The following is a 56484-nucleotide window of genomic DNA, read 5'->3' on the forward strand; positions in this document are numbered from 1 at the left end:
GGTTGACGGCTGCACCGTTTACGTCAATGCCAGATTGCCAGGCTTGCATGGCGGCACCGCTGATTTTGATTTTGCCATCCATAAATTCTGCTGCATTGACAAAACCGGTTGCACTCATGGCAATCATTGCGGCGATAACCTGCTTGCTGATGTGTGTTCGTTTCATTAACGAATCCCCCAAAAGTTAAACTATTTTTATTTGTGTGATTTAAGTAGGCGTCATCGGCCTATTTAATTCAGCAGGGGTATCGCAAGCGGTGTGCCAAAAAAATAAATTCGCAATAAGATGGTTTTTTATTTTTAAATTGTTGTTTTTAAATGATTTATTTTGAAATAAAAAATAAGAGTGGAACGACGTTATTGGGTAAGACGAATCACCTGTTGCAGCACTGCATTTAGGGTTGCAACAGGTGAATAAAAAAATAGCACCGCGGTGGGTGCTATTTTCTTGAGCATGTTTTGCGTTATGACTTGATGGAAATGGCGATCTGGTAATGGCCCTCTTTTTCGCCCACCAGATACACCACTGAACCAAATTCAGGCTCTTCATCGCCCACGGTATCTTCAAAGTAAATCCGCATCAGATGAGTCACTGGCAGATTACTGTGATAGTTTTGCGTGCCCACATTAAAGTTATTTAAAAAGGTGGTATCCGCCTCTTCAAATTCAGTCCCAATCACCTTGCGGCCAAAGTTATTACGGGTATAGACGCGGATCATTTTCTGTTTGTATTTACGCACGCCATCCCAGTTAATCAGGCCGGAAATATCGTCGTAATTTTTCGCTTCATGCGCAGAAAGAAACCGCTGCAACAGATCTTCCTTACTCGTGGGAAGCTCAGTTGCAGCAGCATTCAGGCAGGTCAGAATAAAAACGAGCGGCAGCAGTTTTTTAATCATTATTATCAACTCCGTATAACATATTAGGTGTGATAATAACGAAGCAGAGCCTGTGCCAATTTGAATTAAAAAATCTCGTTCGGATGCAAAATATTGTATTTCTTCATTTTGCGGTACACGGTTGAACGACAGATGCCGAGTTCATCCGATACCTGAGTGATGTTCCACTTATGCCGGCGCAGTGACTCCAGCAGGCGCTTACCCTCCTCATCGCCAATCAGTTCGGACAGGGTGCCCGGTGGCTGGCTGCGTTCAGGTGTGTTTGGCTGTGGCAGAGCGGGTGCCGCGCCGCGCAGTTCCAGTGGCAGAGAATCCAGCGTGATATGCTGCTGATCAGACACCGCCAGTGCATAACGCAGTACGTTGGCGAGCTGGCGAATGTTGCCGGGCCATGGGTAACCGTGCAACACCTGTAGCGCCTGCGGTGCAAATGTTACACCCTCAGAACCGCCCAGCTCGTTATCCAGAATGCAGCGAATAATCTCATCTTTATCGGTTCGGTCCCGCAGCGGCGGCAGGCGCAGTGCCATACCGTTCAGACGGTAGTAGAAGTCTTCGCGGAACAGCTTGTCTTGAATGCGCTGGGTCAGGTGCTGGTGAGTGGCCGAAATCACCTGAATATCCAGACGGGTGGGTTCGGTAGCACCTAACGGCAGGATCTCCCGTTCTGCCAATGCGCGTAGCAGGCGTGTCTGAAGCTGGTAGGGCATATCACCAACTTCATCCAGGAAGATGGTGCCGCCATTGGCCAGTTCCAGTTTGCCTTTCATGCCTTTGCGATTTGCCCCGGTGAATGAGCCACTGCGGTAACCGAACAGTTCGCTTTCGATCAATGATTCCGGAATTGCGGCACAGTTCAGCGCGATAAACGGACCCTCAGCACGGTCGCTGGCATCATGAATGGCACGGGCAAACGCCTCTTTACCGGTGCCGGTTTCGCCAGTGATCAAGATCGGGATGTCTTTGTTGATGACTTGCCGCACATGCTGCACATTCTGCTGTACGGTCTCGTCCGCACCAGCAAGTTGCTCCAGTGTCGGGTGTTTATGGCGTTGGGTTTTGCCTGGTTCCAGCGGCGCAGTCACGGTTTTCGCCAACGTTTTGGTGGTTGGGATGCGCAGGCTGATCTCAAGTTCTTCACTCAGAGCAGGGGACTGGGTACGTACTGTACGGGCCCCACCATGGCTGTTTTCCAGCAACTCTTCCAGCGTCATGCCGGTCAGCTCATGAATGGCGAAGCCCAGCAGGCGCTGATCCGGGTTGAGTTTGGCTTCATATTCAGAGAAGGCCGCTCGGTTAGCGCCGATGACTACCCCCCGTTCATTTACGGCCAGTAGTTGTTCGTGGGCCAGATCGGTAAAACTGCTCAGTGGTTTGATGTGCATGGTGATCTGACTGCGATACGCCTGTTTAAAGTAGGCATTCTCAATCATGCGGCTGTACATCATCACCATCTGCAGGGTGAGGTACTGATGTTGTTTATCACCATCAAAGCCGAGGCAGGACGCATTCAGGCAGCCGGTCAGGTTGCCCAGCGGATCAAAGATCGGCGATACAGAGCAACTCAGTTTGTTCTGGTCGTGGAAAAAATGTTCGTGCCGGTGAATCACCAGTGACTTGCGTTCCACCAGACAGGTGCCAATGCCGTTGGTGCCCATGGTGCTTTCAGACCAGCGCGACCCCAGTTGCAGGCCAGCATTGCGCCAGATGTCCTGCATATGTTCAGGCAGGGTAGCATCCAGCGCGAGGCCTGTTTCATCGGTCAGCACCACGGCATAGCCCGCCTGACTGATCCGTTTGGATAAACCGGTCATACCGTTGCGGGCAATATCAAGATAGTTGTGGTGTTGCTCAAGCTGTTGACGGATTTCGCTGGAGGTGAGAATTTCGACCTCCTGGCTGCCCTGTGGGTCCAGACCGTAGTCCAGCAGGCTGCGTTCCCAGGATCGGGTGATCAGACTATCGGGCTGCACATTGCGCTGCTGAAAATGGTCGCTGATATAAGCAACAACATCTTTGGCGTGTTTTGATTGGAGGTGATTCTGCATGATCTATTCGCTCCAGTCCTCCAGGCCCTGAGACATCACGGTTGTACGCTCACAGATCAATAAGCCGAATCACGGCCGGGAGACATTGTCTTTTTTATATTTGTTTTAAACGTAGTCTATCAGTAATTTTCCATTACCTTCATGAATAGGTTGCAGGTAGTGTGCCAGATACCTTAGTGCTGTTTGATTTGGGCAAAATTCAGTCTGTCACCTAACTGTAATCTATTGATTTAAAATCTGATTGGATTTGTGGGGGAGTTGCTGGCCGACGCATGCCTGCCAAACTGCAAAAATCAGCTATGCAACACCTGTAGCATTCTCAAAAGCGACAACTGTAGTGTAAATGCGACAACTGTCGCATAGGTATTTAGCCCGGTTAATCAGCGAAGGAATGTGAACAGAGGAACAGTGCTTCAGTAAGGATTTTGGACAAGTAAGGGTTTAGTGGGATTCCCCCGCAAGCCACGGATTCCGTGGCCAGCGGCGGTCTGGAGCGGTCTGAGCCGTTCCTGAATTTGGTGGAGGTGGCGGGGTTCGAACCCGCGTCCGTCAATCCTCCGCCCCAAGCTCTACATGTTTAGGCTTCTCTATTAAATTAACCCGTCGCGACCCGAGAGCCAGGGTGCTATGGGCGAGCCTCTTTAGTTTTAACCCTTCAGCCTGAGACAAGGCTTCCGGGCGATTCTGTCTCGGATGATACCGAAAACCTCCTAGTTACAGACACCTAAGAGTTCGGCACAAGCTGACTTATGCAGCTAGAGCGTAGTTATCGTCGTTAGCAACTATAACTGTGTAGTAATGGATTTACGTGATTCACTACACTCACGACATGCACCTAAGGTTTTGTAATCGGCGTCGAAGCCAAGTCACCCCCAGAGTGTGATCTACACCTCACGGTGAAGATGCGAAGCGTAGTATATACGCTCAGACCAGTATTAACGAAGAAAGTTTTAGTTGGCGGCCAGAACGCGTTGTTTCTGGCGTTGCCAGTCGCGCTCTTTTTCAGTGGCGCGTTTGTCATGCAGTTTCTTGCCTTTCACCAGCGCGATTTCGCATTTGACACGGTTTTGCTTCCAGTAGAGCGCCAGGGCAACACAGGTGTAGCCTTTGGCTTGGGTGGCACCGATCAGTTTGTCGATTTCGCGTTTGTGAAGCAGCAGTTTGCGGTCCCGGGTAGGGTCAGCAACCACATGGGTGCAGGCGGTTTTCAACGGTGTGAAATGCGCACCAACCAGCCACGCCTCGCCATTTTTTAAGATGACGTAGGAGTCAACCAGCTGCGCACGACCTTCCCGCAGGCTTTTTACCTCCCATCCGGCCAAGACAACACCCGCTTCGAATTTATCCTCAATGAGGTATTCGTGGCGTGCGCGTTTGTTGAGACAGATGGTGTTGCCCGTGGGGGCTTTCTTCTTTTTGGCCATGGCGGGCGATTATATAGAGGCTCCTGACCCTTTAAAAGCGTTGTGAATTGTCTGTGGTAATTTGGCCCGGTAATCGGGGCCTAACTGACCGTAAACGTTGCACTTTTTGCCTGAAAAGTGGAATATTTTCAGTTAAATGCATGCAAACGCCGGGGTTATTTCCGATGCAGGAACGCAAAACCATTCATGAATCATGGGGCTCCCGCTGGATATTCATCCTTGCTGCCACGGGATCTGCGGTAGGTCTGGGTAATATTTGGAAGTTTCCCTATATCACCGGTGAGAACGGCGGTGGTGCCTTTGTACTGGTGTATCTGGTTTGTATTCTGGCGGTAGGTATTCCGATTATGATGGCGGAAGTCATGATTGGTCGCCGGGGGCAGCAGAGCCCGATTAATGCCATGCGGGATGTGGCGGAGGAGTCAGGCCATTCGGGGCGCTGGTCGCTGGTCGGCTGGATGGGTGTTCTGGCGGGATTCATGATTTTTTCGTTCTACTCGGTGGTGGCGGGCTGGGTACTCTATTATCTGGCCAGCATGGGAGCCGGTGATCTTGTCGCCATTGGCAGTGATACGGCTGTGCAGCGGTTCGAAGGGTTGTTAGCCGACTTTGATACGCTGCTGATCTGGCACACGGTGTTTGTGGTCATGGTGATGCTGGTCATCATGGGCGGTGTGCGCAAGGGTCTGGAAAATGCCGTGAAGTTTATGATGCCGGCCCTGTTTGTGCTGTTGTTTGTGTTGCTGATCTATTCGATGCAGTCCGGCAGTTTTATGCGTGGCTGGTCCTTCATGTTTGATTTCAATATAGAAAAGCTGACCATGCAGAGCGTGTTGATTGCGCTGGGGCACTCGTTCTTTACCCTGTCGCTGGGCATGGGTGCGATCATGGCGTATGGCTCGTATATGCCCAAACACACCTCAATTGGCGGTTCAGTGTTGATGATTGGTGGTCTGGATACGCTGGTGGCGCTGGTGGCCGGTCTGGCGATCTTTCCGATCGTGTTTGCCAATCAGCTTGATCCGGGGGCGGGCCCCGGCCTGATGTTTATCACCCTGCCGGTGGCCTTCGGTCAGATGCCGGGTGGCCAGATCTTCGGTTTCCTGTTCTTTATGCTGGTGGGGCTGGCGGCCTGGACTTCGGCAATCTCTCTGGTTGAACCGGCGACTGCCTGGCTGACTGAACGCTTTGGCTGGCACCGTATTCCATCCAGCCTGGTGCTGGGTGTCATTATCTGGTTGCTGGGTGTGGCGGCGTTGTCATCTTTTAACGTACTGGCTGATTTTAAAATCTTCGGCTTCACCATTTTTGATTTTCTGGACTTCACTACCGCGAATATCATGCTGCCACTGGGCGGTTTGTTTATCGCGGTGTTTGCAGGCTGGTTTATGAAGCAGGTACACAGCCGTGAAGAGCTGGCGATCAGCAACGCCATCTGGTTCAAAGCGTGGTATATTACGCTGCGCTACGTGGCTCCGGTTGCTGTAGCTGTGATCTTTATTTTGAACCTGTACGAAAAACTACAGTAAGGCCTGATTACCGCATGACCCGGGTAGAACGCAGTGCGCTGGTACTGCACAGCGCAGAGCAGATGTTTGATCTGGTGAATGATGTAAACGCCTATCCGGCTTTTCTGCCCTGGTGTGCCGCGACCAACCTGATCAGTGAATCTGAGACTGAGCTGGTAGCGACCTTGCATCTGGCCAAGGCCGGTCTTAAATACAGTTTTACCACCCGTAACCAGTTACAGCGTCCTACTGTGATGGAGCTGAGTCTGGTAGAAGGGCCTTTCTCGCAGTTTTCCGGTCGCTGGGATTTTACCCCCCTGAGCGAAGACGCCTGTAAAGTAACGCTGAATCTGAGTTTTGACTTTGCCGGTAAGCTGACCGCTATGGCGATGAGCAAGGTGTTTAATCAGGTAGCGACGACGCTGGTGGATGCGTTTGTCCAGCGGGCTGATCAGATTTATGACAAGTGAGGTCTTGCATGCTTGTTGAAGTGGCTTATGCCCTGCCAACCGAACAGAGAATTATTGCCGTACAGGTGCCAGATGGCGCCACTGCCTATGAAGCGGTGATGAAGTCCGGCATTGTGGAAGTGTTTCCGCAGATCGATCCGGACAATGATCCGATGGGTATCTTCGGCAAAGCGATGAAAGACCCCAAGGAAACCGTATTGTCAGAAGGGCAGCGGGTCGAGATCTATCGTCCGCTGATTGCCGATCCAAAAGAGGCCCGTGCTAAACGGGCCGCCAAGAAAAAAGCTGAAAAAGAGAGCTGATTACTGCTCTGCAGTGGCCGGATCGCCGCCTGGGCGGAAGTTGCCGCTGATGCTGCTGAGTTTTCCTTTACTGAAAAATACCGCCAGACGGTACTGTTCGATCGCGCCACTCTTGCCGGTTTTTTTGCGGTAGATGTAATCCCAGCGGTTCTGGTGGAAGGTATCTGTGACCAGCGGAGAACCCAGTACGTAGCGCACCTGATTGGGTGTCATGCCTGGACGCAGTTGATCGACCATCTCCTGCGTGACCACGTTGCCCTGAGGAATATCAATTTTATATACGCCAGGAAAACCGGAGCAACCGGCAAGGATGACGCTGAAAGCAAGGGCAATGAGTTTGGTTTGCATTCTGGTTCCGCTTCACTATTGAGCTGAAATCGGGATAATAAAGTTTCGGGCACCTCTGAACAACCCCGGCACGCGTCCGGGTGATTGAATCGACAGTAAAAAACGTCGTTTCTGGATGAGGTTATTTGCGGCAAGCTGCCTAGTGGCCTGCTGTGTAGAAAAAAACAGAGAATAAAATATGCCACTGGAAAATCAGGAGCTGCGCAAAGCGGGCCTTAAGGTCACGTTACCCCGGGTGAAGATTTATCAAATCCTTGAACGGGCTCAGGAAGGTGATCACTTCAGTGCTGAAGACATCTACAAGATGTTGATGGAGTCGGGTGAAGATGTGGGTCTGGCCACAGTTTACCGGGTACTGACTCAGTTTGAAGCTGCCGGTCTGGTGACGCGCCACCACTTTGAAGGCGGCCATTCCGTATTTGAGCTGTCACGTGATGAACACCACGATCACATTGTGTGTGTGAAATCCGGTGTGGTTAAAGAGTTCTCCGATCCGCGTCTGAACGAGCTGCTGGAAGAGATTGCCACCAATAACGGATTTACCCTGACTGACCGTACTGTATACCTGTACGGCGTTTACACGGGTGATCAAGGCGATAAATAAGTATCGTCAGCATAAAAAAAACCTGCCGCGGCAGGTTTTTTTGTGTCCAGCTTAAAGGCTGCCCAGCATCTCCCGGGCATGTTGTAACGAAGTGGCGGTAATGTCGATGCCGCCCAGCATGCGGGCAATCTCCTGCACCCGGTGCTCCTCCTCAAGCGATTGGATATCGGTTGAAGTGTGTGACTGCTCACTTTTCTTGCTGACAAACAGATGCTGATGACCCTGTGCTGCCACCTGAGGCTGGTGGGTAACGCAGAGAATCTGGGCCTGTTCACCTAGCTGACGCAGCAGGCGGCCCACTACTTCAGCCACACCGCCACCGATGCCGACATCAACTTCATCAAAGATCAGGGTCGGTGTTGAACTGGTCTGCGCAGTGATCACCTGAATGGCCAGGCTGATACGGGACAGTTCACCGCCGGAGGCGATTTTGGCCAGCGGTTTGGCAGGCTGGCCTGCATTGGTGATGATCATCAGTTCGATCTCTTCCAGCCCGGTTGCCGCCGGTGTTTTCAGCATGTTCAGGGCAACGTTGAGCTGCGCCGCTGGCATGCCTAACAGGTGAAGCTGTTCGCCAACCAGGTTGCCCAGTTCCTGCGCGGCACTCGCGCGTTTATGACTGAGTTCAGTGGCTAGCGCCAGATAAGCGGCTTCGGCATCTGCTACCCGTGCTGTCAGGTTTTCAATACTGGCGTCGCCGCCCTGCAGGCTGTCCAGCTCTTCTGCCAGCGCCTGATGCTGAGCCAGCAGTGCCGCGGGTTTGATACGGTGTTTGCGGGCAATGTCGTAAACCGTGCCCAGGCGCTCTTCGACCTCCTGTTGGCGTTCAGGGTCGATTTCAACCTGATCCAGGAAGTGGCGAATCTCGGTGCTGGCTTCTTCGGCCTGAATCAGTGCGCCATTCAGCATCTCGCTGGCCTGCAGCAGGGCCGGATGCTGACTATCCATTTTGTTGATCAGTTGCAGACTGTGGTTGAGCAGTTGCAGGCAGTTAACTTCATCGTTATCAGCCACCAGTTGCAGGATCTGATGGCCGTTGTGCTGAATATCGCCCGCGTTCTCCAGCAGTTTCTGCTCCTGCTCCAGCTGTTCGATCTCGCCTTCGGCCAGACTCAGTTGGTCCAGTTCTTCAACCTGATAACGCAGCAGTTGCAGGCGTGCCTGTTGTTCATCGTTTTGTTCGGTCAACTGGCGGAGGCGACTGGCCAGTTGCTGCCACGCCTGAAAAGCCTGTTTGACCTGCTGGGCCAGCGGATTCAGCGCCGCATAGTTATCCAGCAGGTTGCGGTGGTACTCCTTTTTTAACAGCCGCTGATGTTCATGCTGGCCGTGAATCGCCACCAGTAGCTCGCCCAGTTGCTTCACAGTGCCTGCGGGCGCGGGGCTGCCATTGATGTAGCAACGTGAGCGGCCATCGGTATTGATCACCCGGCGCAGCATGCACTCTTCGCCTTCATGCAGCTCCTGCTCTTCTAGCCAGCGTTGTGCTTCCGGGCAGCTCGATAATGAAAATACGGCGTTAATTTCGGCCCGGTCGGCTCCCTGGCGTACGGCGCCGCTGTCGGCGCGGTCGCCCAATGCCAGTGCAAGTGCATCCAGCATGATCGACTTGCCGGCACCGGTTTCGCCACTGACAACGGTCATGCCGTTTTCCAGCTCAAGGTCCAGTGAATCAACGATGGCAAAATTGCGAATAGAGAGTTGCGTCAGCATGATTTGTATATCTGGTTATTTATACAGTGTTTTGTATAAGCCATATTTTATTCGCATGCAATGCCCAAAATGAAAAACCAGAAAATTTTCATCAACGGTTGAAAGGTATCCAGCTGTCCCCATATTAGCCAGCAATCGGATTTACGCCTGAATGAAGTGCCCGTGAAGGGCAGATTTGGAGAGTTTTTATGGCAGATGAAAAAAACAACCCGAACACTGAGTCTGAACAGGTTGCAGAGCCAGTGACCGAAGAGACCGTTGTGGAAGCTCAGGATGCAGCAGATGCCGCTGAGAATCAGGTTGATGCTGAACAGCTGGCGCGTGAGCTGGCTGAAGCAGTATCTGAAATTGAAACCCTGAAGGATCAGATGCTGCGCATTCAGGCGGATGCGCAGAATGTGCGCCGTCGTGCTGAGATGGATGTCGAAAAAGCGCACAAGTTTGGCATTGAAAAATTCGTTAATGAAATGCTGCCGGTTGTAGACAGTCTGGAACGTGCCATCGAAACCTTTGGTGACGAAGAAGCACACAAGCCAATGCGTGAAGGGGTTGAGATGACCCTGAACATGCTGGTGTCGGGGCTGGGTAAATTCCAGGTGGAGCAGGTAGCACCCGAAGGTCAGCCGTTTGATCCGGAACTGCACCAGGCCATGTCGATGGTTGACGTGCCGGGCGCAGAAGCCAACACCGTGGTCGCGGTGATGCAGAAGGGTTACACCCTGAGCGGCCGGCTGGTACGTCCTGCCATGGTGATGGTAGCAAAAGCATAAGAAAGTTTGTGTAGGCCCCTTGAAACATATCGCGGCGCACACATATAGAACTCAAGTAAAACAGATTTAAGCCTGCCGCTAGATGTGGCAGTGATTTTGGAGCAGATACACATGGGCAAAATCATCGGTATTGACCTGGGGACCACCAACTCCTGTGTTGCCATCCTGGATGGTGGCAATGCCAAAGTGATTGAGAACGCTGAAGGCGATCGCACTACACCGTCTATCATCGCGTACAAAGACGACGGTGAAACACTGGTGGGTCAGCCTGCTAAGCGTCAGGCGGTCACTAATCCTAACAACACATTGTTTGCCATCAAACGTCTGATTGGCCGTCGTTTCAAAGATGACGTGGTTCAGAAAGACATCAAAATGGTGCCATACAAAATCATCGAAGCTGACAACGGTGATGCCTGGGTACAGGTGCAGGACAAAAAACTGGCAGCGCCTCAGGTGTCTGCTGAAGTCCTGAAAAAGATGAAGAAAACAGCTGAAGACTACCTGGGTGAGAAAGTCACCGAAGCGGTTATCACTGTGCCTGCATACTTCAACGATGCTCAGCGTCAGGCAACCAAAGATGCCGGTAAGATCGCGGGCCTGGAAGTAAAACGTATCATCAACGAGCCAACTGCTGCGGCACTGGCTTATGGTATGGATAAGTCCAAAGGCGACAAAACCATCGCAGTTTATGACCTGGGTGGTGGTACTTTCGATATCTCTATCATCGAAATTGCTGAAGTTGACGGCGAACACCAGTTTGAAGTGCTCTCTACCAACGGTGACACCTTCCTGGGTGGTGAAGACTTTGATATGCGCCTGATCGAGTATCTGGCGGCTGAATTCAAGAAAGAGAGTGGCATTGACCTGCACAACGATCCGCTGGCGCTGCAGCGTCTGAAAGAAGCGGCTGAGAAAGCGAAGGTTGAACTCTCTTCTGCGCAGCAGACCGACGTGAACCTGCCGTACATCACTGCAGATGCCACCGGTCCTAAGCACCTGAACGTTAAAGTGACCCGCGCCAAACTGGAATCTCTGGTAGAAGAGTTGGTTAACCGTTCTCTGGAACCTTGCCGTATCGCGCTGAAAGACTCTGACCTGAACGCTTCCGAGATCGACGAAGTGATTCTGGTGGGTGGTCAGACCCGTATGCCAATGGTGCAGAAGAAAGTGGCTGAGTTCTTCGGCAAAGAACCACGTAAAGACGTGAACCCGGATGAAGCGGTTGCCATGGGTGCTGCGATTCAGGGTGCGGTTCTGGCCGGTGACGTGAAAGACGTGCTGCTGCTGGACGTAACGCCTCTGACCCTGGGTATCGAAACCATGGGTGGTGTGGCTACGCCGCTGATCGATAAAAACACTACGATTCCAACCAAGAAATCGCAGACCTTCTCGACTGCAGATGACAACCAGACCGCTGTAACCATTCACGTGGTACAGGGTGAGCGTAAACAGGCGAATGCGAACAAGTCTCTGGGTCGTTTTGATCTGGCAGATATTCCGCCTGCACCACGTGGCATGCCTCAGATCGAAGTAACCTTCGACCTGGATGCCAACGGTATCCTGAACGTGTCTGCCAAAGACAAGGCAACCGGTAAGGAGCAGTCCATCGTGATCAAGGCCTCTTCCGGTCTGAGCGATGACGAGATCGAACAGATGGTCAACGATGCAGCGGCACACGCTGAAGAAGACAAGAAGTTCGAAGAGCTGACCGCATCCCGTAACCAGGGCGATGCCATGGTTCACTCCGCGCGCAAAACACTGGAAGAAGCCGGTGATAAAGCGACCGAAGAGGAAAAAACTAGCATCGAAGCGGCAATTGAAGCACTGGAAACAGCGCTGAAAGGCTCCGATAAGGATGAAATCGAAAGCAAAACCGCTGCGTTGACCGAAGCAATCTCTGGCGTCGCTCAGAAGATGTACGCTGAAGCAGCACAGCAGGCAGAAGGTGCTCAGGGCGAAGGCGCTGGACAGGCTTCTGGCGATAAAGACGATGCCGTTGATGCTGAGTTTGAAGAAGTGAAAGACGACAAAAAATAAGTCGTCTTACGCCTGCAAAGGCGTGTAATACAACTGCCTGACGGAGTTTCTGTCAGGCAGCCATCAGGCATCGCGGGCATCAGCCCGCGTTGTCATATCCGGCAAACCGCTTTGGGTATGTGACTGAGTTATGTCAAAACGAGATTATTACGACGTTCTGGGTGTGTCCCGGGATGCCTCTGATTCAGAGATTAAAAAAGCCTTCCGCCGCATGGCGATGAAATATCATCCGGACCGTAATCCGGACGATAAGGAAGCGGAAGAAAACTTCAAAGAGGTGAACGAAGCCTACGAAGTGCTCTCTGATGCACAGAAAAAAGCCGCCTATGACCAGTATGGTCATGCAGGTGTTGACCCCAATATGCGGGGCGGCCACGGCGGTGGTTTTGAGGGCAGCTTCTCAGATATTTTCGGCGACGTATTCGGTGATATTTTCGGTGGCGGCGGAGGCGGTGGCCGTCGTCGCAGCTCCGTGCAGCGTGGCGCAGACCTGCGTTACACCATGGAGCTGTCGCTTGAAGAGGCGGTACGTGGCGTCGAGAAAACCATCAAAGTACCAACGCTGGTGCCATGTGAAACATGCGATGGCAGTGGTGCCAAGCCGGGTTCGTCCGCCAAGGTCTGCGGTACCTGTGGTGGCCATGGCCAGGTGCGGATGCAGCAGGGCTTTTTCTCTGTGCAGCAGACCTGTCCGGCCTGTCATGGTGAAGGCCGCGTGATCAGCGATCCTTGCACCGATTGTCATGGCCACGGCCGTAAAGAAAAAACCAAAACCCTGTCGGTCAAGATCCCTGCTGGTGTGGATACGGGTGATCGTATTCGTCTGGCCGGTGAAGGTGAAGCCGGTACTCACGGCGGTCCTGCGGGTGATCTTTACGTTCAGGTGCATGTGCGTGCGCATCCGATTTTTGAACGTGATGGCCGTAACCTGTATTGCGAAGTGCCGATCAGTTTTATTGATGCTGCTCTGGGTGGCGAGCTGGAAGTCCCGACGCTGGATGGCCGCGTTAAACTGAAAGTACCGGCAGAAACGCAGACCGGTAAAATGTTCCGTCTGCGTGGCAAGGGCGTAGCCCCGGTACGCGGCGGCGCGACTGGTGACCTGCTGGTGAAAGTGGTTCTGGAAACGCCTGTGAACCTGAGCAGCCGTCAGAAAGAGCTGCTGAAAGAGTTCCAGCAGGAGATGGATCAGGGCAACCATAAGCACAGTCCGAAAAAAGCCGGATTCTTCGATTCGGTGAAAAAGTTCTTTGAAGACATGACCTGAACACGGGTCTAATCTTAACAGTCAGGGGAATATGACGGCCGCTGTGGTTGTTTTATTCCCCCGATTGCTGACGAGGTCATCATGTATCCCAACTCCCTGACCCCTGATGAAATCTGGGGGCTGATCATCGAAGAAGCTGAGCTGGAAGCCCAGCAGGAACCGGTGCTATCAGGCTTTTATCATGCCAATATTCTGGGTCACCAGAGTTTGTGCTCTTCGCTGGCTTACCTGTTGTCACGCAAGCTGGATGATGACGCTTTGCCTGCAGTCACCCTGCGGTTGGTGATTGAGGAAGTGCTGCGTGACGCGCCGGAAATCCTTCAGGCCACCAGTTGTGATCTGGCGGCGGTGCGGTCCCGCGATCCCGCAATCGATAAATACTCCACTGTCTTGCTGTATCTCAAGGGTTTTCATGCCCTGCAGGCCTACAGGGTAGCGCATTATATGTGGCATCAGGGACGTAAAAGCATGGCGCTGTATATCCAGAGCCGCGTTAGCAGCGAGTTGCAGGTGGATATTCACCCGGCTGCGCGTATTGGTCGTGGTGTGATGTTTGACCATGCTACCGGGATCGTGATTGGTGAAACCTCGGTGATTGAAGATGATGTGTCGATTCTGCAATCCGTTACCCTGGGCGGTACCGGTAAAGAGTGCGGCGATCGTCACCCGAAAATTCGCGAAGGCGTCATGATTGCTGCCGGTGCCAAAATTTTCGGCAATATCGAAATTGGTGTGGGCGCCAAAATTGGTGGTGGCAGTGTGGTATTGGATAATGTGCCGCCGCATACCACGGTTGTGGGTGTGCCCGCTAAAGCTGTGGGTCATCCGCAGGGTGATAAACCTGCGTTGGATATGAATCAGAATATCCTGCTGGATACCGACGACTAAGCAAACCTGAAAAACGGATTAGAGCATGATTAGAGTGGCAGTAACCGGCGCCGCCGGACGGATGGGCAAAGCCAATATTGAAGCAATCCAGATGGCCGAGGGTGTCTCCCTGACCGCGGCGATTGTTGAACCCAGCAGCACGCTGGTGGGCGCTGATGCCGGTGAAGTCGCCGGTGTTGGCAAACTGGGTGTTGCGCTGGTTGATTCTCTGGCGGCGGTGGTGAATGACTTTGATGTGCTGATCGACTTCACCGCGCCGGAAGTGACCCTGAACAATGTCGCTTTCTGTGCTGAACAGGGTAAAAAAGTGGTAGTGGGTACTACCGGCCTGTCCGATGCTCAGAAAGCTGAGTTGCAGGAACTGAGTGCCAAAACCGCCATCATGTTTGCGCCGAATATGAGCGTGGGCGTCAACCTGTGTTTTAAGCTGCTGGAAATTGCCGCTAAAGCACTGGGCAATGATGATTACGATATCGAGGTGATTGAAGCGCATCATCGTCATAAAGTGGATTCGCCTTCTGGTACCGCGTTGCGTATGGGTGAAGTGGTGGCTGATGCGTTGGGTCGTGACCTGAAAACCTGTGCGGTTTATGGCCGTGAAGGTCAGGTGGGTGCTCGTCCCCGCGGTGAAATCGGCTTTGAAACCATCCGTGCCGGTGACGTGGTGGGTGATCATACGGTGCTGTTTGCCACCGAGGGTGAACGTATTGAGATTACTCACAAAGCCAGCAACCGTCTGACTTTTGCCAAAGGTGCGGTGCGTGCCGCGGCCTGGTTACAGGACAAAAACAGCGGTCTGTTTGATATGCAGGATGTGCTGGGCCTGCGTTAAACCATCTGCCTGTTTGATGTTCAGAAAACCCGCAGCGTTGTCTGCGGGTTTTTTTTATGCCTAAAACCGTAAACATTGATCTGTCGCCTATTGCCCGGGTTGGGTCTGTTCTAATCTTATAGCGAAACTGTTTTCAAACTGACGATCTGCAGGTTAGGTATATGGATGTTCGACGCCCGAATTACCTGAAGCGGGAGGATTTTCAGCAGCTGATTGATCTGCTCTGGGCGGCGGGTTATCAGGTGCTTGGTCCTCAGGTGCATGAGGGGGCGATTCTCTATGCGGAACTCAAACGTATTGAACAGCTGCCCAAAGGTATCAGTGACCACCAGATCCCGGGACGGTATTCGCTAGAAACAACGGATTCCCCCCGCTGGTTTGACTGGGCCAATGGGCCTCAGGCGATTAAACCGCTGGTATTCCCGTCACGCGAAACCCTCTGGCAGGCGCGGCGTCAGGCCGATGGCACGATCGAATTTATGATACCCGAGCAACAGGTGCCCAAAGTGGCGGTGCTGGGTGTTAAAGCCTGTGATCTGGCCGCCCTGCGCCTGCAGGACCAGCATTTTATGGAAGGCAGTTATATCGACCCTGGCTATGCTGCCAAACGTATGGGGCTGTTGCTGGTCGGTATCAATTGCAGCCATGCCAGTGAAGCCTGTTTCTGTCATTCCACCGGCGACGGGCCAGAGATCACCAATGGGGCTGACATAGCTTTGGCTGAACTGGAAACAGGTTTTGTGATCCGGGCGGATACCCCTGCTGGAGAGGCTCTGCTGCAACAATTACCACTTGAGCGGGTAGCTGCGGAGCAATTGGCGCAGGTGAAATCCCAGACAGAACAGACAGTGCAGCAACAGGTGCGTCGGTTGCCGGTGATCCAGCCTGATCAGCTCCAGAAGTTACGCGACCACCCCCAGTGGGACGATGTGGCTGAACGTTGTCTGGCCTGTGGCAACTGCACCATGGTGTGCCCAACCTGTTTCTGTCATCACCAGAGTGATGAGCTGACCCTCACCGGTGAACTCAGCCGCCATCAGCGAGAGTGGGACAGCTGTTTTGGCGAAAGCCATGGTCATCTGGCGGGGATGCAGGTGAGGCCTGATGTGAAACCCCGCTACCAACAATGGATGATCCATAAACTCGATGTCTGGCAGCACCAGTACGGCCGTTCTGGCTGCGTGGGCTGTGGTCGCTGCACCAGCTGGTGTCCGGCGGAGATCGATTTTGTCGCGGAAGTGCGTGCTCTGACGGGAGAAACCCCATGAACATGGCGGAGCTTTACCGGCCCATGCAGGCCGAAGTGCGTGAGGTGATCCATGAGTCGCCCACTATCTTCACCCTGCGTCTGGAACTGGTCGATCCGGCAGAACGCCGGTGTTATCAGTTCCGTCCGGGTCAGTTCAATATGCTGTACCTGTTCGGGGTAGGCGAGGTGCCTATTTCGATTGTGTCTGATCCGGCGGATGAGCAGTTAATCGACCATACCATTCGCATTGTCGGCAGGGTCACTGAAGGGATGGCTAAACTGCAGGTGGGTGACCGACTGGGGCTGCGGGGGCCGTTTGGCCGGGGCTGGCCAATGCGTCAGGCCCAGGGCAGTGATCTGGTGGTGGTCACCGGGGGGCTGGGCTGTGCACCGGTTGTGGCGGCGATCAACTATGCGCTGAAGCGGCGTGACCGGTTTGGCAAAATCTGTGTGGTGCAGGGTGTCAAACACAGCAATGACCTGATCTGGGCTGAGATGTATGCGCGCTGGCGGCAACTGCCGGATGTGCAGGTGTTGCTGGCCGCCGATCAGGCGGGCCAGGGCTGGCCTTTTCATCAGGGTCGTATCACAGAACTACTGGATCAGATTACTGCAGATCTGCCGAACGCCTTGGCCATGGTCTGTGGGCCGGAAGGATTGATGCATGCGGCGGCTGAGAAGCTGATCGAACTCGGACAGCCACCGGAACACATCTATCTCAGTCTGGAAAGAAACATGCAATGTGCAGTAGGCCATTGCGGACACTGCCAGTTCGGTGCTGATTTTATTTGCCATGATGGTCCGGTCTTTACCTACCCTCAGGTGGCAGACCGCCTGTGTACGGAGGGTGTATGAAACGACCACGCCTGACCCTTGCCGTGCATAAATTCAGCTCCTGCGATGGCTGTCAGCTTGCCATGCTGAATATGGGGCCGGATCTGCTGACACTGGCAGAAGAGGTGGAGATAAAACATTTTGCCGAAGCAGGTTTGCTGGATGAAGAAACTAAAGTGGATATCGCGCTGGTTGAGGGCAGCGTGGTTACCGCCCATGATAAACAGCGCATCCTGCAGGTGCGGGCGCGCAGTCGTTTTCTGATTACCATCGGCGCCTGCGCTACCTCCGGTGGGATTCAGGCGCTGAAAAATCTTTCGGCGGAACGCGATCTCTGGCCGGGGCAGATCTATCCCAGCCCTGAATTTATTGACTGTCTGGACTGCTCTGATGCGATCAAAACCCATGTAAAAGTGGATTTTGAACTCTGGGGCTGCCCGATCAACAGTGCTCAGATCTGTGCTGCAATTGGTCAGTTGCTGGAAGGGGTGATGCCACCGGAACTGAATGAAAAGCTCTGTGTTGAGTGTAAGCGCAGGCAACTGGTCTGTACGCTGGTGACCCGGGGCGAACCCTGTCTGGGACCGGTTACCCGGACCGGCTGTGGTGCTCTCTGCCCGGCGTTTGGACGGGGCTGTTATGGTTGTTATGGTCCGTCGGAATTGCCCCATGCAAATGCTTTGGCACGGCGTTTTACCGGGCTGGGGCTGGCACCGGAAGCGGTAGGGCGACGGTTTCATCTGATCCATCCCCAGCAGCCTGAATTTGCGGATATTCCGTTTATCGAGGAGACGGCCAATGACTGAGCGTCGGATCAAGATTGATGTGCCCAGTCTGGCCCGTGTCGAAGGCGAGGGTGCGCTGCACCTTAATATTGAGGGCGACCGGCTGGCGGGTTTGCGTTTCAAAATTTATGAGCCGCCCCGCTTCTTTGAGAAATTTCTGGAAGGACGTCATTTCAATGAACTGCCGGACATCGTGGCGCGCATCTGTGGCATCTGTCCGGTGGCCTATCAGGTCAGTGCCGCCAATGCGATTGAAAGCCTGTTTCAGGCTCCCCTGACCCCCTGGATCAAACAAATGCGCCGTCTGTTGTACTGCGGCGAATGGCTGCAGAGTCACAGTTTGCATATTCATCTGCTGGCGCTGCCGGACTACTTTGGCCATGACAGTGCCATTGGTCTGGCAGGTGATTTCCCCGATGAAGTACGCCGTGGTTTTGCCCTGCAGGATGCCGGTAATCAGATCATGCGGTTGCTGGGTGGACGTTCGGTACATCCGGTGGGATTAAAAATTGGCGGTTTTTACCATGCCCCCCCGGTGGGTGAAGTACAGACTTTGCTGGACCATCTGACCACATTACTGCCTGCGGCTGAGCAGATGTGTCGCTGGTTGGCCACGATTGATCTGCCGGAAGAGGAACAGGTCTTTACCTCGGTGGCGTTGACCGGCGCTGCTTACCCGATTGAACAGGGTGAGCTGATCAGCAGTCAGGGCTTGCGTCTTTCGCCCGATCAGTATGACCAGCATTTTGCTGAACATCAGGCACCGCACTCCACGGCGCTCTGGAGTCTGTTAGAGGGCAAGGATTATCTGGTCGGGCCATTGGCCCGGCTCAACCTGAATCATGCGCTGTTGCCTCCACAAATCCAGTCACTGTTAACTGAGGTGGGCAATCCGTTTCCCAGCCGGAATATGTTCCATAGCATGTTGGCGCGGGGTTTAGAGGTGCTGTTTGCACTGACCGAGGCGATTTCAATTCTGCAGCAGTATGTGTTGCCGGACTGCCCTGCGGTTGAGGTTGAGCCTGTGGCTGGCATTGCCTGTGGCTGGAGTGAAGCGCCCAGGGGTCTTCTCTGGCAACGTTATGAACTGGACCAGCACGGGATCATTCAAGCCGCCCGGATTGTACCGCCGACCAGCCAGAATCAGGCACGCATTGAGCAGGATCTGCAGCAGTCCCTGAACCGTTTTGGCTTGTCCCAGTCAGATGAGGCATTACGTCTGCACAGCGAAAAAGTGATTCGAAACTATGATCCCTGTATCTCCTGTGCCACCCATTTCCTGAAACTGACCACAGAGCGGCGATGACAGAACTGGCTGTATTTGGATTAGGTTCTGCTCACGGTGATGACCGCCTTGGCTGGGAGGTGGTGCAACGTCTTCAGGCGTTGTCGTTGCCCGGTGTTGAACTCAGAGCCATCAGCGTGCCCAGCGCTGGTTTGTTGACTCAGCTCATGCAATATTCTCACGTGATTCTGGTGGATGCGGTTGATTGTTGCGCTGCAGCAGGAAGCCTGTTTCACTACAAAGAAGCCGACATTGAACAGGTCGAGTCCCTGCAGGCCCTGTCGAGCCACCATATTGGTCTGCCGGAGCTGCTGCAGCTCGCCAGAGTGCTGGATCTAAAGTTGCCGCCACTGGACGTGTTTGCCGTGCAGATTGAGGACTGTCAGCCCATGGCGCCGTTATCGGCGGCCGTTGAGGCTGCCATTCCGGAATTGATCTGTCAGATCTGTAACACCATCAGGGAGAGTAGTGCTGAGCATGTATAAGCTGACATTTTTTGTGCCGGATTCACACCTCGAATCGGTGAAAGCAGGGTTGTTCAATCTGGGTGTCGGACGGATCGGTGACTATGACAGCTGCTGCTGGCAAGTGCTGGGGGAAGGCCAGTTCCGGCCCCTGGCGGGCAGTGATCCACACATTGGTTCACTGGGTGAACTGGAGCGGTTGCCTGAATGGAAGGTCGAAATGGTCTGCGAAGACAGCCTGATTCGCGAAGCCGTTGCTGAGTTGAAACGGGTGCATCCCTATGAAGAGGTTGCCTATGATGTCTGGCAACTGGCCGATCTGTAATTGCAAATCAGTAAAAGGACGTTGATGTGACCCAGTCTCTGGTGCGTTATTCCAGAATTCTTGCGATTGTTGGCGATATCGTGACCGTGCATGTGCCGCTGCCGGAATCGGGCGTTTCGCCCATCAGTTTTGGCGATCTGGCGATGATCGAGAGTCGCGAGGGTGACGAGCTGCCACGTATGGCACAGGTGGTCCTGCTGGATCGTGACCGGGTGTCATTGCAGGTGTTTTCCGGCACCAAGGGTTTGTCCACTCATTCGGCGGTGCGTTTTCTTGGTTACCCGATGCAGGTGACCTTTTCACTGAATATTCTGGGCCGTGCTTTTTCCGGTACTGGACAACCGATTGACCGGGGTCCGGCACTGTCCGATGAGCCTCGGGTGGAAATTGATGGCCCGACCGTGAATCCGGTCAGAAGGGTGCTGGCTTCCCATATGATCCGCACAGATGTGCCGATGGTGGATGTGTTCAACTGTCTGGTGGAAAGCCAGAAGATCCCGATCTTTTCTGTGGCCGGTGAGCCTTATAACGAATTGCTGGCCAAGATAGGTACCCACGCCGACGCTGATGTGGTGGTGTTTGGAGGCATCGGACTGACCTTTGATGATTACCATTTTTTCCGCCAGACCTTTGAGCAGGCGGGGGTACTGGCCCGCACCGTGATGTATGTGCATCAGGGCTCTGATCCGACGGTGGAAGCCCTGCTGATTCCGGATATGGCGCTGGCGGTGGCGGAGCATTTTGCGGTTGAAGAGGGGCAGCGGGTGCTGGTGCTGCTGACCGATATGACCGCTTATGCCGATGCGCTTAAAGAGGTCGGTATCGCCATGGAACATGTGCCGTCAAATCGTGGCTACATTGGTGATCTTTATTCCCAGCTGGCGCGGCGCTACGAAAAAGCCTGCGATTACAAAGGCGCGGGTTCTGTCACCATTCTCTCTGTCACCACCATGCCCGGCGATGATGTGACTCATCCGGTGCCGGATAACACCGGTTATATCACCGAAGGTCAGTTTTATCTGCATGATGGGGTGATCGACCCGTTCGGCTCACTTTCGCGTCTGAAGCAACATGTGATCGGCAAGGTGACCCGGGAAGATCACAGCCAGATTATGAACACCATGGTGCGGTTCTATGCCGAGTCGGTGGATGCCCGCCAGAAACAGGCGATGTCGTTTGAACTCAGCGAATATGATTTGAGGCTGCTGCAGTTCGGCGATCTGTTCCGGGAGCGGTTTATGGATATCCGGGTCAGCATGCCGCTGGAGCAGGCGCTGGATCTCTGCTGGCAAACGCTGGCGGAGTGTTTTGCTCCGGCAGAGCTGCTGATGAAACAGAGTCTGGTGGATAAATACTATCCGGCTCGGTCACAGGGTGTTGAGGCGCACTATGGCTAAACTGGCACTGAACAAAAGTGCCCTCAACCGGGAGGGCAAACGGCTGCAGACGTTTCATCAGTTCCTTCCGGCGCTGGACCTTAAGCGCAAACAGTTACTGGCGGCCCGGGTTGAAGCGCGGCACAGGCTGGATCAGCATAAAACCGCGTTGCAAGCGCTGCATGCTCGGGTTGGTCAGGAGCTGGCTATGCTGGCTGAGAGTGATCTGCCACTGGAATCACTGTTAAGCGTTAAAAGCCTCAGCGTAACTGAACGCAATCTGGTGGGGGTCGTGTTACCCGAGTTACAGCAACTGGAACTGGAAAACGCCGCCTATTCACATCTGTTACTGCCGCATTGGGTCGATCCGCTCCTGAATCTTCAGGCTGAGGCGTTGCGACTTGAGGTTGAGATCCAGCTGGGTACGCTCTGTCTGCAACGTCTGGAAGACGCCCTGCAGAAAACCACTCAACGGCTGAACCTGTTCGATAAGGTTCTGATTCCCAAAACAGAAAAAAATATCCGCCGCATCCGTATTGCCCTGTCTGATGCTGAACGTGCCGGGGTGGTGCGGGCCAAGATCGCTAAAAACAAACACCGGAGTCTGGCATGAGTATCGCCCGTCTGGTGAAAGCGACCCTGATCGGTTTAAGCACAGAGAAAGAGTCTTTACTCGATCAGCTACAGACACTGGGCCTGTTGCACATTGTTCCGCTGCGGGAGAAAACCGAAGCGGCACCGCAAAATACCTCAGAGGTCAGCCCTGAGTTGCTGCATACCGTGTTGCGTTATCTGCTGGATTGTCCTGACAAGCGCCGTCAGGTCACCAGCGCCAGACATTTTGATCTGCCGGGGGTGACTCATCAGGCCGATACCAATCGACAGCAACGGTTGGCGTTGCTGGAGCAACGCGATTTTCTGCAAAACCGGATCAATGGACTGCAACCCTGGGGTGATTTCAGACTGCCGGAGAGTGGCGAGCTGTATGCCCAGAAACTCTGGTTCTATCTGGTGCCCAACTACCGTATGGCTGAGGTAGAGCGTTCAGAACTGATCTGGCAGCAGGTCCACAGGGATAACCGGCACAGCTATATAGCCGTGATTGCCGAACAGGAACCTGCCCCGGAGTTGATGCCGGTGGCGCGTACCCATACCGGTGCGATTCCACTCAGTCTGTTACAGAAACAGCTGGAGGATGTTGAGGTTGCTCTGGAGGCTGTTGAGGCAGAAAGACAGGGACTGACCCGCTGGCTATTTTTACTGCAGTGTTCAGTGGCCGGAACAGCGGACGCGGCACAGCGTGCGGATGTGGCATCCGCCAGTTTGGATGCGGGTGAGATCTTTGCGCTGCAGGGCTGGCTGCCGGAGAGTGCTTTGCCACAACTGGAAGCGTTTACGGCAGAGAAGGGCATGGTGCTGCAGTGGTCTGAGCCTGAGCCTGCAGAACAGCCTCCGACCCTGTTGCAGAACGATCCGGCCAGTGCCGCCGGAGAGGAGATTGTGCATTTCTTTCAGGAGCCGGGCTATCGCAGCTGGGACCCCTCCCGTACCGTTTTTTTGTCCTTTGTCACCTTTTTTGCGCTGATCATGTCGGACGCGGGTTATGCCCTGTTGCTGGGCTGCGGATTTCTGCTGTTCTGGAAGCGATTTGAAAGCAGTCAGCGCGGACGGCGTATTCGCACCCTGGGGCTTGCTCTCTCTGGGGCGAGCCTGATCTGGGGGGTGCTGGTGGGCAGTTATTTTGGTGCGCCGCCCCCCGACTGGCTGGCGGACTGGAAACAGTTTGATCTGTATGACTTTGACAGCATGATGCGCCTCTCTATCTGTCTGGGGGTTCTGCATCTGGTGCTGGCGAATCTGATGCTGGCCTGGGTGCGTCGTAAACAACGGCAGGCGCTGGCGTCTGTGGGCTGGGCGCTGATGTTAAGCAGTGCATTGGCAGGCTGGTTATTTGGCTTCAATCTATTGCTCCAGAGCCTGTTTGCACTGGGTGTGTTACTGGTATTCGGATGTTCCGGCACCCGGACGGGTTACGGGTGGCGCCGCTGGCTCGATGGATTACTGGCACTGACCAATATCAGCAAGCTGTTTGGTGATGTGTTGAGTTACCTGCGCCTGTTTGCCCTGGGGCTGGCCAGTGCATCGCTGGCCATCACCTTTAATCAGTTGGCACAGGATGTGGCGCTGGCCCTGCCGGTCATCGGGTTGTTTTTTAAAGTACTGATTCTGCTGCTGGGTCATATGCTGAATTTTCTGCTGACAGTGATCAGTGGTGTGGTGCACGGTCTGCGTCTGAATCTGATCGAGTTTTATAACTGGAGTCTGGCGGATGAAGGCTACATCTTTCAGCCATTTGCAAAACAGGAGGTTTCACCTTGGATAACCTGATATTGGCACTGGGCTGGGCGGGTCTGTACGGGCCCATGGCATTGGGCGCCATCGGCAGCATGATCGGCTGTGCGCTGGCGGGTCAGGCCGCCTGCGGCGCACTATTGGAGACTGAAACCGGTCATGGCCGTTATATCGGTATTGCGGCCATGCCTTCCTCGCAGTCGATCTACGGCATCGTGGTGATGTTTGCCCTCAACCGTGAATTGACCATTGGCAATGCGCCGGGTCTGGCGGCGATTGGCCTGCTGTGTGGTCTGGCACTGCTGTTCAGTGCGGTGTATCAGGGGCGCTGCTGTGCTTCTGCCATTCATGTCTCCAAAATTCGACCTGAGATTTTCGGCATGTCGCTGGCCCCGGCGGCGATTGTGGAAGGGTTTGCGGTGTTCGCCTTTATTTTTGCGCTGGTGCTGAGTGAAGGTGTGCCGGCATGAAGAGTAAACAGGCTGAACATGCGGCCTCTGGCGTTGAGGCGCTGATTGAAAAACTGCGTGATCAGGGGGTACGGCAGGGACAGGATGAAGCGTCCCGGCTGGTGGAAGAGGCTGAACGCCGTGCAGACTGGTTATTAACTCAGGCCAGACAGCAGGCGGATCAACTGGTAGAACATGCGCGCAAAGAAGCTGAGGCACTGCGCACTGCCGGTGAGGAAGCCCTCAAAGTGGCTGCCCGTGATCTGCAGCTTGAAGTTAAGGAACAACTCACCCGCAGCTTTACCGATCAGGTGGAGCGACTGGTGGCACAGCAGATGGACAATGAGGATTTTATCCGCACCCTGATTCTGGCGCTGGCCGGTCGGGTATCGGATGACACCGGGCTGGCCGGGGCTAAATCGATTCAGCTTTTACTGCCAGCAGACAGCATCGGGCTTGAGGAGTTGCGCCGCAACCCGCAGGAGTACCGCGAGGGCCAACTGAGCCGCTTTGTGCAGTCACTCGCGGCTGAACAACTGCGTGCCGGTGTCAGCCTTGATCTCCACTGTGGCAACGGTATTCGGATCCGGCTGCTGGATCAGGATATTGAGGTGGACCTGAGCCCCGCAGCTGTCAGTGAACTGTTGCTGAAACACCTGCAGCCGCGGTTTCGCGCCATGCTGGAAGGGGTGATCCGCTAGTGGCGCAGTACCTGACCCTGATGACGGCGCTGCCCAGCCTGCCGTCTCTGGAAAAAGCAACCCAGTTGCCGCTGTCGCGAATCGCACTGGAGCGCCGGTTGAGTATGCTCAGTCCGGATGATAGCCAGCAACTGGCACTGATCGAACAACTGTACTTTCCGCCGCTGAATCGGGGCTGGGATCAGTCTGATCAGGCCTGGGTACGGCAGTGGCAGGAAGCAATGGATGCAGTGCAATCTCCGGTTCTGCTGGAGCGTCTGCGCTACCATTTTGAGCTGCGGACACTGCTTGCTGCACTGCGGCTCAGGTCGGCCAGTCAGGGACGGATCAGCTCATTTGCGGGGTTGGGTCGCTGGCGGGGCCAGATTCAGCGCCACTGGTTTGAGCCACGGTTTGGACTGGACACTCTTTGGCCAGACGCAGTGCGCCTCTGTCAGGCGTTTGAACAGCAGCAGTCCGGGTTGCTGGAGCAGATGTTGAATCAACTGCTGTGGCGCGACCTCTGGCGGTGCGAGCAGCAACATCATTTCATGTTTGAGGCCGTGGTCTGTTTTGTTTTGCGCTGGGGGTTGGTTGAGCGACAGATAAAAAACCGCGCGGCACCGGCGTTGACACGTTTTCAGGCCCAGACAGAACAACTGATGCGCTCCGCTGATTCGTTGTCAGCGTGGCTGAAGGAAGCGGAACATGTTTGAACAGATTACCGCCCGTGTGATGGCGGTCCGGGATGATATTGTAACGGTACAGCTATTACCGGATGCTGAAGGGCAGCTCTATCCGATCCGGAAAAATGAAGTGGTCTATATCTGTCCGGCCCGGCAGGGTGTAGATGAACGTCCCCGTTACCTGCAGGCCGAAGTACTGCGGGTGCGTCAGGGTGAGGCAGATGTGCAGGTGTTCGAGAATACCCGCGGTGTGGCGATTGGTGATGCAGTCCGCCAGAGCGGTGCCATGCTGTCAGTCACCCTGGGCCCGGGGTTGCTGGGTCAGGTTTATGACGGGTTGCAGAATCCATTGGAAAAAATTGCGTCGCAAGAGGGGTTTTTCCTGCCCCGGGGGATTCAGGTCCCCGGTCTGGATACGCAACAGCACTGGGCATTTCAGCCGCGGGTGAAGGTCGGAGCTGAAGTGGCAGCGGGCGACTGTTTGGGCGATGTGCAGGAGGGGCGTTTCCGGCATCAGATCATGGTGCCGTTTGACCTGCTGGGCGGTGCCCGTGTCAGCTGGATTCAGGAGGGCAGCTTCACCGTAACAACCCCGGTGGTCAGGTTGCAGACCCGCGCCGGAAAAGAACTGGAAGTCACCATGCAGCAGGACTGGCCGGTGCGAATTCCACTAAGCAGTCCGCTGTTGCGCAGTGGCAGCAGCGAACGCCTCTATCCGCAGCAACCCCTGCTGACCAGTATCCGGCTGATTGATACCTTTTTTCCGGTGGCCCGGGGTGGCAGCGCCTGTATTCCCGGTCCGTTCGGGGCGGGTAAAACGGTGCTGCAGAATCTGATCTCACGTTATTCCGATGTCGACATTGTGGTGATTGTGGCCTGTGGTGAGCGCGCCGGTGAGGTGGTGGAGACCATCACGGAGTTCCCTAATCTGCCGGATCCGAAAGGTGGCTCGCTGATGGATCGCACGGTGATCATCTGTAACACCTCCTCCATGCCGGTGGCAGCCCGGGAAGCTTCAATCTATACCGGCATTACCATCAGTGAGTATTACCGACAGATGGGTTACAACGTGTTGCTGATTGCCGACTCAACCTCGCGCTGGGCACAGGCGATGCGCGAAACCTCCGGGCGCCTGGAAGAGATTCCCGGCGAGGAAGCGTTCCCGGCCTATCTGGATTCAGCGATCCGTGCTCTCTATGAGCGGGCGGGTGTGATTCAGAATAACGCCGGACACAAAGGCAGTCTGACCCTGATTGGTACGGTGTCGCCAGCGGGGGGAAATTTCGAAGAGCCCGTCACTCAATCGACTCTGCGTACCGTGAAAACCTTCCTGGGTCTGAGTGCAGAACGGGCTTATAAACGCGCCTATCCTTCAGTAGACCCACTGATCAGCTGGTCTCGTTATCTGGATCAGATGTCAGACTGGTATGCCAAACATATGGGGACTGAGTGGATTAGCCAGGTGAAAAGAATGCAGCAGTTGCTGGTGGCGGGTGAATCCGTGCAGCAGATGATGCAGGTTACCGGCGAAGAGGGCGTTACGCTGGATGATTACATTACCTATCATCGGGCGCTCTGCCTTGATCAGGTCTATCTGCAGCAGGATGCGTTTGATCCGGTGGATGTTTCCACCCCACTCAACCGGCAGAAGACAGTTTTCACTCTGCTGCAACGTTGCCTGCAGGGTGAGCAGCATTTTTCCGACAAAGATCAGGTGCGGCAGTATTATCTTAAACTGACGGGGTTACTGAAAAATCTGAATTACAGTCGTGAAGACAGTCCTGACTTTAATAAATACCTGCAACAGATTGAGACGCTGCTGCAATCAGAGCCGGTAACCCCAGTCTCAGCTTAGGGACGGGTGTACTGGGTGCCGTGTAATTCGAACTGGTGCAGTGGGAACACCCCCTGTTTTCGATCCTCAAAGTAGTGGGTCAGGGCGTTTTTAATGGTGTGGAATGCCAGATCGTCCCAAGGGATCTCATTCTCTGAGAACAGGGCAACCTCAAGGGATTCTGAGCTGATGCTGTACTCGGGTTTGTCCATCTGCGCCAGGTAGATCAGTTGCACCTGATTGACATGCACAATAGAAGTCAGGGTGAAAAGACTCAAAATGCGCACCTCTGCATTGGCCTCTTCACGGGTTTCACGCAGGGCTGCCTGTTCAGTGGATTCATTGTTTTCCATAAATCCCGCAGGTAACGTCCAGAATCCCAGCCGTGGCTCTATGGCTCGACGACACAGAAGCACCTTGTCCTCATACACGGGCAGGCAGCCAGCAATGATTTTGGGGTTCTGGTAGTGGATCGTGTCGCACTGACGGCAGATATGGCGCGGCAGGTTATCGCCTTCCGGGATGGCAATGTGCAGTTCTGCGGCGCAATTTGAACAGTATTTCATGGTACTTCCTTATTCTGGACAGCTCATTCTAGGCAGCTGTTGCTGAACACTCAACCGCGAATTTGCGCGCGCATTTCAACCTTGCAGTGGCAGGCAGTAGAATAGGGGATCTATTTACGTTTGGGGGTTGCATGCTGCAACAGATTCGACAACGCCTGGCTCAACATCAGCCGCGCCAGATTTTTGTTCAGCGTGCGCAGGCTGGTGTGCTGGTGGCGCTGAGCGAGGGCCCCTCAGGTCCGGAGGTGATTCTCACCAAACGGGCCTCTCGCTTGTCGACCCACAGTGGAGAGATTGCCTTTCCCGGCGGCAAGCGCGATCCGGAAGATAAGGATCTGCTGCATACCGCGTTGCGCGAGGCGCAGGAAGAGGTTGGTATTCGCCCGGAGCAGGTGGATGTGATCGGTCCGCTGGGTCAGGTGATGTCAAAGCATGCCCTGCAGGTAACGCCCTGGGTGGGCATTGTGCCTCATGATGTTGAGCTGATTCCAAGTCCGGATGAGATTGAGGCGGTGTTTCGGGTGCCGTTGCGCTTTTTTATGGCGGATCAGCGGCATCATACCGATGCCATCGATTTTCGCGGCAAGATGCTGTATGTGCCAGCCTGGGAGTTTGACGGGCATATCATCTGGGGACTGACCGCCTATATCCTGGTCGAGCTGCTGAATATTGGCTGTGATGCGGGTATTCTGATGCGACCCCGGCCGGAACATAACGTGAGGTATCGCTGATGTTGTATGCACTTGAAAACCAGCGCGTCAGACTGGTGGGTGATGAACATTTTGTCGCTGATAATGCCACCGTGATTGGCAACGTGACTCTGCATAACTGCAGCAGTGTCTGGTTTAACGTGGTGATCCGCGGTGACAATGATCCGATTATCATCGGTGAGGGCAGCAATATTCAGGACGGTGCTGTGCTGCACACGGATCCCGGATTTGCCTTGCAGATTGGTCGTAATGTGACCGTGGGGCATCAGGCGATGCTGCATGGTTGTGACATTGGTGACGGATCGCTGATCGGTATTGGTGCCGTGGTGCTGAACGGCGCAAAAATCGGCAAGGGCTGCCTGATCGGTGCCAAGGCGCTGGTGACCGAAGGCATGGAGATTCCCGATTATTCACTGGTGGTGGGTGCACCTGCCCGAATTAAACGTACCCTGAGTACCGAACAGGTTGAGGGGCTGCTGCAAAATGCGCAGCATTATGTGGCCAACATGCGGCGTTATAATCGCGGTTTAGAATCGCAGGAAAAGCCATGAGTACAGAACCTCAAATGCAACGTGTGTCCAACCCCTGTGTGGGTGTTTGTGCGCTGGATGAACATGATCTGTGTATCGCCTGCCGTCGCAGCGGCATTGAGATCGCCGAGTGGGGTGTTTACAGCAATGATGAAAAACGTCAGGTGCTGATGAAGATCGTCAAACGTGAAGCGGGAGATGTGAAAGCATGAAAACCCTGTCGGTGATGGTGGATATCTGTCTGGTGCCGCTTGGCGTAGGTGTGTCGCTGGGTGAGTACATTGCAGCCTGTCAGAAGGTGTTTGAAGAGGCGGGTTTGTCCTATGAACTGCACGCCTATGGCACCAATGTCGAGGGCGAGTGGGATCAGGTGATGGCGGCGGTTAAACGCTGTCATGAAGTGGTGCATGCCATGGGTGCGCCGCGGATCACAACCTCAATGCGGTTGGGTACGCGCACTGACCGTACGCAGACGATGCAGGACAAAGTCGAGAGTGTCACCCGACGGCTGGCCGTCGGGGATGAGGCAGACTGATCAGTCGTCTTCTGTTTCAGGCAGCGCCAGTATCCGTGCCGTTTTGATCAGGTTGTCACCGATCTGCAGCGTCTCAATACGGTAGTTGCTGATCTGCACGCAGACATTGGCATCCGGTAGTGATTCCAGTTTTTCGGTAATCATACCATTGATGGTTTTGGGACCGTCGGTGGGCAGGTTCCAGCCCAGATGTTTGTTTACATCACGGATGTAGGCGGTGCCATCAACAAAATAGCTGCCATCTTCCTGCAGATGTACATCATGGTTTTCATCCGGGTTGGTGTTGGACAGTTCGCCAACAATCTCTTCCAGAATATCTTCCAGGGTTACGATGCCCTGAATATCACCATATTCATCTACCACAAGACCGATACGACGGTTCTGGCGCTGGAAGTGCAGCAGCTGAGTCTGCAGCGGCGTGCTCTCCGGAATAAAATACGGTTCACGGATTACCTGCAAAATCGCGGCTTTAGTGACGGTGCCGGAGCGAAACACCTGCGCCAGATTACGCATGTGCAGAATGCCCACCACCTTGTTCAGTTCGCCCTGATACACCGGAAGACGGGTGTGTTCGGTTGTACTCAGCTTTTCGATGATTGCATCAATCTCTTCATCCAGATCGATCCCCAGCACTTCGTTACGCGGGATCATGATGTCATTGACAGTCACTTCATTCAGTTCCAGCACCCCCAACAGCATGTTCTGGTTGGTCTGGGGCAGCAGTGCGCCGGCTTCATGGACCAGTGTGCGCAGCTCTTCTGTGCTCAAATGGTGATTGTTGTCGCCGGTCATCTTGACCCCAAACAGCCGTAGAAAGCCGTTGGTGATGCCATTAATAATCCAGACCAGCGGGTAGATCAGCTTTAACAACGGGGTCAGTACATACGCAGCGGGGAAGGCGATTTTTTCTGGATTCAGTGCGGCCATGGTTTTGGGTGACACTTCAGCAAAGATCAGAATCACTACGGTCAGGGCAGCGGTGGCGATGGCGATGCCCGTATCACCCCAGAGGCGGACCGCAATCACAGTCGCAATCGCTGAGGCCAGAATGTTGACGAAGTTGTTACCGATCAGGATCACACCAATGAGTCGGTCCGGGCGGGCCAGTAGTTTGCTGGCTTTGCGCGCACCGCGGTGTTTTTTGTTGACCAGATGCTTCAGCCGATAGCGGTTGAGGGACATCATCCCTGTTTCAGAACTGGAAAAGAAAGCGGAACAGAGGATGAGAAATACGAGTACCCCGAGCAGGGTGCTTATCGATGCGTCTTCCAAGAGCAAAAGGCCTGTATTGTGGATTGGAAAGCATTGTCAGTGCCCCCGCCGCGCCTGTCAAGGCTGGGGGCTAAGACGATCGGCCTAAGCGCTGTGCAAAATGAGCTCTGTCACGAACTTGCTGCCGAAATAGCCCAGTGCCAGGAATACAAAACTGCTTAAAGTCCAGCGGATTGCGGTATGGCTGCGCCAGCCAAAACTGATCCGGCCAAACAGCAGTGTGGCATAGAGTAACCAGGCTACCAGCGACAGCACGGTTTTATGGATCAGGTGTTGCGCAAACAAGTTGTCTTCAAACAGAAAGCCGGTGACCAGCGATGCCGTCAGCAGTATCAGTCCGGCCCAGAGTAGTTCGAACAGGAATCGTTCCATGGTCTGCAGCGGAGGCAGACTCGCGACCAGGCCGCGGGTGTGATGGTGTTTCAGGGCCGCTTCCTGACGCGAGAGCAACAGCGCCTGAAGTACTGCAATGGTAAAGACGCTGTAAGCCAGAATCGAGAGCAGGATATGGGCAATCAAGCCTGCAGCATAGGGTTTGCCGGGCTGAATTTCGGTAATGACGCTGAGTAGTGCGGTAATAGTTGCCATCGGCAATACGCCGAGAAACAGGTTGTCGATTGCCTGTCTGAGGCTGCTGAGCAATACCAGGCCGGTGACCAGCCAGGCGATCAGCGAACCGGCACTGAACAGGCTCAGGTTGAGTCCGCCGGGTTGATGCAGGACTTTGTATACAGATAGCGTATGGGCAACAAAACCGGCCAGTGCCAGCCATTTGAACAGAGATGGGTTTGCCGTACGTTTGCCCAGTACCGTCTGCCACTGCAGAACGCTGGCCAGTGCGTAGAGAAAAACAGCAACTAACGTGGAAAACAGAAGCATTGGAATCCTTTAATACAGCCTGTCACCTGGAGGCCTGCAACATGATGATTATGCAGGCAGGCTTAGTGTGTCACATAACGCATATGGATTAAATAACAGGGCGCTATTCGCAGCGCAGATGAGCCTGGGGTATAATTGCCCCCTTTTTAATAGCATCACAGAAATTAAATACGGTTGCGTGCAGCGGGGCTAAACGCCTCTGAAGGGCAGCTGTATAACCGGGGTACCCCATGTTTGAAAACCTAACAGAACGGTTAACGCAAACACTGCGCAGTGTCACAGGTCAGGCCAAGCTGACGGAAGACAACATTAAAGGCACATTGCGTGAAGTGCGGATGGCCCTGCTGGAAGCGGATGTTGCGCTGCCGGTTGTAAAAGAGTTCATCAACAGCGTTAAAGAACGCGCTGTCGGGCAGGAAGTGACTAAAAGCCTGACCCCGGGCCAGGTCTTCGTCAAAATCGTCAATGAAGAGATGGTTCGCCTGATGGGCGAGGCCAACGAAAAACTCAATCTGGCAACGGTTCCGCCAGCCGTAGTGCTGATGGCGGGTCTGCAGGGTGCAGGTAAAACCACCTCGGTTGCCAAACTGGGTCGCCACCTGCGGGAGCGGGAGAAGAAAAAAGTGCTGGTTGTGTCGGCGGATATATACCGTCCGGCGGCGATCAAACAGCTGGAAACCCTGGCCGGTGAAGTTGAGGTGGATTTTTTCCCGTCCACGGCGGATCAGGATCCGGTGGATATCGCCAACGCTGCAATCGCTCATGCCCGGATTCAGCACCATGATGTGGTGCTGGTGGATACCGCTGGCCGGTTGCACGTTGATGAAGAGATGATGGGCGAAATTCGCCGTCTGCACGATGCGGTCAAACCGATTGAAACCCTGTTTGTGGTGGATGCCATGACCGGTCAGGATGCGGCCAATACCGCCCGGGCCTTCAATGATGTACTGCCACTCACCGGTGTGATTCTGACCAAAACCGACGGTGATGCCCGCGGTGGTGCGGCACTGTCTGTGCGTCAGATTACTGGCAAACCGATCAAGTTTATCGGTGTCGGTGAAAAGGTTGATGCACTGGATCCGTTCCATCCGGACCGTATCGCTTCCCGTATTCTGGGTATGGGCGATGTGCTTTCTCTGATCGAGGAAGCAGAACAGAAGATCGACAAAGAGAAAGCGGAAAAATTTGCCAAGAAGATCAAAAAAGGTAAAGGCTTTGATCTGGAAGACTTCCGCGAGCAGATCTCTCAGATGAAAAACATGGGTGGTATGGCTGGATTGCTGGATAAACTGCCGGGCATGGGTCAGCTGGCTCAGGCAGCAGAAGCCGCCAATGCCGAAAAAGGCATTGTGCAGATGGAAGCGATCATCAACTCCATGACGCCTGATGAGCGCCGTAAACCGGATATTATCTCAGGCTCGCGCAAAAAACGTATCGCGCTGGGTTCAGGAACCCAGGTGCAGGACGTCAACCGGCTGCTGAAACAGCATAAACAGATGTCTAAAATGATGAAGAAATTCAGCGGCAAGGGCATGGGTAAACTGATGCGTGGCATGAAGGGTATGTTACCGCCGGGTATGGGCGGTGGCATGGGTGGTCCCGGAGGCTTTGGTGGCGGTGGTTTCCCGCGCTAAACCAGGCGGCGGAAAAAAACAGTAAAGCACTTTATCAGGGCGGTAAATTCGCGTAGAATTGCCGCCCTGATTTTTAATGGCCCAATCTGTCTTTCAAAAGCAGAGCGGATAATCAAACTGTGGGCGATTTCAAAACCCACTCAGTAAAGGGATCTAACGCATGGTAACAATTCGTTTGTCTCGCGGCGGCGCCAAAAAGCGTCCTTTCTATCACATTTCGGTGGCTGACTCGCGTAATGCGCGTGATGGTCGCTTTATTGAGCGGATCGGCTTCTTTAATCCGACTGCACGTGGTCAGGAAGAGCGTCTGCGTATCGCTCTGGACCGTGTTGAATACTGGCAGGGTAAAGGTGCACAGCTGTCTGAGCGTGTAGCGACTCTGGTCAAGGAAGCTAAAAAAGCGTCAGCGTAATGCTGTCGTACTGATCAGGTAGCCGGATGAGCAGTAAGAACAGCGAAGAAACTGTTGTACTTGGCAGTGTTACTGCAGTCTACGGAGTAAAGGGTTGGGTGAAAATTTTCTCCCACACCGATCCGATAGAAAACATCTTTGGTTACAAGCCCTGGTTAATGGAGTTTGATGGCGTCTGGAAACCGGTAGCGGTGGAAGATGGCAAACCCCATGGCAAGGGACTGATCGCCAAACTGAAAGGCATTGATGATCGTGATCTGGCTGCCACTTATTGTGGTAAAGAGATCCGGGTTGATGCCAGCCAGTTACCCGTTCTTGAAGAGGGCGAGTATTACTGGAGTCAGTTGGAAAATTTATTGGTTTATACCGAGTCCGGTGTGTTGCTGGGCAAGGTAAGTCACCTGATGGAAACCGGCTCAAATGATGTGCTGGTGGTCAAGGGAACCGAACAGAGCATCGATCGCAAACAGCGTTTGTTGCCCTGGTTGCCAGATCAGGTGGTTAAAGAGATTGACCTGGAATCAGGTACCATGCGGGTCGATTGGGACCCGGAGTTCTGAACCGTGTGGTTCGGTGTGGTTACCCTCTTTCCGGAGATGTTTGAAGCGATAACACGCTTTGGCGTCAGCGGAAGAGCGGTAAAAAACGGTCTGATACAACTGCAGTGCTGGAGTCCACGGGACTTCACTCATGACAAGCACCGCACTGTAGATGACCGGCCTTATGGTGGTGGCCCCGGCATGTTGATGAAGGTGCAGCCACTGCGGGATGCGATCCAGGCAGCTAAAGACGCTGCTGAGGGTGAGGTCAAGGTGATTTACCTCTCTCCCCAGGGTCGTAAACTGGACCATAAGGGTGTGCAGGAGTTGGCTGAACAAAAACGGCTGATCCTGGTAGCAGGGCGCTATGAAGGTATTGATGAGCGCCTGCTGGAGACTGATATTGATGAGGAGTGGTCGCTGGGCGATTTTGTGCTCAGCGGGGGCGAACTGCCAGCCATGACCCTGATAGATGCAGTCTCCCGACTGGTTCCCGGCGTGCTCGGGCATCAGGATTCGGCTACTGAGGATTCGTTTTGTGATAGCCTGCTGGACTGTCCGCACTATACCCGCCCGGAACATCTTGACGGCATGGATGTACCTGAAGTGTTGCTGAGCGGCAACCACGAGGAGATCAGACGCTGGCGTCTGAAACAGCAACTTGGCAGAACCTGGCAACGCCGGCCTGACCTGTTGGAAAACCTCGAGCTGACCGCCGAGCAGCAGTCATTGTTAACTGATTTTATCCGGGAGACCAGAGGGTCCGACGGTTGAATAGATTAGGAGCAAGCGATGAGCGGCAAAAACCTGATTATTCAGCAGCTTGAAGCTGAACAGATGAGCAAAGAGATTCCTGACTTCGCACCGGGCGATACCGTTGTAGTTCAGGTTAAAGTAACTGAAGGTAACCGTACCCGTCTGCAGGCTTATGAAGGCGTGGTAATGGGTAAGCGTAACCGTGGTCTTAACTCCGCGTTTACCGTACGTAAAATCTCTCACGGCGTGGGTGTTGAGCGTACTTTCCAGACGTTCAGCCCAACTGTAGACAGCATCACTGTTAAGCGTCGTGGTGACGTGCGTCAGGCTAAACTGTACTACCTGCGTGAGCGCAGTGGTAAGTCTGCACGTATCAAAGAAAAGCTTAACTAAGCTGATCTTGATGCTGAAAAAACGGCCTTCGGGCCGTTTTTTTTGTTTCAGAAACGGTGGGCTGGATTTTCCTGAGCTCCGGCCGTTAAGTGTTTTGGAGCGTGCTGGTTTTTTTACCCTTACTCAATTAAGGTTTATACGGATGATTATCCCCCCCCATGGAATTGCTTAAGAGCGGAGTCTGAGTCTTGCTGGCGACTTTAAGAGTGCTGAAAACACTGATACTTCTGGTGTTGTTTGTCGGATTGCTGGCAGCGTCAGCCTATCTATACACCTGGTGGCAGGTGACCCGCAGCGCTGATGCGCTCAAAAATACAATCGCGCCCTTTCTGGATATGCACTACGACAGTGTAGAGATCGATCCTCTGAAGTCTGAAGCCGGACTGCTGAATGTGCGCCTGACCCCGGTGGGGATGCAGGATGATATTATTGTTGAGCGCATGGTTTTCAAAACGGATAACCAGTGGTCGCTCCTGATGGCGCCCACCAATCTTGATAAAGGCCAGTTGCCGGATGCATTTTCTTTTATGGTCTCCGGCATTGATTTTGATCTGCAGAGTGATTTTATGCAGATGCTCACCACGCAGAGCGCGGCGCTGCAGGCGCAGGTGGGCACCAGTTATGAAACGCTGGGCTGTGGTGACCTGAATATGATGGGGTTGGCGCAGTGGCAGCAGATGGGGTTTCGACAACTGACCTCGGATTTGCAGCTCAATTACCGTATGGACCCGTTGGTGCAGTCGGCCCGGTTTGATCTGTTTGCAGAAACAGCCGGTGTGGCGCGGGTTGAAGGATCGTTGCAGATTGGTGTTGCTGAGCTTCATCCGACCCTGACCGGACTGATGACACCTAACACTTTGCTGGAAAGTATCGAATTACGGATGCAGGATCTGGGTTATAACCTGCGGCGTAACCGCCTTTGTGCACAGCTCAATGAAGAAGAGATTACTGAATACCGCACGCGATACCGAGAACTGCTGGCTGTGCGCCTGGCACAGGACGGGTGGGCGATACCAGTGCCTCTGCTGGATGCCTATGACACGTTGAATAACCCTGGCGGTTCTATGTTGGTGCGGGTCCGTCCGCAGATGGTGATGGGACCACAGGCAGCAGCGCTGATCCAGCAACCGGGTGACCTGCTGGCGGTATTGAAACCTTACGTAGAGTTTTCGGGCAAACCGGTGTCGGTACAGGATGTGCGCTGGGATCCCACCAAAAAACAGCAGCCGGCACTGGCAGTGCCAGCTCAGCCGAAGCCCGATACTGAGACTGATACCGCTGAGCAGGCCGTTTCAGAAGAGGAAGGTGCTGATGCTGAGGTCGCTGCTGAAACTGAAAATAGCCGCCCTGCCGGGCTTGGTAAACCGCTGATTGTGCTGCCGGAACCAAAAACCCTGAAACGGGTTGCGGTCAACGAACTGAAAGGTCATGTGGGCCATCAGGCGGTCTTGCGAACCTATTTCGGGCGTCGGGTGGAAGGACGAATCATTTCGGTAACATCGGCTGAAGTGGTCATTGAACATCGCCCGCCGGATGGACGCGGCACCGCCACCTATCCGATTGCCCGTGACAAGATCCAAGTTGCCGAAGTGTTATTCTAAGCCTCGATGACGGCCAACACTGCTCAATTTCCTCTGTCTGCTCAGTCGGATGGGCATATCGAAGCCTATCTGGATGCCATCTGGATGGAAAAAGGACTCAGTGAAAATACCCTGGGTTCCTATCGCAGAGACCTGCGTGCGTTTGCCGGCTGGCTGGAAGCGCAGGGCATAAAACTCCTGCGTTGCCAGCGTATAAATCTACAGCAATACCTCGCCTGGCGACTAAAACAGCGCCTGAAACCCAGCTCAACGGCCCGTATGCTCTCCTGCCTGCGGGGCTTCTACCGTTTTCAACTGCGTGAAAATCAGATCGCTGAAGACCCGACCCTGCTGATTGAAAGCCCGAAACAGGGGCGACCTCTGCCGAAAACCCTGACTGAACATGATGTTGAGCAACTGCTGGCGGCACCTCAGCTGGAAGATCCGGTGCAGTTTCGTGACCGGGTGATGCTGGAGGTATTGTATGCCACCGGGATGCGCGTCAGTGAACTGGTGGGGCTGGAATTGCAGATGATGAACCTGAATCAGGGTGTTATCCGGGTCATCGGCAAAGGTGATAAAGAGCGACTGGTACCGCTGGGTGAAGAAGCAATCAGTTGGCTAAAGCGTTACCTGACACAGGTGCGCCCGCTTTTACTGAACGCGTCAGATGTGACGCTGGAGGCTGTTTTTCCCAGCCGGCGAGGGCAGTTTATGACCCGCCAGACTTTCTGGCATCGTATCAAACGTCATGCGTTAGTGGCGGGTATTGAGAAACCGCTGTCGCCCCACGTGCTCCGGCATGCGTTTGCAACCCATCTGTTGAATCACGGTGCGGATCTGAGGGTGGTGCAGATGTTGTTAGGTCACAGTGACCTGTCCACTACTCAGATCTATACCCATGTGGCTCAACAGCGATTGCAAAGCCTGCACCAGCAGCATCATCCACGGGGCTGAAGTGGAATGAACTTGCTGTTATTCTGCCAGTCCTAGTGATCAGGAATCCGCGTCTCCTGCGGTGTTAGCGTTGAGGAATGTATGAAAAAGTGTTTTGCATTTTTGGGCTGTCTTTTGTGGACCGGAATGGTCTGGGCAGTAGATGAGGATGTCGTCCAGCGTATCACGCAGAATCTGCAACAGGTGGATACTCGGATTGAAGTACAGTCGGTAAAGGACGCGCCGATGGAGGGGATGTTTGAAGTCACACTCTCCACCGGGGATGTTCTCTACTCGAATGCGCAGGGTGAGTATTTTCTGATCGGTCAGCTCTACCGGTTCAGTAAAGATCAGGGTTTCGTAAATCTGACTGAACAGCAGCGCAAAACCAGCCGTCGGGAATTGATGGCGCAAGTGGCCGATAAAGATACTGTGGTTTTCGCGCCTAAAGGCGAAGTCAAAGCAACCATTGATGTCTTCACCGATGTTGACTGCCCTTACTGCCGCAAGCTGCATCAGGAAGTGCCCAAGCTGAATGAGATGGGTGTGAAAGTGCGTTATCTGGCGTTTCCGCGCAAAGGTGAGGGCAGCCCAACTTTCAATCAGATGGTCTCTATCTGGTGTGCTGAGGGTGAAGCACGTCAGTCTGCCCTGACAGATGTGAAAGCGGGTGCTAAACTGCCCGCTGCAACTTGTGTTAACCCGGTTCAGGCACAATATCATCTGGGACAGGATGTCGGTGTGACCGGCACACCGGCTACCGTTCTTGAAGATGGTACATTGGTACCTGGATACCTGCCTGCAGCTAACATGGCAAAAATTCTGGGTATCACTGAGTAACCGTTTGCCGCGACCGTGTCCCGGCCTCGAGCCGGAGTGGCGGTTGCAGCCTCAGGGCGATGCGCAGCATCTGTTGCTGCATCGCCCGCCTTCTCTCCTCTCTCTGCTATTCTCAATCACCTGCAATATCGCTAATTGCATAGAGTCGTAAAACGCTTTTCGCTATAATGCGCGACTTAGTTTTGTGCTGCGGGTAAAACCCGTTGTTTCGTCGATCAAAACGTCCAACGAAAAGGTGAGGTGCACAGTTGAAACCGGTAAAAGTGGGAATCTGCGGACTGGGAACAGTCGGTGGCGGCACATTCAATGTTCTGAAACGTAACGCCGAAGAGATCGCGCGCCGCGCGGGTCGTCAGATCATTGTTGAGCAGATTGGTACCCGGCATGAAAACCCGGCTTGTGACACCAAAGGCACCCAGATCACTGCGGATATCTTTGAAGTGGCCAGCAACCCTGAAATCGATATCGTTGTCGAACTGATCGGTGGTTATGACGTGGCCCTTCAGCTGGTGATGACTGCCATTGAAAATGGCAAACACGTGGTCACGGCCAACAAGGCACTGATTGCTGTGCATGGCAACGAAATCTTCGAGGCGGCTCAGAAGAAAAACGTGATGGTGGCGTTCGAAGCCTCAGTTGCCGGTGGTATCCCGATTATCAAGGCGATCCGTGAAGGTCTGGCCTCTAACCGCATCAACTGGCTGGCAGGTATCATCAACGGTACCGGCAACTTCATCATGACCGAGATGCGTGAAAAAGGCCGTGATTTTGACGATGTCCTGAAAGAAGCGCAGGCGCTGGGTTATGCCGAAGCCGACCCGACCTTTGACGTTGAAGGTATTGATGCTGCGCATAAGCTGACCATTCTGGCCTCGCTGGCGTTTGGTATCCCATTGCAGTTTGAAAAAGCCTACACCGAAGGCATCAGCCAGATTACCCGTGAAGATGTGCAGTATGCTGAAGAGCTGGGCTACCGGATTAAACACCTGGGTATCAGCCGCAACGCGGCAGAAGGCATTGAATTGCGTGTGCACCCAACCCTGATCCCTCAGTCTGCCCTGATTGCCAACGTGAATGGCGTGATGAACGCGGTGATGGTGGACGGTGATGCTGTCGGTCAGACACTTTACTACGGTGCCGGTGCCGGTGCTGAGCCAACCGCCTCTGCTGTCGTGTCTGACGTTATCGATGTGGTACGTACTCTTACAGCTGATCGGGATAACCGTGTGCCGCATCTGGCGTTTCAGCCTTCTGCGCTGTCTGATGTGCCTGTACTGCCGATTCAGCAGACAGAAAGTGCGTTTTACCTGCGTATGAACGCGGTCGAAAAACCGGGCGTGCTGGCCAAAGTCAGCACCATTCTGGGTGAGGAGGGCATCAACATTGAAGCCATTATCCAGAAAGAGACCAAAGAGTATCAGGTTCCGGTGATCATTCTGACCCAGCGTGTGCTGGAGCAGAAGATGAATGAAGCGATTGCTCGCATTGAAGCACTGGAAGAGATCAACGGTCAGCTGACCCGGATCCGTGTTGAACATTTCACCGCTTAAGCAGGAGTGATTCAGTGAAATATATTTCCACCCGGGGTAAAGCTCCGGTGATGAATTTTGAAGAGGTATTGCTGGCGGGTCTGGCCAGTGATGGTGGCCTCTATGTGCCGGAAACCCTGCCAAGTTTCAGCCGGGAGGAGATCGCTTCCTGGGCGGGTCTGCCATACAACGAGCTGGCGTTTAAAATCATCAAGCCGTTTGTGTCCGATTGTGTACCTGATGCAGACCTGAAGCAGATGCTGGATGAAACCTATGCCGGTTTTAACCACATTGCTGTGGCGCCGCTGAAAGAGCTGGGCACCAATGAGTGGGTGCTGGAACTGTTTCATGGCCCGACCCTGGCATTCAAGGACTTTGCACTGCAGTTGCTGGGCCGTCTGATGGATTACGCCCTCACCAAACGCAACGAACGTCTGGTGATCATGGGTGCGACCTCCGGTGACACCGGCTCTGCGGCGATTGAAGGCTGCTACCACAGTAACCACCTGGATATCTTTATCCTGCATCCTTACCAGCGCGTGTCTGAAGTTCAGCGTCGTCAGATGACCACCCTGATCAAGGATAATGTGTTCAATATCGCCCTGCAGGGTAATTTTGATGACTGTCAGCAGATGGTCAAAGACAGCTTTGCCGATCAGGGTTTCCTGAAGGGTCTGAAACTGGGAGCGGTCAACTCGATCAACTGGGCGCGCATCATGGCGCAGATCGTTTACTACTTCTCTGCTGCGCTGGCGCTGGGTGGTCCGCACCGTCCGATCTCTTTCTCCGTACCAACCGGTAACTTCGGTGATATTTTTGCGGGTTATCTGGCCAAACAGATGGGTCTGCCGATCCAGCAGCTGGTGGTCGCGACCAACCGCAACGATATTCTGCACCGTGTCATCTCCGGCAATGATATGTCCAAAGGTGAGCTGGTACATACCCTGTCACCGTCGATGGACATCATGGTCAGCTCCAACTTTGAGCGTCTTTTGTTTGATGTTTATGGCCGTGATGGCGCTGCGATCAGCAAACTGATGGATGACTTCAAAGCGGGTCCGGTTTCACTGGGCGATGGTAACTGGGATCAGGTGCGTGAACTGTTTGACAGCTGTGCGGTAGATGATGAAACCACATGTGAAGTGATCAAGCAGGTGTTTGCTGAAACCGAATATCTGCTGGATCCGCATACCGCGATTGGTGTTAAAGCGGCACGTGAATGTAACCGTGACAGCTCTGTGCCGATGGTAACCCTGGCGACTGCGCATCCGGTGAAATTCCCTGATCCGGTGGTCAAAGCCGGTCTGGAATCACCACAGTTACCACCGCATATGGCGGATCTGTTTGAGCGTGAAGAGCGCTACGAAGTACTGGCCAATGATTTGGCTCAGGTACAGGGCTTTATGGCGTCTCACGTTCATACTGCTTGAGCCTGACCGCCAGTCTGCTATAACAAAAGCCCGACCCTGTTGTCGGGTTTTTTGTCACTGAAGCACAGGACGTCAGCATGCAGGATCTGTTTTTTTACCTCTCCAAAGCCCTCTGGTTTGTGATCTCGCCGGATCATTTTCTCTGGCTGGTGACACTGTTTGCTCTCATTTTCTGTCGTCGTCGTATCGGCTTTCTGCTGTTGTTACTGGCGGTAGTGGGTCAGGGTGTGATGGCTTTTTATCCGCTGGGTAATCTGCTGCTGAGACCGCTTGAGCAGCGCTTTGTGCAACCGACTGAACTGCCTGACAATCTGGCTGGCATCATTGTGCTGGGTGGCGGTGAGGATGCTGAAGAGAGCTATTTGCACCAGCAGCCGCAGTTTAACGAAGGCGCAGAACGGCTGATGGTATTACCCGCGCTGATGCAGCAGTACCCCGATCTGCCGGTGATCTTTACTGGTGGCTCCGGTTCAGTGTTACAGCAGGCGTTTAAAGGTGGCGATGTGGTGCAGCAGTGGCTTCAGGAACAGGGGCTCGAAGATCGGGTATTGATCGAACGTCAGTCACGTAATACCCGGGAAAATGCGATTCTCAGTGGTGACCTGGTTCCGGATCAGTCTACAGGCCCCTGGCTGTTGGTGACCTCCGCGTTTCATATGCCGCGCTCCGTAGGCGTGTTTCAGAAAGCGGGCTGGCAGGTGGTCGCCTATCCCGTGGATTATCGGTCAACCAGTGACCGGATCAGGCCGCTTATGAATCAGAATATGGCCGATCTGAATACGGCCGTGCGTGAGTGGGTGGGGTTACTGGCTTACTATCTGTCCGGTTATACCGATACCTTTTTTCCTGCACCGGCACCTGAGCAACCATGAAAACTGTCCGAATCAGTCAACGCCCTGAGCCCGATCGTTCTTTACCGATTTTTAACCAGATTCATGGGGTATTGGCACGGATTTACGCCAGTCGTGGTGTCACCGATCTTGAGGGGTTGGGCCGCAACCTGACCCAGTTATTGCCGGATCAGCAGATGAAAGGTCTTGATCAGGCGGTGGAACGGTTGAAACATGCCCTGCATGTCGGCGAATCGATTCTGATTGTCGGTGATTTTGATTGCGACGGTGCCACCAGTACGGCGGTTATGCTGCTGGCGCTGCGGCAGATGGGGGCAGCCAAGGTCAGTTATCTGGTGCCTAACCGTTTTGAGTATGGCTACGGCCTCAGCCCTGAGATCGTTGCTGAAGCTCTGCACGATAAACCGGACCTGCTGATCACGGTGGATAACGGCATCTCCAGTATTGAAGGAGTGGCGGCGGCCAATGCCGCGGGTGTAGATGTGATCATCACCGACCACCATCTGCCGGGCAGTGTGCTGCCGGACGCCTGTGCCATTGTTAATCCCAATCAGCCGGGCTGTGAGTTTGTGGCTAAGTCCACCTGTGGCGTAGGGGTGGTGTTTTATCTGCTGATCGCTCTGCGTCGTGCGCTGCAGCAGCAGGACTGGTTTGAACAGCGGGGCATTGCGGTGCCCAATCTGGCCAGCTTGCTGGATCTGGTGGCGCTGGGGACCGTGGCGGATGTGGTGGCGCTGGAGCAGAACAACCGGGTGCTGGTGCATCAGGGTTTGCAGCGAATTCGGGCCGGGCACTGTCGACCCGGCATTCGTGCGCTGATTGAGTTGTCTGGACGTCAGCTGGCCAAACTGAATGCCAGTGATCTTGGCTTTGCAGTGGCGCCACGGTTGAATGCGGCCGGGCGACTGGAAGATATGTCGATCGGCATTGAATGCCTGCTCAGTGAAGATGATGCGGTGGCCCGAGAACTGGCGCAGATGCTGGATAATCTGAATCAGGAGCGGAAAGGGATTGAGCAGGAGATGCAGCAGCAGGCGTTGCAACTACTGCAACAACTGCAGTTGTCCGATACCGATCTACCCTATGGGTTGGCGCTTTACAGCGAGGAGTGGCATCAGGGTGTGATCGGCATTCTGGCCTCAAGGATCAAGGATCAGGTACACCGTCCGGTGATAGCGTTTGCGCCCGGTGATGCCGGTCAGTTGAAGGGGTCGGCCCGGTCCATCCCCGGCTTTCATATCCGGGATGGACTGGATGCGATCGCAGCGCGTTATCCGGATCTGCTTTGCAAGTTTGGCGGCCACGCCATGGCGGCAGGTCTGACCATCCGGGAGGTTGATCTTGCTTTGTTTCAGCAGGCCTTTGCTGATGAGGTGCAGCGGGTGTTGGCGCCGGAAGCACTGGAGCAGATCCTGTTGACCGATGGTCGTTTAAAGGCCGATGAACTGAACATGGAACTGGCGCAGTTGCTGCGGGAGGCCGGTCCCTGGGGGCACCAGTTTCCAGAGCCGCTGTTTGAGGGTGAGTTCTCTCTGCTGCAGCAGCGGATTGTGGGTCAGCGCCATCTGAAAATGGTCCTGATGGAACCACAAACCGGTCTGGCTCTGGATGCGATCCAGTTTAATGCCGATATGGAGTTATGGCCCAACACCTCTGTGAATCGGGTCAGGGTTGTTTATCGGTTGGATGTAAATGAGTTTCGCGGACAGCGGACGGTGCAGTTGTTGCTGGATTACCTGCAACCCCTCTAGTGGTTGTGTGATACCTGAGTTGTGAGAAGTGATGTCTGAGTTAAAATCCTATTATGTCGGTGCCCATGTCAGTGCCAGTGGCGGGGTGCAGAATGCACCGCTGAATGCCCGGGCGATTGGCGCAAATGCTTTTGCGCTATTCACTAAAAATCAGCGCCGCTGGGAGGCGAAACCGCTGGACCCGAAAAGCATTGATGCGTTTCGTGAGAACTGTGCCGCGGCAGGTATCAGTGCGGAACAGGTACTGCCGCATGATTCCTATCTGATCAATCTTGGTCACCCTGATAACGAAGCGCTGGAAAAATCCCGTCTTGCGTTTGTGGATGAGCTGGAACGCTGTGCGCAGCTTGGCCTGTGTTATCTGAATTTCCATCCCGGCAGTCATCTGCGGGAGATCAGTGAATCGGAGTGCCTGACGCGGATTGCGAAGTCGATTAACCTGGCGCTGGATCAAACCGAAGGTGTCACTGCCGTGATAGAAAACACCGCCGGACAGGGCAGTAACCTGGGTCATAGCTTTGCCCAGATCGCTGAGATTATTGATCAGGTGGAGGATAAAACCCGGGTTGGCGTCTGTCTGGATACCTGTCATCTGTTTGCAGCTGGCTATGATCTGCGAACCGCTGAGTCCTGTGCGGAGGTATTCAGCGACTTTTCTGACACCGTCGGCTTTGAGTACCTCTGTGGTATGCATCTTAATGATTCAAAAGGTGGTTTGAACTCCCGTCTGGATCGCCATCACAGTCTCGGGCAGGGTGAGATAGGGCTGGAGGTGTTTCGTTTTCTGATGGCGGATGATCGTTTCAGAGGCATTCCATTGGTGCTGGAGACCATCGATGAAACCATCTGGGCCGATGAAATTCAGCTGTTAAGGCAGTTTGCTGTCAGGGCTGTCACAGAATAGTCGTAAAAGCTTCATACACTTGCCGCTAATTGTTCTTCAAGCGTAGTAGGCTCAACTGTATGAACTCAACGACCATGCAACAGGACATGGATATCAGCTATGGATTGCTGCGTGATTTACTGCAAAACGAAACCCTTTTTCCTCACTTTCAACCCATTGTAAACCTCAGTCAAAACCGGATTCTGGGTCATGAAGCCCTGATCAGGGGGCCCGCCGGGCATCCGCTTGAGATGCCGGGGGCTTTGTTCACTACGGCCATTAAGCATGGTTTGCTGCATGAGCTTGAGCTGTTATCCCGCAAATGCAGCCTGGCCAAATTTGCCGAGCTGAAACCGGGCGGCAAGCTGTTTCTGAATGTCAGTGCCTCTCTGCTCAGCAACAAGGATCATCAGCAGGGGTTTACCGAGAATCTGCTGCGGCAACTGAATCTGGAAGTTGAAGACATAGTGATTGAACTGTCGGAACAGCATCCGTTTGATCACCAGGGTCTGACCCGCAATGCCGTTGAACATTATCGCAGGATGGGTTTTAAAATTGCGATTGATGATCTGGGTGCAGGTTACTCCGGGCTAAAGCTCTGGTCTGATATCTGTCCGGATTACGTCAAGATTGACCGCCACTTCATTACCCGGGTGGACCGTGATCCGGTGAAATGTGAGTTTGTCCGGGCGATCTGTAATATCAGTCAGGTCATGGGCTGTCAGGTGATTGCTGAAGGCATTGAACGTCCCGCAGAAATCCGCGCGTTACAGAGCCTGGGTATTTCTCTGGGGCAGGGTTTTCTGCTGGGGCGTCCCATGCCGCAACCCCAAACGGAATGGCAGCCACCCGAATTGCCGCCGCAGGAAGTGGTTGAGCGTTTTTCAGACAACACCGGCATGACGGCTTTTTCACTGCTGCGGGCGGCGCCGGCACTCAAGCCAGAGGACAGCCTGCTGACGGCATCGGAGCTGTTTCACACTCATTCGGGCCTGACTGTGTTACCGGTGCTGAAACAGCAACGGCCACTGGGAATTGTGCGCAGAAGTGATCTGCTTGAGCTGTTCTCGACGCCTTATGGTCGGGCACTGAACGAGAAGAAACTGGTATCCCGCATCATGCGACGGGATATCATCGTAGCGGAAAGTAGCCAGTCGTTGGCGGATGTGTCGCAAAAGATCACCAATCAGGATATTGGTGATCTACAGCAGGAGCTGGTGATCGTGCAGGACGGTCTCTATCTTGGCGTGGGATACATTCGTGATCTGCTGAAGCAGATTACAGAACTGAAAGTGCAGAATGCCCATCATGCCAACCCCCTCACACTGCTTCCCGGTAATGTGCCTTTGCAGCGGGAGATCGATCGCCGGCTGCAGCAGGTGTTGGATTTTCGGGTTGCCTATTTTGATCTGAATAACTTTAAACCCTTCAATGACTCATATGGGTATGCCAAAGGCGATCAGGTTATCCGAATGGTAGGTGAGCTGCTGGTGAAATATACGGCCTGCAATGACAACTTTATCGGACATATTGGTGGTGATGATTTCGTTGTGATCTTTGGCAGTCATGACTGGCAAAAGCAGTGTGAACAGGTGCTGCATTCTTTTGATGAAATCATTTGTGATTATTATCAGCCAGCTGACCTGATGCAGGGTGGAATTATTGGCCAGGAGCGCGGTGGTCAGCAGGCGTTTTTCCCGGTGATGGGGCTCGCAGTTGGGGTGGTGCATCCAGATCCCTACCGCTCTCAGAACCATAACGAGGTGGCGGAGCTGGCTGCCATGGCGAAAAAAGAGGCGAAACGACAGTCAGGTAGTTTCCTGTTCATTGATCGCCGTCGTGCGAGCCATTGATTTAACTAAGCCCCTTCTGCTTCAATCGGTCATGCTATAGTGAAGCTTTGGCAAGCAGGGGCGTATATGGCAGAGCAGCACTGGTCACCCACTTTCAGCAGCACCGACTATCGACTGGAAACAGAAGAAACACTTTATCAGGGTTTCTTCCGCATGCTTCGCCTGACTTTGCAGCACAGAACCTTTGCCGGTGGTGAGATCAGTATTCGGCGTGAGCTATTTTACCGGGATGATGCGGTCTGTGTGCTGTTGTATGACCCGGCGCTGGATCGGGTGGTGCTGATTGAACAGTTTCGTGTTGGTGCACTGGAACACCCTGATGGCCCATGGATGCTGGAGCTGGTGGCCGGCATTGTTGAAGCGGGCGAAACCCCGGAGCAGGTCGCACAGCGGGAAGCGGTAGAAGAGGCGGGTGCAGCGCTTGGTCCGCTGGAGCATATTATCCGTTATGTACCGAGTTCCGGTGCGACACGTGAGTATATTGACCTCTATTGCGCCAGAGTGGACAGTCGTCCGTTAGGCGGTGACTTTGGTCTGGCGCATGAGGGAGAGGATATTCGGGTGCATCTGCTGGATGCTGCAGATGCCTTTGCATTAGTGTCTAATGGTAAGATCTATAATTCGCCAGCCATTATTGCCCTGCAATGGCTGCAACTGAATCAGACGCGCTTGCGTCAGCAGTGGGGCGATCACCCGGCTAACGGGGAGAATGATGAAACGTAAGTATGTACCTGATTTGAGCCGCCAGATGGCGATTTGCGAAACTAACTACGCCCGGATCATGAAGCTGATGCCTGATCTGGATCGTCGTGATGTGCGCAATTTTCAGATCAGCTGGCAGAATCATCAGGCGGAGCTTGAGATCCGTGTCGATGAACGTTTCCGTTACACCTCAACGGTTGTGGTCAGACACCGTTTTGCCTCCGACCTGCCGTGGCTGGCAGCCCCGGCTATGGTGGTCAGGCTCTATCATGATGCGGCCATGGCGGAAGTGGTCTGCCTGCAACGTAAACAGCTTTCAGGCGCTTATCCTTACCCCAACCGGCAGATGCATCAGCCGGACGAAAAAGCGCAGCTGAATCAACACCTGGGTGAATGGCTCAGCGAGTGCCTGCAACACGGACACTGTGCAGAACCGGTGTTCAGTGGCTGAAGCAACCCCCATCAATCTGTTACAACTGACCGATCTGCACCTGCCTGAACAACCGGGTACGTTACGCAGAGATGCGGATGCCGAAGCGCGTTTTCTGCAGGCGCTGGCTGCCATTCAATCCCTCAGTGCCGACTTATTGCTGCTGACAGGTGATCTGACTCACCATGCGCCGTCTGCCTATACGCGTCTGGCGGAAGCGGTGGCGCCACTGCCGTATCCAGCCTGCTGGATTCCTGGCAACCATGATCTGCCCGATGCGATGGCTGGATTTCCTGCCCTTAGTCGGAAGCAAATCGACTTTGATCACTGGCGTATTATTCTGCTCGATAGCACATCAGAACCTAATGGCATTGGTGGTGGCTCTCTGGCTGCAACAGAGCTTTTGTTTCTGGAGCAGCAGCTGGCATCAGCGGGGTCAAAACATTGCCTGGTTGCTCTGCATCACAACCCGATACCGGTACAGAGTGTCTGGCAGGACCGGATCTCGCTGGGCAATCCTGAGGCTTTCTGGCAGATCATTGACGGATCTTCTCAGGTGCGAGGTGTGGTATTTGGTCATCTGCATCAGCGCCGGGATGAAAACCGTGGTCCGGTAAAACTGTTTTGTTCCCCGGCGACAGCGCCGCAATATAAAGCCGGCACCGAAGCTCCGGAAGATGAGCCGGACCCTGTTCTGGCCGCACCGGCATACAGTCACTACCGGCTCTGGCCAGAGGGGCATATTGAGGTCTCTGTCACCCATCTGTTCAATGAGTGAGCAAATCATTGTTTCAGGGTTCGCGGCATCCTATCAGAGACTGGACTTGCGCTGCGCTTACCGATATTTTCCCTAGGTTATGACCGCACCTTTTTTTATTTATGTTCATGGCTTTAACAGCTCGCCTCAGTCGATGAAAGCGCAGCTTTTTCTGCAATATATGCAGCGCTTGGGCCGGGCTGAGCAGGTGGCGATACCGGAGCTGTCGCATTGGCCCAGAGAGGCAATACGTACGCTTCAGGCGGAGGTTGAACGGCACTGGGATCGTGCCGTGATATTGCTGGGCAGTTCGCTAGGAGGGTTTTACAGCACCTGGTTAACTGAGCATTACCCGCATGTGCGCACGGTGCTTATCAATCCGGCGGTGAACCCACATGAATTGCTGCCTGCCTATCTGGGTGAAAACAGAAATCTTTATTCCGGTCAGGTGTATCAGTTAACCGAGGGGCATCTGCTGCAGTTACTGCAGTTGAAAACAGCACAGATCGCTGACCCGACCCGTTACCTGTTGCTGACCCAGACCGGGGATGAAACGCTCGACTACCGGGATGCGGTGGCAATGTTTGCTGATTCGCCTCAGTTTGTGCAGCCCGGAGGCAGTCATGGCTTTGAACAGTTTGAACAGTTGATACCGGCAATCCTGGCGTTTGCCGAAGGCCGGCTTGAGTTACCGCCGGTTACACCCCTTTACCCTACCAGTTGACAGGAACCGCACTCGATGTCGAAGCAATACAACGCGGAAGCCATAGAAGTTCTCAGCGGCCTGGAGCCCGTCAGACGACGCCCAGGCATGTATACCGAAACGGACCGCCCTAACCATCTGGCGCAGGAAGTCATTGATAACTCGGTGGATGAGGCGCTGGCGGGACATGCCAGCCAGATCGATGTCATTCTGAATAAAGATCAGTCCCTGACCGTGTCCGATGACGGACGTGGTATGCCGGTGGATATTCATCCGGAGCAGGGAGTCAGCGGTGTGGAACTGATCCTGACCAAACTGCATGCCGGGGGCAAGTTCAGTAATGATAACTACACCTACTCCGGTGGTCTGCACGGGGTGGGGGTCTCAGTGGTGAATGCGCTCTCCAAACTGCTGGAGGTGCAGGTGCGCCGCGACGGGCAGGTGTACCGGATCGGTTTTGCTGATGGCGAAAAGGTCTCAGAACTTGAAGTGATCGATACCTGTGGCAAACGTAATACCGGTACCACCGTGCGCTTTCTGCCCGACCCGGGTTACTTCGATAGCCATAAATTCAGTGTTTCCCGCCTGAAACATAACCTGCGGGCCAAGGCGGTACTCTGCCCGGGTCTGAAAGTCACCTTCACCGATCTTACAGGCGCCCAGCGGGAAAAAGAGGAGTGGTATTACGAGGACGGTCTGGTTGACTACCTCAAGGGTACCACTCAGGTTTATGAAACCGTGCCGGCTGAACCTTTTACCGGGTCACTGCAGGGTGAAGAGGACGCTGTCGAGTGGGCGGTGCAGTGGCTGCCGGAAGGCGGCGAGATGACCTGCGAAAGTTACGTTAACCTGATTCCCACGGCACAGGGCGGTACCCATGTAAATGGTTTCCGTACTGGCTTGCTGGAAGCGATGCGAGAGTTCTGCGAATTCCGTAATCTGCTGCCGCGTGGCGTAAAACTCACCGGTGACGATATCTGGGACCGCTGCTGCTATATCCTCTCTGCCAAGATGCGTGATCCGCAGTTCGCCGGTCAGACCAAGGAGCGTCTCTCTTCGCGCCAGATCGCTGCGTTTATCACCGGCGCCATCAAGGATGCGTTTTCCCTCTGGCTCAACAAACATGTGGAAGAGGGCGAAAAACTCGCCGAAGTGGTGATCAGCAACGCTCAGAAACGCCTGCGCTCTAACCGTAAGGTAGTGCGCAAGAAGGTGACGTCCGGTCCTGCCCTGCCGGGGAAACTGGCGGACTGCTCCGGTGGCGATACCATGCGGTCAGAGCTGTTTCTGGTGGAGGGTGACTCCGCGGGTGGTTCTGCCAAGCAGGCCCGTGACCGCGAGTTTCAGGCGATCATGCCGCTGCGCGGTAAGATTCTTAATACCTGGGAGGTGGACCCGGGCGAGGTGCTGGGTTCTCAGGAGATCCACGATATATCGGTGGCGATCGGTGTTGAGCCGGGATCTGATGATCTGACAGGCCTGCGCTACGGCAAGGTCTGCATTCTGGCGGATGCGGATTCCGACGGGCTGCACATCGCAACCCTGCTCTGTGCGCTGTTTGTGCGTCATTTCCGCCCGCTGGTGGCGGCAGGTCATGTCTATGTGGCGATGCCGCCGCTGTACCGTATCGATGTGGCGAAAGAGGTGTATTACGCGCTGGATGATGCCGAACGCGATGGCATCATGGAGCGCATCCGGGCCGAACGCTCCAACGCCAAGATTGGTGTGCAGCGCTTTAAGGGTCTGGGTGAGATGAACCCGATGCAATTGCGTGAAACCACCATGTCGCCTGATACCCGTCGGCTGGTACAACTGATGATCGAAGCGGGTGATGGAACCAACGAAATGATGGATATGCTGCTGGCCAAAAAACGCTCCTCCGATCGCAAGGAGTGGCTGGAAAGCAAGGGTAATCTGGCGGATGTATAAAGCAGCCGCGCTGCTACTGGTGCTGCTGGTTTCCGGTTCGGTACAGGCAGCACAACCCAAGGGCTGGTTTTACCAGCTCTTTGTCGACCGTGATCTGTGGCAAGAGCACCATATTGATATTTCAGCCCGCGTGCAGAGCGGACTGATCGCCTCTGATCTGGGAGGGGACAACGTCTTCCCCTCAGGTTTTCTCAATCTGCATGACGGCTTTGTCCTGAACCGGGCAGAGGTGCTGATCGAAAAACCCCTGAACAGTCGGGTGCGCCCCCGCATAGGGCCTTTCCCCGGTGGTACTTACCGGGACTGGGACTGGGGGTTTCTGGTGCAGGGGCGGTACGGTGAGGATTTCAGCCGTACCTATGGTTTTGATGACGAGCTGGGCCTGAATGAAGATAAAAAACGGGTAGCTATCCTGCCGCAATGGTTCGTTACCGCCTATGCGCCCTGGGGAGGTGGTACCACGTTTCAGTTCGGCACCTGGTTTACCAATATTGGCAATGAGATCGGTGCGCCGATTGATCCGCCGAGCCCGTTTTACAGCCATGCCTATGCGTTTATGTATGGCCCGACCAAACACTTTGGCGGCCTGTTGTCGACCCGATTGCCGGTGGATAAAACCTATGGACTGTGGGGTGTTGAGTTAGGTCTGGTAAAGGGCTGGAACAACCTGCAGGACAATAACAGCGATAAAAGCCTGATCACGGCGCTGCAGTGGCGTAGCCCTGATATGGCAACCTGGGTTGATCTTGAGAGTATCTGGGGCAATGAACAGTCAGAGCATGGCATCAGTGATCAGGCGCCTTTTATCGCAGTCAGCAGTCAGAGCAAAGATCTGTTCCGACAGTTTCATTCTCTGACGGTCAGCCATCAGTTTGGTGAGAAGAAAACCTGGCGAGGCGTGTTTAATACCGTCTACGGTCGTCAGGAAGGCGGGGATGTGCTGGCAGACAGCCATAACCCGCCCGGCTTTCTGATCGTAGAAACCAGCGAGTGGTATGGCTGGAATCTGAGTTTGATCCGGCAACTGCAACCGGGTTTGCAGGCGGCCATGAGATTAGAAGAACTGAAAGACCCGCAGGGGGCATTCTTTCTGCTGCCTGCGGGTGAGTACCGCGCCTGGACGGCGAACCTGTCCTGGTACCCACAGCCCTGGTTACGTATTCGTCCGGAACTGCGGTATGACACTTATCGGGGTGATGGCAAACCCTTTGGCGGGCAGGTGCCCACGTTGTTTAACGGCCGTGAAACTGAGCAGTGGCTGTTTTCAATTGATGCGACCCTATTTTTGTAACGCTGTGATATGGCAGCGCTAAGCGAATGGTGAAGATAAACGATGACAATGCAAACCACCTTTGAAGGCGAAACGGAACGCCTGTCGCTGAAGGACTTTACCGAGAAAGCGTATCTGGATTACTCCATGTACGTGATTCTTGACCGTGCCCTGCCGCATATTGGCGATGGCATGAAACCGGTGCAGCGCCGGATTGTGTATGCGATGTCTGAGCTGGGGCTGAAAGCGACAGCCAAATACAAAAAGTCAGCCCGTACCGTGGGTGATGTGCTGGGTAAGTTCCACCCTCATGGTGATTCCGCCTGTTATGAAGCGATGGTGCTGATGGCGCAGCCCTTCAGTTACCGCTATCCGCTGGTGGATGGTCAGGGTAACTGGGGTTCGCCGGATGATCCGAAATCCTTTGCAGCGATGCGTTACACCGAATCAAGACTGGCGCCTTATGCCGATGTGCTTCTGGCTGAGGTGGGGCAAGGAACAGTGGACTGGCTGCCCAACTTTGACGGTACCCTTCGCGAACCTGCCATTCTGCCCGCGCGTCTGCCCAATGTGTTGCTCAATGGCACTACGGGAATCGCGGTGGGCATGGCAACGGATATTCCGCCGCATAACCTGCGTGAAGTGACCCGCGCCTGTATCCATCTGCTGGACAATCCGGATGCTGATCTGGATCAGCTCTGTGAATTTGTGCCGGGGCCGGATATGCCTACCGAGGCAGAGATCATTACACCTCGGGCGGATCTGAAAAAACTCTATGAAACCGGCCGTGGTTCGGTGCGGATGCGCGCCGTGTATATGCGCGAAGAGGGCGATATTATCGTCACCGCGTTGCCGCACCAGGTATCTGGGGCCAAGGTGCTGGAACAGATTGCCGCCCAGATGCAGCAGAAAAAACTGCCGATGGTGAGTGATCTGCGGGATGAGTCAGACCATGAAAATCCGACCCGTCTGGTGATTGTGCCGCGCTCAAACCGGGTCGATATCGAGCAGCTGATGGCGCATCTGTTTGCCTCAACCGATCTGGAACGTACCTATCGTGTGAATATGAACATGATCGGTATCGACGGGCGGCCGCAGGTCAAGGATCTGCGTCGGATTTTGACTGAATGGCTGAGCTGGCGTACCGGCGTTGTGCGCAAGCGTCTCCAGCACCGTCTGGATAAGGTGCTGGAACGCCTGCATATTCTGGAAGGTTTGATGACCGCCTACCTTAATATTGATGAGGTGATTGCGATTATCCGCCATGAAGACAATCCCAAGCAGGAGTTGATGAACCGGTTTGAGCTCACGGCGGTGCAGGCTGATGCGATCCTTGATCTGAAACTGCGCCATTTGGCCAAACTGGAAGAGATCAAGATTCGCGGCGAGCAGGACGAACTCGAGCTGGAGCGCAAAAAGCTGCAGGACATTCTGGGTTCAGATGAAGCGATGCGTGACCTGATTAAAGAGGAACTCACTGCGGATGCTGAGCAGTATGGTGATGACCGTCGCTCTCCAATCGTGGCGCGTGAAGAAGCGCAGGCGTTCAGTGAAAAAGACCTGCTGACCGCTGAACCGGTGACGGTTGTGGTATCAAAACAGGGCTGGATCCGTTCTGCCAAGGGGCATGATATTGATGCGGAAGGACTCAGTTACAAATCCGGCGATGGCTTTAAACTCGCCTGCAAGGCCCGGGCAAACCAGCCCACGCTGCTGCTCGACAGTACCGGTCGCAGTTATACCCTTGATACCCATAACCTGCCCTCTGCCCGGGGACAGGGCGAGCCTATAACCGGTAAAATCAGTATGCCGAAGGGTGCCACCATTGAGGGGGCGCTATCCGGTAAAGAATCCGATTACCTGCTGCTGGCCTCGAATGCGGGGTACGGTTTTGTCACCCAGTTGGGTGAACTGACCAGTAAAACCAAAAATGGTAAGGCGGCACTGACTCTGCCGAAAAACGCGTTGGTGTTACCTCCATTGACGGTGCAGGATAAAACGACCCAGTTGATTGCGTCTGTGACCAATGAGGGCCGGTTGTTGCTGTTCCCGGTGGCGGAACTGCCGGAACTCTCCCGTGGTAAAGGCAACAAGATCATCAATATCCCGTCTGCACGGGCGGCTTCCGGTGATGAAATTGTGGTCGCGCAGGCGATTCTGGGGCCGGATGATGCGCTGCTGGTCTACTCAGGCAAGCAGTTCCTGCGTCTGAAAGGCGCTGACCTTGAACATTACAAGGGTGAGCGCGGCCGCCGGGGTAACCGCCTGCCAAGGGGATATCAGCGGGTGGATAAACTGGATATCGAGGTTCAGTCAGAGGCCAGTAATGGATCGGCTGAAAACGAGCCGCAGTAATGTAAAAAGCCCGGCATATGCCGGGCTTTGTTTTATCCTCTCTAACTCAGAATAGACAATCGGTGCCGCCAATCGGGTTGGGGTACACATCGACGTAATTGGTGCGCAGATAAGCGGCGCAGGCGTTGTATTCATCTTCTGAACTCAGTTCACGGCGTGGCCCGTCAATGTACTGCTCGCAAAAGCCCCCGGAGCCGGTCCATTGAGTTCTCAGGGCCCAGTAGTTGCTCGCAGCGGCATCCCAGAACTGCACAGTGACATAGTCGCTGACGCCTGAATCGATGATGCAATAGGGCTCTAGTCCGTTATACCCAGCAGGCGAGGCCAGACCCGCGAAATGATCCCAGTCGCCTTCACAAGGGCAGGGACTTTCACCCGGTGGCAGATATACCAGACCAAACGGAATAAAGATCGAAAGGTTGATGCTGCCCGCGCCGGTTGTGACAGCCAGAACGTAGTTGCCGGGGCCATCAACAGCGGTGGCTACATCGGCGGTGGTCTCCAGTAGCAGCAGGTTGTCAGTAGAGCCGGGGTTGAGTGTTGCGTTCGCACCGCCAAGGGTTACCGTGACACCAGATGCATCCAGATTAATACCCTCCACCAGAATCATCAGGGTCGAATAGTCGATTTTAACTGAGTAGATTGCAGGAGCATTGGCGGACGGATTGGGTTGCGGTTTTGCCGCATATGCCAGCCCGGAGAACCCCACAAAGAGCACGAGGAATAGAGTCCAGTATCGTTTCATGGGGCGCTCCTTTGCATGTTTTTTGATCAACCGGAACTTCAGTATAGTCATGCGCTGTCGAAATAATGCGCTGCAAAGGCCAGGCTGCTTGAAGGTTTTTCAAGCATAAGCACGGATCGATCTTTCTTAAGATAGATTTAAGTTCAGCACACTAAGCTTGCCTGCTAAGCGATAGCGGAACATTAACTGACAGGTAACAATGTGCTGAATTTCCCTAAACTGACCAATCAGAAACTCTCCCTGCTGGTTACTGCATACATTGCATTCATTTTGAATGCGCCTTTT

General features: G+C 54.2%; 58 protein-coding genes and 1 other RNA gene (2 of these 59 running past the window's edge). 48 read left to right on the forward strand and 11 right to left on the reverse strand.

Translation table 11 applies throughout. The annotated features are described in order from the left end of the window. The 5 genes from P2G53_RS04200 to smpB form a co-directional block, all read right to left on the reverse strand. Positions 1-166, reverse strand: the start of a protein-coding gene (locus tag P2G53_RS04200) for a hypothetical protein (protein WP_275814261.1). Its footprint begins 1049 nt before the window's first position; 166 of the gene's 1215 nt are visible here — the first part of the coding sequence; the start codon lies at positions 164-166; the stop codon falls past the left edge of the window. A gap of 298 nt (positions 167-464) precedes the next feature. After that, positions 465-899, reverse strand: a complete 435-nt coding sequence (locus P2G53_RS04205) for a hypothetical protein (RefSeq protein WP_275814264.1) — start codon at positions 897-899, stop codon at positions 465-467. Between the two features lie 65 nt (positions 900-964). Beyond that, positions 965-2947: a sigma-54-dependent Fis family transcriptional regulator gene (locus tag P2G53_RS04210; RefSeq protein ID WP_275814267.1), complete on the reverse strand. Its 1983-nt coding sequence runs from the start codon at positions 2945-2947 to the stop codon at positions 965-967. Between the two features lie 516 nt (positions 2948-3463). Beyond that, positions 3464-3821: a transfer-messenger RNA gene (ssrA, locus tag P2G53_RS04215) on the reverse strand. 76 nt (positions 3822-3897) lie between these two features. Continuing rightward, on the reverse strand, positions 3898-4371 hold the full coding sequence (gene smpB / locus P2G53_RS04220; protein WP_275814270.1) for an SsrA-binding protein SmpB: 474 nt from the start codon (positions 4369-4371) through the stop codon (positions 3898-3900). Positions 4372-4535: 164 nt separating this feature from the next. Between smpB and P2G53_RS04225 the strand changes: the two genes are divergently transcribed. From P2G53_RS04225 to P2G53_RS04235, 3 genes are read left to right on the forward strand one after another with little or no spacing between them, the layout of a single operon-like run. Further along, positions 4536-5900: a sodium-dependent transporter gene (locus tag P2G53_RS04225; RefSeq protein WP_275814274.1), complete on the forward strand. Its 1365-nt coding sequence runs from the start codon at positions 4536-4538 to the stop codon at positions 5898-5900. Positions 5901-5914: 14 nt separating this feature from the next. Beyond that, positions 5915-6349, forward strand: coding sequence for a type II toxin-antitoxin system RatA family toxin (locus tag P2G53_RS04230; protein WP_275814278.1), 435 nt, complete (start codon positions 5915-5917; stop codon positions 6347-6349). Between the two features lie 8 nt (positions 6350-6357). Continuing rightward, entirely contained in the window at positions 6358-6651 is a 294-nt protein-coding gene (locus tag P2G53_RS04235) for an RnfH family protein (RefSeq protein WP_275814281.1), read from the forward strand. Here P2G53_RS04235 and bamE read toward each other — a convergent pair whose 3' ends face one another. Beyond that, on the reverse strand, positions 6652-6999 hold the full coding sequence (gene bamE, locus P2G53_RS04240; RefSeq protein WP_275814284.1) for an outer membrane protein assembly factor BamE: 348 nt from the start codon (positions 6997-6999) through the stop codon (positions 6652-6654). It lies immediately after the preceding gene. A gap of 178 nt (positions 7000-7177) precedes the next feature. Between bamE and fur the strand changes: the two genes are divergently transcribed. Next, a complete protein-coding gene (fur, locus tag P2G53_RS04245) occupies positions 7178-7603 on the forward strand; it encodes a ferric iron uptake transcriptional regulator (protein WP_275814287.1) in 426 nt (141 codons plus the stop codon). Between the two features lie 51 nt (positions 7604-7654). On the opposite strand, the gene recN is transcribed toward fur, so the two are convergent. Next, on the reverse strand, positions 7655-9316 hold the full coding sequence (gene recN / locus P2G53_RS04250; protein ID WP_275814291.1) for a DNA repair protein RecN: 1662 nt from the start codon (positions 9314-9316) through the stop codon (positions 7655-7657). Between the two features lie 188 nt (positions 9317-9504). Here recN and grpE point away from each other — a divergent pair, with 188 nt between their 5' ends. The 18 genes from grpE to P2G53_RS04340 all read left to right on the forward strand — a co-directional run bounded on the left by grpE (position 9505) and on the right by P2G53_RS04340 (position 27450). Beyond that, positions 9505-10086 carry a nucleotide exchange factor GrpE gene (gene grpE / locus P2G53_RS04255; RefSeq protein WP_275814294.1) on the forward strand — a complete coding sequence of 194 codons (582 nt, stop codon included), beginning with the start codon at positions 9505-9507 and terminating at the stop codon, positions 10084-10086. Between the two features lie 111 nt (positions 10087-10197). Then, positions 10198-12123 (forward strand): molecular chaperone DnaK, encoded by a 1926-nt coding sequence (gene dnaK / locus P2G53_RS04260; protein WP_275814297.1) that lies wholly within the window; start codon positions 10198-10200, stop codon positions 12121-12123. Between the two features lie 130 nt (positions 12124-12253). Further along, a complete protein-coding gene (gene dnaJ / locus P2G53_RS04265) occupies positions 12254-13390 on the forward strand; it encodes a molecular chaperone DnaJ (protein ID WP_275814300.1) in 1137 nt (378 codons plus the stop codon). A gap of 81 nt (positions 13391-13471) precedes the next feature. Beyond that, positions 13472-14278 (forward strand): serine O-acetyltransferase, encoded by an 807-nt coding sequence (cysE, locus tag P2G53_RS04270; RefSeq protein ID WP_275814303.1) that lies wholly within the window; start codon positions 13472-13474, stop codon positions 14276-14278. 25 nt (positions 14279-14303) lie between these two features. After that, a complete protein-coding gene (gene dapB, locus P2G53_RS04275) occupies positions 14304-15110 on the forward strand; it encodes a 4-hydroxy-tetrahydrodipicolinate reductase (RefSeq protein WP_275814306.1) in 807 nt (268 codons plus the stop codon). A 161-nt stretch (positions 15111-15271) separates the two neighbouring features. After that, the gene (locus P2G53_RS04280) at positions 15272-16378 is read left to right on the forward strand and encodes a 4Fe-4S dicluster domain-containing protein (protein WP_275814309.1); all 1107 of its coding nucleotides are present in this window, start codon (positions 15272-15274) and stop codon (positions 16376-16378) included. Further along, on the forward strand, positions 16375-17214 hold the full coding sequence (locus P2G53_RS04285; protein WP_275814311.1) for an FAD/NAD(P)-binding protein: 840 nt from the start codon (positions 16375-16377) through the stop codon (positions 17212-17214). The genes P2G53_RS04280 and P2G53_RS04285 overlap by 4 nt, the downstream gene beginning before the upstream one ends. Beyond that, positions 17211-17999 (forward strand): sulfhydrogenase subunit delta, encoded by a 789-nt coding sequence (locus P2G53_RS04290; RefSeq protein WP_275814314.1) that lies wholly within the window; start codon positions 17211-17213, stop codon positions 17997-17999. The genes P2G53_RS04285 and P2G53_RS04290 overlap by 4 nt, the downstream gene beginning before the upstream one ends. Then, positions 17992-19284: a nickel-dependent hydrogenase large subunit gene (locus tag P2G53_RS04295; protein ID WP_275814318.1), complete on the forward strand. Its 1293-nt coding sequence runs from the start codon at positions 17992-17994 to the stop codon at positions 19282-19284. Before P2G53_RS04290 ends, P2G53_RS04295 begins: the two co-directional genes overlap by 8 nt. Next, entirely contained in the window at positions 19281-19748 is a 468-nt protein-coding gene (locus P2G53_RS04300; RefSeq protein ID WP_275814321.1) for a hydrogenase maturation protease, read from the forward strand. Before P2G53_RS04295 ends, P2G53_RS04300 begins: the two co-directional genes overlap by 4 nt. Next, a complete protein-coding gene (locus tag P2G53_RS04305) occupies positions 19741-20052 on the forward strand; it encodes a YqfO family protein (RefSeq protein WP_275814324.1) in 312 nt (103 codons plus the stop codon). Before P2G53_RS04300 ends, P2G53_RS04305 begins: the two co-directional genes overlap by 8 nt. A gap of 26 nt (positions 20053-20078) precedes the next feature. Beyond that, positions 20079-21449: a V-type ATP synthase subunit B gene (locus P2G53_RS04310; RefSeq protein WP_275814327.1), complete on the forward strand. Its 1371-nt coding sequence runs from the start codon at positions 20079-20081 to the stop codon at positions 21447-21449. Next, positions 21442-22041, forward strand: coding sequence for a V-type ATP synthase subunit D (locus tag P2G53_RS04315; RefSeq protein WP_275814330.1), 600 nt, complete (start codon positions 21442-21444; stop codon positions 22039-22041). Before P2G53_RS04310 ends, P2G53_RS04315 begins: the two co-directional genes overlap by 8 nt. Further along, entirely contained in the window at positions 22038-23816 is a 1779-nt protein-coding gene (locus P2G53_RS04320) for a V-type ATP synthase subunit I (RefSeq protein WP_275814333.1), read from the forward strand. Before P2G53_RS04315 ends, P2G53_RS04320 begins: the two co-directional genes overlap by 4 nt. Beyond that, positions 23804-24250, forward strand: coding sequence for an ATP synthase subunit C (locus P2G53_RS04325; RefSeq protein WP_275814336.1), 447 nt, complete (start codon positions 23804-23806; stop codon positions 24248-24250). The genes P2G53_RS04320 and P2G53_RS04325 overlap by 13 nt, the downstream gene beginning before the upstream one ends. Continuing rightward, entirely contained in the window at positions 24247-24930 is a 684-nt protein-coding gene (locus P2G53_RS04330; RefSeq protein WP_275814339.1) for an ATPase, read from the forward strand. Before P2G53_RS04325 ends, P2G53_RS04330 begins: the two co-directional genes overlap by 4 nt. After that, positions 24930-25625: a hypothetical protein gene (locus tag P2G53_RS04335; RefSeq protein WP_275814342.1), complete on the forward strand. Its 696-nt coding sequence runs from the start codon at positions 24930-24932 to the stop codon at positions 25623-25625. Before P2G53_RS04330 ends, P2G53_RS04335 begins: the two co-directional genes overlap by 1 nt. Continuing rightward, positions 25618-27450: a V-type ATP synthase subunit A gene (locus P2G53_RS04340; RefSeq protein WP_275814345.1), complete on the forward strand. Its 1833-nt coding sequence runs from the start codon at positions 25618-25620 to the stop codon at positions 27448-27450. The genes P2G53_RS04335 and P2G53_RS04340 overlap by 8 nt, the downstream gene beginning before the upstream one ends. On the opposite strand, the gene P2G53_RS04345 is transcribed toward P2G53_RS04340, so the two are convergent. Beyond that, positions 27447-27995, reverse strand: a complete 549-nt coding sequence (locus tag P2G53_RS04345) for an NUDIX hydrolase (RefSeq protein WP_275814348.1) — start codon at positions 27993-27995, stop codon at positions 27447-27449. The two genes, P2G53_RS04340 and P2G53_RS04345, sit on opposite strands and share 4 nt — an antisense overlap. Before the next feature lie 131 nt (positions 27996-28126). On the opposite strand from P2G53_RS04345, the gene P2G53_RS04350 reads away from it, so the two are divergent. The 4 genes from P2G53_RS04350 to P2G53_RS04365 are packed head-to-tail and all read left to right on the forward strand — an operon-like array spanning position 28127 to position 29770. Then, entirely contained in the window at positions 28127-28726 is a 600-nt protein-coding gene (locus P2G53_RS04350) for a CoA pyrophosphatase (protein WP_275814351.1), read from the forward strand. Then, positions 28726-29256 carry a gamma carbonic anhydrase family protein gene (locus P2G53_RS04355; protein WP_275814354.1) on the forward strand — a complete coding sequence of 177 codons (531 nt, stop codon included), beginning with the start codon at positions 28726-28728 and terminating at the stop codon, positions 29254-29256. The genes P2G53_RS04350 and P2G53_RS04355 overlap by 1 nt, the downstream gene beginning before the upstream one ends. Continuing rightward, complete coding sequence (locus P2G53_RS04360; protein ID WP_275814357.1) at positions 29253-29447, forward strand: DUF1289 domain-containing protein; 195 nt, start codon at positions 29253-29255, stop codon at positions 29445-29447. The genes P2G53_RS04355 and P2G53_RS04360 overlap by 4 nt, the downstream gene beginning before the upstream one ends. Positions 29448-29452: 5 nt before the next feature. Further along, positions 29453-29770 carry an MTH1187 family thiamine-binding protein gene (locus P2G53_RS04365; protein ID WP_275815240.1) on the forward strand — a complete coding sequence of 106 codons (318 nt, stop codon included), beginning with the start codon at positions 29453-29455 and terminating at the stop codon, positions 29768-29770. On the opposite strand, the gene P2G53_RS04370 is transcribed toward P2G53_RS04365, so the two are convergent. Both P2G53_RS04370 and ccsA read right to left on the reverse strand, forming a co-directional pair. Further along, the gene (locus tag P2G53_RS04370) at positions 29771-31042 is read right to left on the reverse strand and encodes an HlyC/CorC family transporter (RefSeq protein ID WP_275814360.1); all 1272 of its coding nucleotides are present in this window, start codon (positions 31040-31042) and stop codon (positions 29771-29773) included. It lies immediately after the preceding gene. An 84-nt stretch (positions 31043-31126) separates the two neighbouring features. Then, entirely contained in the window at positions 31127-31921 is a 795-nt protein-coding gene (ccsA, locus tag P2G53_RS04375) for a cytochrome c biogenesis protein CcsA (RefSeq protein ID WP_275814364.1), read from the reverse strand. Positions 31922-32151: 230 nt separating this feature from the next. Here ccsA and ffh point away from each other — a divergent pair, with 230 nt between their 5' ends. The 21 genes from ffh to parC all read left to right on the forward strand — a co-directional run bounded on the left by ffh (position 32152) and on the right by parC (position 55454). Further along, on the forward strand, positions 32152-33555 hold the full coding sequence (gene ffh / locus P2G53_RS04380) for a signal recognition particle protein (RefSeq protein WP_275814367.1): 1404 nt from the start codon (positions 32152-32154) through the stop codon (positions 33553-33555). A 160-nt stretch (positions 33556-33715) separates the two neighbouring features. Beyond that, on the forward strand, positions 33716-33967 hold the full coding sequence (gene rpsP / locus P2G53_RS04385) for a 30S ribosomal protein S16 (protein WP_275814370.1): 252 nt from the start codon (positions 33716-33718) through the stop codon (positions 33965-33967). Between the two features lie 26 nt (positions 33968-33993). Next, positions 33994-34527 (forward strand): ribosome maturation factor RimM, encoded by a 534-nt coding sequence (gene rimM, locus P2G53_RS04390; RefSeq protein ID WP_275814373.1) that lies wholly within the window; start codon positions 33994-33996, stop codon positions 34525-34527. 3 nt (positions 34528-34530) lie between these two features. Then, positions 34531-35280 carry a tRNA (guanosine(37)-N1)-methyltransferase TrmD gene (trmD, locus tag P2G53_RS04395; RefSeq protein ID WP_275814376.1) on the forward strand — a complete coding sequence of 250 codons (750 nt, stop codon included), beginning with the start codon at positions 34531-34533 and terminating at the stop codon, positions 35278-35280. A gap of 18 nt (positions 35281-35298) precedes the next feature. Beyond that, complete coding sequence (gene rplS / locus P2G53_RS04400; RefSeq protein ID WP_275814379.1) at positions 35299-35655, forward strand: 50S ribosomal protein L19; 357 nt, start codon at positions 35299-35301, stop codon at positions 35653-35655. A gap of 188 nt (positions 35656-35843) precedes the next feature. Next, entirely contained in the window at positions 35844-37256 is a 1413-nt protein-coding gene (locus tag P2G53_RS04405) for a hypothetical protein (RefSeq protein WP_275814383.1), read from the forward strand. 6 nt (positions 37257-37262) lie between these two features. Continuing rightward, complete coding sequence (gene xerD, locus P2G53_RS04410; RefSeq protein WP_275814386.1) at positions 37263-38192, forward strand: site-specific tyrosine recombinase XerD; 930 nt, start codon at positions 37263-37265, stop codon at positions 38190-38192. A gap of 126 nt (positions 38193-38318) precedes the next feature. Then, positions 38319-39011: a DsbC family protein gene (locus P2G53_RS04415; RefSeq protein WP_275814389.1), complete on the forward strand. Its 693-nt coding sequence runs from the start codon at positions 38319-38321 to the stop codon at positions 39009-39011. 248 nt (positions 39012-39259) lie between these two features. After that, positions 39260-40561, forward strand: a complete 1302-nt coding sequence (locus P2G53_RS04420; RefSeq protein ID WP_275814391.1) for a homoserine dehydrogenase — start codon at positions 39260-39262, stop codon at positions 40559-40561. Between the two features lie 14 nt (positions 40562-40575). Continuing rightward, entirely contained in the window at positions 40576-41970 is a 1395-nt protein-coding gene (thrC, locus tag P2G53_RS04425) for a threonine synthase (RefSeq protein WP_275814394.1), read from the forward strand. A gap of 77 nt (positions 41971-42047) precedes the next feature. Continuing rightward, positions 42048-42842, forward strand: a complete 795-nt coding sequence (locus tag P2G53_RS04430; protein ID WP_275814398.1) for a YdcF family protein — start codon at positions 42048-42050, stop codon at positions 42840-42842. Beyond that, entirely contained in the window at positions 42839-44572 is a 1734-nt protein-coding gene (gene recJ, locus P2G53_RS04435) for a single-stranded-DNA-specific exonuclease RecJ (protein WP_275814401.1), read from the forward strand. The genes P2G53_RS04430 and recJ overlap by 4 nt, the downstream gene beginning before the upstream one ends. A gap of 31 nt (positions 44573-44603) precedes the next feature. Further along, complete coding sequence (gene nfo / locus P2G53_RS04440) at positions 44604-45476, forward strand: deoxyribonuclease IV (RefSeq protein WP_275814404.1); 873 nt, start codon at positions 44604-44606, stop codon at positions 45474-45476. 59 nt (positions 45477-45535) lie between these two features. Then, positions 45536-47308 (forward strand): bifunctional diguanylate cyclase/phosphodiesterase, encoded by a 1773-nt coding sequence (locus P2G53_RS04445; RefSeq protein WP_275814407.1) that lies wholly within the window; start codon positions 45536-45538, stop codon positions 47306-47308. 66 nt (positions 47309-47374) lie between these two features. Then, positions 47375-48031, forward strand: coding sequence for an NUDIX domain-containing protein (locus P2G53_RS04450; protein WP_275814410.1), 657 nt, complete (start codon positions 47375-47377; stop codon positions 48029-48031). Continuing rightward, the gene (locus P2G53_RS04455; protein ID WP_275814413.1) at positions 48021-48461 is read left to right on the forward strand and encodes a DUF1249 domain-containing protein; all 441 of its coding nucleotides are present in this window, start codon (positions 48021-48023) and stop codon (positions 48459-48461) included. The genes P2G53_RS04450 and P2G53_RS04455 overlap by 11 nt, the downstream gene beginning before the upstream one ends. Then, positions 48454-49218 carry a metallophosphoesterase gene (locus tag P2G53_RS04460; RefSeq protein WP_275814416.1) on the forward strand — a complete coding sequence of 255 codons (765 nt, stop codon included), beginning with the start codon at positions 48454-48456 and terminating at the stop codon, positions 49216-49218. The genes P2G53_RS04455 and P2G53_RS04460 overlap by 8 nt, the downstream gene beginning before the upstream one ends. A gap of 79 nt (positions 49219-49297) precedes the next feature. Beyond that, positions 49298-49921 (forward strand): YqiA/YcfP family alpha/beta fold hydrolase, encoded by a 624-nt coding sequence (locus tag P2G53_RS04465; RefSeq protein WP_275814419.1) that lies wholly within the window; start codon positions 49298-49300, stop codon positions 49919-49921. Positions 49922-49936: 15 nt separating this feature from the next. Beyond that, the gene (parE, locus tag P2G53_RS04470; RefSeq protein WP_275814422.1) at positions 49937-51829 is read left to right on the forward strand and encodes a DNA topoisomerase IV subunit B; all 1893 of its coding nucleotides are present in this window, start codon (positions 49937-49939) and stop codon (positions 51827-51829) included. After that, entirely contained in the window at positions 51822-53120 is a 1299-nt protein-coding gene (locus P2G53_RS04475; RefSeq protein ID WP_275814425.1) for an outer membrane beta-barrel protein, read from the forward strand. The genes parE and P2G53_RS04475 overlap by 8 nt, the downstream gene beginning before the upstream one ends. Before the next feature lie 42 nt (positions 53121-53162). Beyond that, the gene (parC, locus tag P2G53_RS04480) at positions 53163-55454 is read left to right on the forward strand and encodes a DNA topoisomerase IV subunit A (RefSeq protein ID WP_275814427.1); all 2292 of its coding nucleotides are present in this window, start codon (positions 53163-53165) and stop codon (positions 55452-55454) included. 46 nt (positions 55455-55500) lie between these two features. On the opposite strand, the gene P2G53_RS04485 is transcribed toward parC, so the two are convergent. Further along, positions 55501-56199 carry a hypothetical protein gene (locus P2G53_RS04485; protein WP_275814430.1) on the reverse strand — a complete coding sequence of 233 codons (699 nt, stop codon included), beginning with the start codon at positions 56197-56199 and terminating at the stop codon, positions 55501-55503. 201 nt (positions 56200-56400) lie between these two features. Here P2G53_RS04485 and P2G53_RS04490 point away from each other — a divergent pair, with 201 nt between their 5' ends. After that, a protein-coding gene (locus P2G53_RS04490) for a phosphoethanolamine--lipid A transferase (RefSeq protein WP_275814431.1) crosses the window boundary here: on the forward strand, positions 56401-56484 show its 5' portion. 1572 nt of this gene lie beyond the right edge of the window; the window shows 84 of its 1656 coding nt (coding positions 1-84); its start codon is at positions 56401-56403; the stop codon falls past the right edge of the window.

It is taken from the genome of Neptuniibacter sp. CAU 1671, assembly GCF_029222905.1.
In the GTDB taxonomy this organism is placed as follows: domain Bacteria; phylum Pseudomonadota; class Gammaproteobacteria; order Pseudomonadales; family Balneatricaceae; genus Neptuniibacter.

What these genes read in the sequence shown, in the direction of transcription:
- P2G53_RS04205 (WP_275814264.1), bottom strand. Translation starts at nt 899, where the DNA reads ATGATTAAAAAACTGCTGCCGCTCGTTTTTATTCTGACCTGCCTGAAT.
- P2G53_RS04210 (WP_275814267.1), bottom strand. Translation starts at nt 2,947, where the DNA reads ATGCAGAATCACCTCCAATCAAAACACGCCAAAGATGTTGTTGCTTAT.
- smpB (WP_275814270.1), bottom strand. Translation starts at nt 4,371, where the DNA reads ATGGCCAAAAAGAAGAAAGCCCCCACGGGCAACACCATCTGTCTCAAC.
- P2G53_RS04225 (WP_275814274.1), top strand. Translation starts at nt 4,536, where the DNA reads ATGCAGGAACGCAAAACCATTCATGAATCATGGGGCTCCCGCTGGATA.
- P2G53_RS04230 (WP_275814278.1), top strand. Translation starts at nt 5,915, where the DNA reads ATGACCCGGGTAGAACGCAGTGCGCTGGTACTGCACAGCGCAGAGCAG.
- P2G53_RS04235 (WP_275814281.1), top strand. Translation starts at nt 6,358, where the DNA reads ATGCTTGTTGAAGTGGCTTATGCCCTGCCAACCGAACAGAGAATTATT.
- bamE (WP_275814284.1), bottom strand. Translation starts at nt 6,999, where the DNA reads ATGCAAACCAAACTCATTGCCCTTGCTTTCAGCGTCATCCTTGCCGGT.
- fur (WP_275814287.1), top strand. Translation starts at nt 7,178, where the DNA reads ATGCCACTGGAAAATCAGGAGCTGCGCAAAGCGGGCCTTAAGGTCACG.
- recN (WP_275814291.1), bottom strand. Translation starts at nt 9,316, where the DNA reads ATGCTGACGCAACTCTCTATTCGCAATTTTGCCATCGTTGATTCACTG.
- grpE (WP_275814294.1), top strand. Translation starts at nt 9,505, where the DNA reads ATGGCAGATGAAAAAAACAACCCGAACACTGAGTCTGAACAGGTTGCA.
- dnaK (WP_275814297.1), top strand. Translation starts at nt 10,198, where the DNA reads ATGGGCAAAATCATCGGTATTGACCTGGGGACCACCAACTCCTGTGTT.
- dnaJ (WP_275814300.1), top strand. Translation starts at nt 12,254, where the DNA reads ATGTCAAAACGAGATTATTACGACGTTCTGGGTGTGTCCCGGGATGCC.
- cysE (WP_275814303.1), top strand. Translation starts at nt 13,472, where the DNA reads ATGTATCCCAACTCCCTGACCCCTGATGAAATCTGGGGGCTGATCATC.
- dapB (WP_275814306.1), top strand. Translation starts at nt 14,304, where the DNA reads ATGATTAGAGTGGCAGTAACCGGCGCCGCCGGACGGATGGGCAAAGCC.
- P2G53_RS04280 (WP_275814309.1), top strand. Translation starts at nt 15,272, where the DNA reads ATGGATGTTCGACGCCCGAATTACCTGAAGCGGGAGGATTTTCAGCAG.
- P2G53_RS04285 (WP_275814311.1), top strand. Translation starts at nt 16,375, where the DNA reads ATGAACATGGCGGAGCTTTACCGGCCCATGCAGGCCGAAGTGCGTGAG.
- P2G53_RS04290 (WP_275814314.1), top strand. Translation starts at nt 17,211, where the DNA reads ATGAAACGACCACGCCTGACCCTTGCCGTGCATAAATTCAGCTCCTGC.
- P2G53_RS04295 (WP_275814318.1), top strand. Translation starts at nt 17,992, where the DNA reads ATGACTGAGCGTCGGATCAAGATTGATGTGCCCAGTCTGGCCCGTGTC.
- P2G53_RS04300 (WP_275814321.1), top strand. Translation starts at nt 19,281, where the DNA reads ATGACAGAACTGGCTGTATTTGGATTAGGTTCTGCTCACGGTGATGAC.
- P2G53_RS04305 (WP_275814324.1), top strand. Translation starts at nt 19,741, where the DNA reads ATGTATAAGCTGACATTTTTTGTGCCGGATTCACACCTCGAATCGGTG.
- P2G53_RS04315 (WP_275814330.1), top strand. Translation starts at nt 21,442, where the DNA reads ATGGCTAAACTGGCACTGAACAAAAGTGCCCTCAACCGGGAGGGCAAA.
- P2G53_RS04320 (WP_275814333.1), top strand. Translation starts at nt 22,038, where the DNA reads ATGAGTATCGCCCGTCTGGTGAAAGCGACCCTGATCGGTTTAAGCACA.
- P2G53_RS04330 (WP_275814339.1), top strand. Translation starts at nt 24,247, where the DNA reads ATGAAGAGTAAACAGGCTGAACATGCGGCCTCTGGCGTTGAGGCGCTG.
- P2G53_RS04340 (WP_275814345.1), top strand. Translation starts at nt 25,618, where the DNA reads ATGTTTGAACAGATTACCGCCCGTGTGATGGCGGTCCGGGATGATATT.
- P2G53_RS04345 (WP_275814348.1), bottom strand. Translation starts at nt 27,995, where the DNA reads ATGAAATACTGTTCAAATTGCGCCGCAGAACTGCACATTGCCATCCCG.
- P2G53_RS04350 (WP_275814351.1), top strand. Translation starts at nt 28,127, where the DNA reads ATGCTGCAACAGATTCGACAACGCCTGGCTCAACATCAGCCGCGCCAG.
- P2G53_RS04355 (WP_275814354.1), top strand. Translation starts at nt 28,726, where the DNA reads ATGTTGTATGCACTTGAAAACCAGCGCGTCAGACTGGTGGGTGATGAA.
- P2G53_RS04360 (WP_275814357.1), top strand. Translation starts at nt 29,253, where the DNA reads ATGAGTACAGAACCTCAAATGCAACGTGTGTCCAACCCCTGTGTGGGT.
- ccsA (WP_275814364.1), bottom strand. Translation starts at nt 31,921, where the DNA reads ATGCTTCTGTTTTCCACGTTAGTTGCTGTTTTTCTCTACGCACTGGCC.
- ffh (WP_275814367.1), top strand. Translation starts at nt 32,152, where the DNA reads ATGTTTGAAAACCTAACAGAACGGTTAACGCAAACACTGCGCAGTGTC.
- rpsP (WP_275814370.1), top strand. Translation starts at nt 33,716, where the DNA reads ATGGTAACAATTCGTTTGTCTCGCGGCGGCGCCAAAAAGCGTCCTTTC.
- rimM (WP_275814373.1), top strand. Translation starts at nt 33,994, where the DNA reads ATGAGCAGTAAGAACAGCGAAGAAACTGTTGTACTTGGCAGTGTTACT.
- rplS (WP_275814379.1), top strand. Translation starts at nt 35,299, where the DNA reads ATGAGCGGCAAAAACCTGATTATTCAGCAGCTTGAAGCTGAACAGATG.
- xerD (WP_275814386.1), top strand. Translation starts at nt 37,263, where the DNA reads ATGACGGCCAACACTGCTCAATTTCCTCTGTCTGCTCAGTCGGATGGG.
- P2G53_RS04415 (WP_275814389.1), top strand. Translation starts at nt 38,319, where the DNA reads ATGGTCTGGGCAGTAGATGAGGATGTCGTCCAGCGTATCACGCAGAAT.
- P2G53_RS04430 (WP_275814398.1), top strand. Translation starts at nt 42,048, where the DNA reads ATGCAGGATCTGTTTTTTTACCTCTCCAAAGCCCTCTGGTTTGTGATC.
- recJ (WP_275814401.1), top strand. Translation starts at nt 42,839, where the DNA reads ATGAAAACTGTCCGAATCAGTCAACGCCCTGAGCCCGATCGTTCTTTA.
- nfo (WP_275814404.1), top strand. Translation starts at nt 44,604, where the DNA reads ATGTCTGAGTTAAAATCCTATTATGTCGGTGCCCATGTCAGTGCCAGT.
- P2G53_RS04445 (WP_275814407.1), top strand. Translation starts at nt 45,536, where the DNA reads ATGAACTCAACGACCATGCAACAGGACATGGATATCAGCTATGGATTG.
- P2G53_RS04450 (WP_275814410.1), top strand. Translation starts at nt 47,375, where the DNA reads ATGGCAGAGCAGCACTGGTCACCCACTTTCAGCAGCACCGACTATCGA.
- P2G53_RS04455 (WP_275814413.1), top strand. Translation starts at nt 48,021, where the DNA reads ATGAAACGTAAGTATGTACCTGATTTGAGCCGCCAGATGGCGATTTGC.
- P2G53_RS04465 (WP_275814419.1), top strand. Translation starts at nt 49,298, where the DNA reads ATGACCGCACCTTTTTTTATTTATGTTCATGGCTTTAACAGCTCGCCT.
- parE (WP_275814422.1), top strand. Translation starts at nt 49,937, where the DNA reads ATGTCGAAGCAATACAACGCGGAAGCCATAGAAGTTCTCAGCGGCCTG.
- P2G53_RS04475 (WP_275814425.1), top strand. Translation starts at nt 51,822, where the DNA reads ATGTATAAAGCAGCCGCGCTGCTACTGGTGCTGCTGGTTTCCGGTTCG.
- parC (WP_275814427.1), top strand. Translation starts at nt 53,163, where the DNA reads ATGACAATGCAAACCACCTTTGAAGGCGAAACGGAACGCCTGTCGCTG.
- P2G53_RS04485 (WP_275814430.1), bottom strand. Translation starts at nt 56,199, where the DNA reads ATGAAACGATACTGGACTCTATTCCTCGTGCTCTTTGTGGGGTTCTCC.